At 70.5% G+C, this 57,220-nt stretch carries 47 protein-coding genes, 1 tRNA gene and 6 pseudogenes; 30 read left to right on the top strand and 24 right to left on the bottom strand.

Going from position 1 to position 57,220, the window contains the following annotated elements; translation table 11 throughout:
• Nucleotides 1–834: IS630 family transposase (locus tag ACZ4XX_RS32190; RefSeq protein WP_468511389.1), on the top strand; the 834-nt coding region annotated here is incomplete at its 5' end.
• A 69-nt stretch (nt 835–903) separates the two neighbouring features.
• Nucleotides 904–1,299, top strand: a complete 396-nt coding sequence (locus ACZ4XX_RS32185; protein WP_468511388.1) for a hypothetical protein — start codon at nt 904–906, stop codon at nt 1,297–1,299.
• Between the two features lie 10 nt (nt 1,300–1,309).
• Here the strand turns inward: ACZ4XX_RS32185 and ACZ4XX_RS32180 are convergent.
• From ACZ4XX_RS32180 to ACZ4XX_RS32165, 4 genes and pseudogenes are all read right to left on the bottom strand, one after another.
• A pseudogene (locus tag ACZ4XX_RS32180) lies at nt 1,310–2,038 on the bottom strand (IS5 family transposase).
• Between the two features lie 135 nt (nt 2,039–2,173).
• Nucleotides 2,174–2,725, bottom strand: a complete 552-nt coding sequence (locus ACZ4XX_RS32175) for a tellurite resistance TerB family protein (protein WP_468511395.1) — start codon at nt 2,723–2,725, stop codon at nt 2,174–2,176.
• 502 nt (nt 2,726–3,227) lie between these two features.
• Nucleotides 3,228–4,061 (bottom strand): MerR family transcriptional regulator, encoded by an 834-nt coding sequence (locus ACZ4XX_RS32170; RefSeq protein ID WP_468511387.1) that lies wholly within the window; start codon nt 4,059–4,061, stop codon nt 3,228–3,230.
• The gene (locus ACZ4XX_RS32165) at nt 4,048–4,620 is read right to left on the bottom strand and encodes a VOC family protein (RefSeq protein WP_468511386.1); all 573 of its coding nucleotides are present in this window, start codon (nt 4,618–4,620) and stop codon (nt 4,048–4,050) included. Before ACZ4XX_RS32165 ends, ACZ4XX_RS32170 begins: the two co-directional genes overlap by 14 nt.
• 86 nt (nt 4,621–4,706) lie before the next feature.
• Between ACZ4XX_RS32165 and ACZ4XX_RS32160 the strand changes: the two genes are divergently transcribed.
• The 6 genes from ACZ4XX_RS32160 to ACZ4XX_RS32135 all read left to right on the top strand — a co-directional run bounded on the left by ACZ4XX_RS32160 (nt 4,707) and on the right by ACZ4XX_RS32135 (nt 8,527).
• Complete coding sequence (locus ACZ4XX_RS32160) at nt 4,707–4,943, top strand: hypothetical protein (RefSeq protein WP_468511385.1); 237 nt, start codon at nt 4,707–4,709, stop codon at nt 4,941–4,943.
• 73 nt (nt 4,944–5,016) lie between these two features.
• Entirely contained in the window at nt 5,017–5,520 is a 504-nt protein-coding gene (locus ACZ4XX_RS32155; RefSeq protein ID WP_468511384.1) for a peptidylprolyl isomerase, read from the top strand.
• Nucleotides 5,521–5,932: 412 nt separating this feature from the next.
• Nucleotides 5,933–7,102, top strand: coding sequence for a hypothetical protein (locus ACZ4XX_RS32150; protein WP_468511383.1), 1,170 nt, complete (start codon nt 5,933–5,935; stop codon nt 7,100–7,102).
• Nucleotides 7,103–7,213: 111 nt separating this feature from the next.
• Nucleotides 7,214–7,624: a DUF5959 family protein gene (locus tag ACZ4XX_RS32145; RefSeq protein ID WP_468511382.1), complete on the top strand. Its 411-nt coding sequence runs from the start codon at nt 7,214–7,216 to the stop codon at nt 7,622–7,624.
• Between the two features lie 101 nt (nt 7,625–7,725).
• The gene (locus ACZ4XX_RS32140; RefSeq protein WP_468511381.1) at nt 7,726–8,262 is read left to right on the top strand and encodes a hypothetical protein; all 537 of its coding nucleotides are present in this window, start codon (nt 7,726–7,728) and stop codon (nt 8,260–8,262) included.
• A gap of 127 nt (nt 8,263–8,389) precedes the next feature.
• Nucleotides 8,390–8,527 (top strand): hypothetical protein, encoded by a 138-nt coding sequence (locus ACZ4XX_RS32135; protein WP_468511380.1) that lies wholly within the window; start codon nt 8,390–8,392, stop codon nt 8,525–8,527.
• A gap of 275 nt (nt 8,528–8,802) precedes the next feature.
• On the opposite strand, the gene ACZ4XX_RS32130 is transcribed toward ACZ4XX_RS32135, so the two are convergent.
• Nucleotides 8,803–9,222, bottom strand: a complete 420-nt coding sequence (locus ACZ4XX_RS32130) for a hypothetical protein (RefSeq protein WP_468511379.1) — start codon at nt 9,220–9,222, stop codon at nt 8,803–8,805.
• 436 nt (nt 9,223–9,658) lie between these two features.
• Between ACZ4XX_RS32130 and ACZ4XX_RS32125 the strand changes: the two genes are divergently transcribed.
• Nucleotides 9,659–9,847 carry a CbrC family protein gene (locus ACZ4XX_RS32125; protein ID WP_468511378.1) on the top strand — a complete coding sequence of 63 codons (189 nt, stop codon included), beginning with the start codon at nt 9,659–9,661 and terminating at the stop codon, nt 9,845–9,847.
• Entirely contained in the window at nt 9,786–10,190 is a 405-nt protein-coding gene (locus tag ACZ4XX_RS32120; protein WP_468511394.1) for a CbrC family protein, read from the top strand. Before ACZ4XX_RS32125 ends, ACZ4XX_RS32120 begins: the two co-directional genes overlap by 62 nt.
• Before the next feature lie 6 nt (nt 10,191–10,196).
• Here ACZ4XX_RS32120 and ACZ4XX_RS32115 read toward each other — a convergent pair.
• Together ACZ4XX_RS32115 and uvrA are read right to left on the bottom strand one after the other, a co-directional pair.
• Nucleotides 10,197–10,998: pseudogene (locus ACZ4XX_RS32115) on the bottom strand (IS5 family transposase).
• A 115-nt stretch (nt 10,999–11,113) separates the two neighbouring features.
• Nucleotides 11,114–13,582, bottom strand: coding sequence for an excinuclease ABC subunit UvrA (uvrA, locus tag ACZ4XX_RS32110; protein WP_468511377.1), 2,469 nt, complete (start codon nt 13,580–13,582; stop codon nt 11,114–11,116).
• A gap of 2,028 nt (nt 13,583–15,610) precedes the next feature.
• Here uvrA and ACZ4XX_RS32105 point away from each other — a divergent pair.
• Both ACZ4XX_RS32105 and ACZ4XX_RS32100 read left to right on the top strand, forming a co-directional pair.
• On the top strand, nt 15,611–16,873 hold the full coding sequence (locus ACZ4XX_RS32105) for a family 16 glycosylhydrolase (protein ID WP_468511376.1): 1,263 nt from the start codon (nt 15,611–15,613) through the stop codon (nt 16,871–16,873).
• A gap of 216 nt (nt 16,874–17,089) precedes the next feature.
• On the top strand, nt 17,090–18,754 hold the full coding sequence (locus tag ACZ4XX_RS32100; RefSeq protein WP_468511375.1) for a glycoside hydrolase family 64 protein: 1,665 nt from the start codon (nt 17,090–17,092) through the stop codon (nt 18,752–18,754).
• Between the two features lie 312 nt (nt 18,755–19,066).
• On the opposite strand, the gene ACZ4XX_RS32095 is transcribed toward ACZ4XX_RS32100, so the two are convergent.
• Nucleotides 19,067–19,375 carry a hypothetical protein gene (locus ACZ4XX_RS32095; RefSeq protein ID WP_468511374.1) on the bottom strand — a complete coding sequence of 103 codons (309 nt, stop codon included), beginning with the start codon at nt 19,373–19,375 and terminating at the stop codon, nt 19,067–19,069.
• Nucleotides 19,376–19,538: 163 nt separating this feature from the next.
• Nucleotides 19,539–19,859, bottom strand: a complete 321-nt coding sequence (locus ACZ4XX_RS32090; RefSeq protein ID WP_468511373.1) for a hypothetical protein — start codon at nt 19,857–19,859, stop codon at nt 19,539–19,541.
• 414 nt (nt 19,860–20,273) lie between these two features.
• On the opposite strand from ACZ4XX_RS32090, the gene ACZ4XX_RS32085 reads away from it, so the two are divergent.
• Nucleotides 20,274–21,071, top strand: a complete 798-nt coding sequence (locus ACZ4XX_RS32085) for an SGNH/GDSL hydrolase family protein (RefSeq protein WP_468511372.1) — start codon at nt 20,274–20,276, stop codon at nt 21,069–21,071.
• Nucleotides 21,072–21,176: 105 nt separating this feature from the next.
• Here ACZ4XX_RS32085 and ACZ4XX_RS32080 read toward each other — a convergent pair.
• The 3 genes from ACZ4XX_RS32080 to ACZ4XX_RS32070 form a co-directional block, all read right to left on the bottom strand.
• Nucleotides 21,177–21,295 (bottom strand) — tRNA-OTHER (locus ACZ4XX_RS32080).
• 599 nt (nt 21,296–21,894) lie between these two features.
• Nucleotides 21,895–23,757, bottom strand: a complete 1,863-nt coding sequence (locus ACZ4XX_RS32075) for a glycosyl hydrolase family 18 protein (protein WP_468511371.1) — start codon at nt 23,755–23,757, stop codon at nt 21,895–21,897.
• A gap of 995 nt (nt 23,758–24,752) precedes the next feature.
• Complete coding sequence (locus ACZ4XX_RS32070) at nt 24,753–26,222, bottom strand: MFS transporter (RefSeq protein ID WP_468511370.1); 1,470 nt, start codon at nt 26,220–26,222, stop codon at nt 24,753–24,755.
• Nucleotides 26,223–26,390: 168 nt separating this feature from the next.
• Between ACZ4XX_RS32070 and ACZ4XX_RS32065 the strand changes: the two genes are divergently transcribed.
• Nucleotides 26,391–27,038 (top strand): TetR/AcrR family transcriptional regulator, encoded by a 648-nt coding sequence (locus ACZ4XX_RS32065; RefSeq protein WP_468511393.1) that lies wholly within the window; start codon nt 26,391–26,393, stop codon nt 27,036–27,038.
• A 222-nt stretch (nt 27,039–27,260) separates the two neighbouring features.
• On the top strand, nt 27,261–27,866 hold the full coding sequence (locus ACZ4XX_RS32060; protein WP_468511369.1) for a dihydrofolate reductase family protein: 606 nt from the start codon (nt 27,261–27,263) through the stop codon (nt 27,864–27,866).
• Nucleotides 27,867–27,924: 58 nt separating this feature from the next.
• Here ACZ4XX_RS32060 and ACZ4XX_RS32055 read toward each other — a convergent pair whose 3' ends face one another.
• Complete coding sequence (locus ACZ4XX_RS32055; RefSeq protein ID WP_468511368.1) at nt 27,925–29,121, bottom strand: serine/threonine-protein kinase; 1,197 nt, start codon at nt 29,119–29,121, stop codon at nt 27,925–27,927.
• A 533-nt stretch (nt 29,122–29,654) separates the two neighbouring features.
• Between ACZ4XX_RS32055 and ACZ4XX_RS32050 the strand changes: the two genes are divergently transcribed.
• The 5 genes from ACZ4XX_RS32050 (at nt 29,655) to ACZ4XX_RS32030 (ending at nt 37,548) form a co-directional block, all read left to right on the top strand.
• The gene (locus tag ACZ4XX_RS32050; RefSeq protein ID WP_468511367.1) at nt 29,655–30,491 is read left to right on the top strand and encodes an SDR family oxidoreductase; all 837 of its coding nucleotides are present in this window, start codon (nt 29,655–29,657) and stop codon (nt 30,489–30,491) included.
• Between the two features lie 268 nt (nt 30,492–30,759).
• Nucleotides 30,760–33,468, top strand: coding sequence for a class III lanthionine synthetase LanKC (gene lanKC, locus ACZ4XX_RS32045; RefSeq protein ID WP_468511366.1), 2,709 nt, complete (start codon nt 30,760–30,762; stop codon nt 33,466–33,468).
• 43 nt (nt 33,469–33,511) lie between these two features.
• The gene (gene ramS / locus ACZ4XX_RS32040) at nt 33,512–33,640 is read left to right on the top strand and encodes a mycelium formation morphogenetic lantipeptide SapB (RefSeq protein WP_015037662.1); all 129 of its coding nucleotides are present in this window, start codon (nt 33,512–33,514) and stop codon (nt 33,638–33,640) included.
• A gap of 147 nt (nt 33,641–33,787) precedes the next feature.
• Complete coding sequence (locus ACZ4XX_RS32035) at nt 33,788–35,614, top strand: ABC transporter ATP-binding protein (RefSeq protein WP_468511365.1); 1,827 nt, start codon at nt 33,788–33,790, stop codon at nt 35,612–35,614.
• Nucleotides 35,615–35,853: 239 nt separating this feature from the next.
• Nucleotides 35,854–37,548, top strand: coding sequence for an ATP-binding cassette domain-containing protein (locus ACZ4XX_RS32030; RefSeq protein ID WP_468511364.1), 1,695 nt, complete (start codon nt 35,854–35,856; stop codon nt 37,546–37,548).
• Nucleotides 37,549–37,585: 37 nt separating this feature from the next.
• Here ACZ4XX_RS32030 and ACZ4XX_RS32025 read toward each other — a convergent pair whose 3' ends face one another.
• Nucleotides 37,586–38,200: a LuxR C-terminal-related transcriptional regulator gene (locus ACZ4XX_RS32025; protein WP_468511363.1), complete on the bottom strand. Its 615-nt coding sequence runs from the start codon at nt 38,198–38,200 to the stop codon at nt 37,586–37,588.
• Nucleotides 38,201–38,671: 471 nt separating this feature from the next.
• Here ACZ4XX_RS32025 and ACZ4XX_RS32020 point away from each other — a divergent pair, with 471 nt between their 5' ends.
• Complete coding sequence (locus ACZ4XX_RS32020) at nt 38,672–38,926, top strand: hypothetical protein (protein WP_468511362.1); 255 nt, start codon at nt 38,672–38,674, stop codon at nt 38,924–38,926.
• Nucleotides 38,927–39,410: 484 nt separating this feature from the next.
• Here the strand turns inward: ACZ4XX_RS32020 and ACZ4XX_RS32015 are convergent, their stop codons facing one another.
• From ACZ4XX_RS32015 to ACZ4XX_RS31990, 6 genes are all read right to left on the bottom strand, one after another.
• Nucleotides 39,411–39,548, bottom strand: a complete 138-nt coding sequence (locus tag ACZ4XX_RS32015) for a hypothetical protein (protein WP_468511361.1) — start codon at nt 39,546–39,548, stop codon at nt 39,411–39,413.
• A gap of 109 nt (nt 39,549–39,657) precedes the next feature.
• Nucleotides 39,658–40,659 carry a D-alanyl-D-alanine carboxypeptidase family protein gene (locus tag ACZ4XX_RS32010; RefSeq protein WP_468511360.1) on the bottom strand — a complete coding sequence of 334 codons (1,002 nt, stop codon included), beginning with the start codon at nt 40,657–40,659 and terminating at the stop codon, nt 39,658–39,660.
• A gap of 114 nt (nt 40,660–40,773) precedes the next feature.
• Nucleotides 40,774–42,030 carry a sensor histidine kinase gene (locus ACZ4XX_RS32005; protein WP_468511392.1) on the bottom strand — a complete coding sequence of 419 codons (1,257 nt, stop codon included), beginning with the start codon at nt 42,028–42,030 and terminating at the stop codon, nt 40,774–40,776.
• 16 nt (nt 42,031–42,046) lie between these two features.
• Nucleotides 42,047–42,853: a response regulator transcription factor gene (locus ACZ4XX_RS32000; RefSeq protein WP_468511391.1), complete on the bottom strand. Its 807-nt coding sequence runs from the start codon at nt 42,851–42,853 to the stop codon at nt 42,047–42,049.
• A 158-nt stretch (nt 42,854–43,011) separates the two neighbouring features.
• Complete coding sequence (locus ACZ4XX_RS31995) at nt 43,012–43,905, bottom strand: endonuclease/exonuclease/phosphatase family protein (RefSeq protein ID WP_468511359.1); 894 nt, start codon at nt 43,903–43,905, stop codon at nt 43,012–43,014.
• 449 nt (nt 43,906–44,354) lie between these two features.
• Nucleotides 44,355–44,744, bottom strand: coding sequence for a hypothetical protein (locus ACZ4XX_RS31990; RefSeq protein ID WP_468511358.1), 390 nt, complete (start codon nt 44,742–44,744; stop codon nt 44,355–44,357).
• 178 nt (nt 44,745–44,922) lie between these two features.
• Here ACZ4XX_RS31990 and ACZ4XX_RS31985 point away from each other — a divergent pair, with 178 nt between their 5' ends.
• Nucleotides 44,923–45,144, top strand: coding sequence for a hypothetical protein (locus tag ACZ4XX_RS31985; RefSeq protein ID WP_468511357.1), 222 nt, complete (start codon nt 44,923–44,925; stop codon nt 45,142–45,144).
• 297 nt (nt 45,145–45,441) lie between these two features.
• Nucleotides 45,442–45,615, top strand: coding sequence for a CsbD family protein (locus ACZ4XX_RS31980; protein ID WP_468511356.1), 174 nt, complete (start codon nt 45,442–45,444; stop codon nt 45,613–45,615).
• 212 nt (nt 45,616–45,827) lie between these two features.
• On the opposite strand, the gene htpG is transcribed toward ACZ4XX_RS31980, so the two are convergent.
• Both htpG and ACZ4XX_RS31970 read right to left on the bottom strand, forming a co-directional pair.
• Nucleotides 45,828–47,747, bottom strand: a complete 1,920-nt coding sequence (htpG, locus tag ACZ4XX_RS31975; protein WP_468511355.1) for a molecular chaperone HtpG — start codon at nt 47,745–47,747, stop codon at nt 45,828–45,830.
• Nucleotides 47,748–47,886: 139 nt separating this feature from the next.
• A complete protein-coding gene (locus tag ACZ4XX_RS31970) occupies nt 47,887–48,537 on the bottom strand; it encodes a type III effector protein (protein WP_468511354.1) in 651 nt (216 codons plus the stop codon).
• 127 nt (nt 48,538–48,664) lie between these two features.
• On the opposite strand from ACZ4XX_RS31970, the pseudogene ACZ4XX_RS31965 reads away from it, so the two are divergent.
• Nucleotides 48,665–49,009 (top strand): annotated as a pseudogene (locus ACZ4XX_RS31965) (Hsp20/alpha crystallin family protein); the annotation flags it as partial.
• A gap of 167 nt (nt 49,010–49,176) precedes the next feature.
• Here ACZ4XX_RS31965 and ACZ4XX_RS31960 read toward each other — a convergent pair.
• Nucleotides 49,177–49,368 (bottom strand): annotated as a pseudogene (locus ACZ4XX_RS31960) (DUF6296 family protein); the annotation flags it as partial.
• A 623-nt stretch (nt 49,369–49,991) separates the two neighbouring features.
• Here ACZ4XX_RS31960 and ACZ4XX_RS31955 point away from each other — a divergent pair.
• Nucleotides 49,992–50,288: a hypothetical protein gene (locus tag ACZ4XX_RS31955; protein WP_468511353.1), complete on the top strand. Its 297-nt coding sequence runs from the start codon at nt 49,992–49,994 to the stop codon at nt 50,286–50,288.
• Between the two features lie 662 nt (nt 50,289–50,950).
• Complete coding sequence (locus tag ACZ4XX_RS31950) at nt 50,951–51,229, top strand: GlsB/YeaQ/YmgE family stress response membrane protein (RefSeq protein ID WP_468511352.1); 279 nt, start codon at nt 50,951–50,953, stop codon at nt 51,227–51,229.
• A 504-nt stretch (nt 51,230–51,733) separates the two neighbouring features.
• On the opposite strand, the pseudogene ACZ4XX_RS31945 reads toward ACZ4XX_RS31950, so the two are convergent.
• Nucleotides 51,734–51,947: pseudogene (locus tag ACZ4XX_RS31945) on the bottom strand (GNAT family N-acetyltransferase); the annotation flags it as partial.
• A gap of 290 nt (nt 51,948–52,237) precedes the next feature.
• Between ACZ4XX_RS31945 and ACZ4XX_RS31940 the strand changes: the two are divergent.
• The 4 genes and pseudogenes from ACZ4XX_RS31940 to ACZ4XX_RS31925 form a co-directional block, all read left to right on the top strand.
• Nucleotides 52,238–54,121 (top strand): bifunctional phosphatase PAP2/diacylglycerol kinase family protein, encoded by a 1,884-nt coding sequence (locus ACZ4XX_RS31940; protein ID WP_468511351.1) that lies wholly within the window; start codon nt 52,238–52,240, stop codon nt 54,119–54,121.
• Nucleotides 54,121–55,074, top strand: a complete 954-nt coding sequence (locus ACZ4XX_RS31935; RefSeq protein WP_468511390.1) for a YihY/virulence factor BrkB family protein — start codon at nt 54,121–54,123, stop codon at nt 55,072–55,074. The genes ACZ4XX_RS31940 and ACZ4XX_RS31935 overlap by 1 nt, the downstream gene beginning before the upstream one ends.
• Nucleotides 55,075–55,136: 62 nt before the next feature.
• Nucleotides 55,137–55,994 carry a phosphatase PAP2 family protein gene (locus ACZ4XX_RS31930; RefSeq protein WP_468511350.1) on the top strand — a complete coding sequence of 286 codons (858 nt, stop codon included), beginning with the start codon at nt 55,137–55,139 and terminating at the stop codon, nt 55,992–55,994.
• 78 nt (nt 55,995–56,072) lie between these two features.
• Nucleotides 56,073–57,220: pseudogene (locus ACZ4XX_RS31925) on the top strand (hypothetical protein); the annotation flags it as partial.

Below are 57,220 nucleotides of genomic sequence, written 5' to 3'. Positions count from 1 at the left end.
GTCCCGCGGACCATCACCGACGCCCAGGTCGAAGACGTCGTGGTCCGCACCCTTGAAGAGACACCTCCCGCGGGCACGCACTGGTCGAAGCGGGAGCTGGCCAAGGTCGTGGGTATCTCGCCGGCCAGTGTGCTGCGGATCTGGCACGCCTTCGGCCTGCAGCCGTGGCGGACCGAGACGTTCAAGATCTCCCCGGACCCGTTCCTGATCGACAAGATCCGCGACGTGGTGGGGCTCTACCTCGCCCCGCCGGCGAACGCCGTCGTGTTCGCGGTCGACGAGAAACCGCAGATCCAGGCCCTTCAGCGGACCGCTCCGGTCCTGCCGATGATCCCGGGAGTGCCCGAGCGGCGGAGCTTCGACTACGTCCGCCACGGCACCGTCGACCTGTTCGCCGCCCTGAACACCGCGACCGGCAAGGTCATCAGCAAGCTGTCCGCGCGGCACCGGGCGGTGGACTTCCGTGACTTCCTCGACGAGATCGACCGCCAGACCGACAAGGGCCTGGCGGTCCACGTCATCTGCGACAACCTCTCCGCCCACAAGGCACCCGTGGTGCACACATGGCTGCTCGCGCACCCCCGTTTCCAGCTGCACTTCACCCCGACCTATTCGTCGTGGATCAATCAGGTCGAGCGGTGGTTCGCCGAGTTGGAACGCAGGTGCCTGGAACGGGGAGTGTTCTGCTCACTCGACGACCTCAAGACCGCGCTCGAAGAGTGGATCAAGGTCTGGAACGACAACGCCCGGCCCTTCAAATGGACCAAGACCGCCGACCAGATCCTCGACCGCATCTGCCGCTACTGCGACAGGATCTCCGAACCAGGTCACTAGGAGCTGTCCGATGGGTCGTGAGAGCCGATCAAGGCTGTGGCCTAGTCTTCGCTGAACGAAGGGGGTCGTATGTCGCGCTACACAGCCGAAGCAGAGGCGGGGATGAAGGGGATCACGTTTCCCGCCTGGCACGGAAAGCACTACGTGACCCTGGCCGAGCTGCTGGTTCGCCTCGGCAGCTTCGGCCTGGACCTGACCTGGCGCGTCGAACTCGACTGGATCGTCGATCCTCGCTGTGCCGAGATGGAGAGAAGGTCCGCCGATTCCGGCATGGACACGTTGACGCTGTTGTCGTTGACGACCCCCTTCCTCCAGTTGATCGACGCCGAAGCATGTGGGTTCGCCGGGGACGAGCTGGTGGTCGTCCTGACCGAACTCGACAGTTCCTTGTGGGACGTCAGGGCTGTCGACGAGCGCGTACTCAACGAACTTCGTCACCACTACCCGGGTGCCAAGGACCTCTGAAGGGGAAGCTTCACTCCGGGCGGAGCCGTAGGCGGATAGCGGCCACGGTGACCGTTCCGTGGAAGACCGTACGCGCGCTTGTCGAAGCGCGTGGCGACGGCCCGGAAGTTCTTGAGCCGGTTGACGGTCCGCTCGACTTCGTTGCGGCGGCCGTAGATCGCCTTGTCGAACCCCGTGGGCCGGCCGCCTTGGCTGCCGCGGCGCTGGCGGTTGGCCCTCTGGCCTCGCGGCTCGGGGATCGTGTGCTTGATCTGGCGCCTGCGCAGGTGACGCCGATTGCGGCGTGACGAGTACGCCTTATCGCCCCCAACATGGTCGGGCCGGGTGCGCGGTCGTCCACCAGCCTCGGAGCGGTGACGCGCCGGGCTCCTGCGCCGACCCGGGATCTTCGGGGCACGAGTGGAGGCGCCGGCCGCGTGCTGATGAGCGCGGCAGGTCGTGGAATCGACGCTGACCATGCTCCAGTCGACCGGCCCTCGGCATCGGCGTCGGCCTGGACGGCCCGCAGAATTCTCTCCCGCGTGCCGTCCGCCGACCACCTGCGATGACGATCGTGAACCGTCTTCCAACTACCGAAGCAGGAAGGCAGGTCCCGCCAGGGGAGGCCGGTCCGCTGCCGGAACAGAATCCCGTTGATCACACGACGGTGGCATTGCCGACGTCCTCCCCGCCCGCGATTCGCTGGCACGTGCGGCTCCAGACGAGCCCACTCTTCATCCGAATGATCTCCCCGCCCCATGCCCCACGGAACGAGTCCCCAGCAGGAGCGTCACACGACCCATCGGACACGACCTAGTCGACCGGGACAACCCGCAGGACCCGACGGGCCAGCGGAAGGTACACGGCCACGCGTCTCATCACCGAGGTAGGCGGGTCAGATGCCGAACTCCGCCGCCGACAGGCCAAGAGCAGCGCACGCCTCGCGGATGATCTGCTCCTCGGCAGGCTCGATGAATCCGTCCGCACCCGCGACCACGATGCCGGTCTGGATGACAGCCCGCGCCTCGGTGGGCTTCTTCGCCACCTTGACAACCTCCTGAAGCACCGCCGCCTTGCCCATGACGAAGCCGGCCGAAAGCTGATCGACATGCTTGTTGAAACGCTGGCGGAGCTGGTCGGCGGGGAAGTTCTGAAGGACGTCGTTGGTGAGGATGAGCGACTCGACGTGCTGACGCTCGGCCGGATCGACCCGTCCGTCAGCGGCGGCCACCAACGCGCACATGGCCATGCTGGCGTCCCGGAAAGCGCCGCTCTTCAGCTCCGTCTTCAACGACGTGAGCTGCGACTTCAGCGCGCTCACAAGCTCGGCCCTGGAACCCCCTGACCGTGCGCCGGACGGCCCATGGCCACCGGAACCGCCACGCACCCCTTGGGCCTGCTGCAGACCTCTGGTCGCCTGGTCCTTGATCCGATCCCACATCGCCACTCGTGCCACCCCAGTTTCTGCCACGTCGTCCCTCGTTGGACACACATCACCGTGCTAACGCCTTCCCCACACGGGGAAGTTCCACCACCACGACTGACACGACGCCCTCAGTACACATGCCACCCCGACGCAGGCGCAGGCCGGAACGGCGAGGACGACCGAGACGGGAGCCGGGCAGGACCGGCGCCCCGCCGAGGAGGCCGGGTACCGCCAGGGCAGGCCCGAGGACCATAACCACCACGGACCCGAAAAGCACGACCGGACGAGGACCAGACTGAGCCACACAGACGCCATCCGAACTACCCGCGAAACGACACCATCCTGCACCAGCCGAACGACACCTGCCGTGAGGAGCAGCCCAGCACAGACGGCACCTCACCGGTGAAAGCAGATGACGCCCAGCAAGGAAGAACCCACGACGTCCATCATTCGCTCGATCCCCGCACGCCCCCGGCACCGTGATCCACACCCCCGGCTTTCCCGGATCCCGGGGCCATGCCGCCTACCGCCAGGTGGCCGCGTCCGGGTCGATGCCGTGGGCGCGGGCGCTCGCGTCCACGACCGTACGGAACCACGCCGCGAGACCCGGGCGAACGCCGTCGTAGTGCGCGGCGAAGCCCGGATCCGACGCGTACATGCGGGCCAGGCAGACCTGCATCTCCCTCGTCAGGGGGAAGTACGCGGTGAAGAGGGCGCGGTGGCGGTCGACGAGGGCGTTCGCCTCCGGGCTGCCCGGTGCGACGCCCGCGTCCAGCGCGGACGCGAGCTCGCCGTCCAGGGCGGCTACCGCGTCGTGGACCGCCTGCCACTCCTCGGGCGTGCGGGCCGCCGAACGCTCGGCGTACTGGCGCCACTGCAGGGTGTCCCCGTACCGCTGCCGGGCCTTCACCGGCCCCTCCGGGTCCCAGTCCGGGCCGAAGATCGCGGCCTGCTGTTCGACGGTCAGCAGCAGACCGCGCTCGTGCGCCTCGATCATCCGGTCCAGGCCGGCGCCGAGCCGCTGGAGCCGCTCAACGCGTTCCGCGACCTGGGCGCGCTGGGTGCGCAGCGCGGCGGGGACATCGGTGCCGGCGTCGTCCAGGACGGCCTGGATCCGGTCCAGGCCGAGGCCGATCTCGCGGTAGACGACGACGCGGTGCAGGCGTTCGAGATCGGCGGCGGTGTAGAGCCGGTACCCGGCTCCCGTACGCAGCGAGGGCCGGGCCAGGCCGATCTCGTCCCAGTGGTGCAGCGCGCGGACGGTGACGCCGAGGCGTGCGGAGACCTGGCCGACGGTGAGGCCTTCCGTGTCCGTCTCTTCGGGGCCGGTGCCTGTGTCAGTGTCAGTGTCGGGCATGCTCCTCATTCTCGTCGGGGTGGGTGGTCGGGCCGGTGATGCCGATCTCGGCGAGGTTTCGCGCCTCCTGGCTCGCGGGGTCGTACGGCTTCGCCGCCGTGAGGACGACCCGGGCCATCTCCGGGGTGATCACCTCGACGTCGCGGGTGTTCCAGGGGGTGTCCCTGGGACTGTCGGCCGAGACGGAGTCGGGGCGGACCGCCCGGCAGGCGTCGACGATCCCGTCGATCTGGCCGAGCACGCACGCGAAACTGACGCCCATCGCCGGGGCCTCGGCGGGGGCCGAGTCCGCCGCGACGAGCAGGACGTCCTGGAATGCCCAGCGGCGCAGGTGCACCAGGGTACCGGGGACCGAGAACAGCTCGAAGAAGCCGAGGCCACGGGTCCAGAAGTCCAGGGAGGCGGCCAGGTCGGTGGTGGGGACGGTGACGAAGGCCGGCATGCCGTAGATGCCGCGGAAGGGCTCCGGCGGCACGGCGTCGGGGCCAGGGGCGGGTACGGGGCTGACCTCGAAGGCGTCGTAGTAGTTGCCGTTGGTGTTGGTGTTCTGGTCGGTCATGACCTTCACCTTTCAGCCTCACGTTGCGTGAGGGTCAAGTCCGGGATTGACCGGCCCCGTCCCCGTCGGTGCGGTTGGCTGCCTGGGTGACTCAGGAGCTGGAGACCAGGGCGTTCGATTCGGCCGAGGCGTTCGCGGCATGGCTCGCCGAGCACCACTCCCTCCGGCCCGGCACCTGGCTCAAGATCCGTGGCCTTGTTCACGAGTTGCGGCAGCGTTTGAGCACCACTTCGGAAGGCAGTGTTGCCGTTACGGAATCGAACGCTGGCACCTCCCCTCAGACCTCGGTCGCGGCGAGAGGCACGCCGCTGCGGCCGGATTGAGCACTCGGGTTACGTGAATGGCGCAGGCTGTTACCAAGCGTGATCGACACCCACCGGCGACAGGAGAGCAACCATGAGCGACACGACCCCCCATGTCCTGCTGACGACCAGCTTCGGGGACATCGAAATCGCCCTCAACCCTATGAAGGCGTCGGTCTCAGTGGAGAACTTCCTTGAGTACGTCGACAGCGGGTTCTACAGCAACACGGTCTTTCACCGCGTGATCCCTGGCTTCATGGTCCAGGGTGGCGGCTTCACCGAGCAGATGGTCCAGAAGGAGACCCACCCACCGATCCACAATGAGGCCGGCAACGGGCTGCTCAATGTCCGGGGAACGGCGGCCATGGCCCGCACCTCGAAGCCGGACTCGGCTACCTCGCAGTTCTTCTTCAATGTGGTCGACAATGCCTTCCTCGACCAAAGCCAGAGTGACGTCGGCTACGCCGTCTTCGGGACGGTCACCAAAGGCATGGAAGTGGTCGACCAGATCGTGAGCTCCCCCACGACGACCACCAAGGGCATGCAGGATGTTCCCGCCGATCCGATCTTCATCAAGTCCACCAAGCGCCTCGACTGAGGACCGCGCACGACTCGATGAGGGCGCCTTCGTCCACTGGCCCGAGGCGCCCTCATCTTCAACGCCCAGTCCAGGCCGACAGCATCAGCGGAATTCGAACGAGGCCTTTACGGCGCCTCCCGAAGCCGTGAACATCTGACTCCCGTTCTCGTGAACAAAGCCATTCGGCCCAGGAGGGTGTACGCCCAGCCTCCTGAATGGGAGGAGGGGGTGGCGTTCGAGCAGTTCCCCGCCCTGGAGATGCGCGAGAGGTGCGCGCCGTGGGGCAGTCTCGGCATCGAAAAGCCACCGGCACGGCCCGGCAGAGGGAGGGGGCTTAGTACTTGTCCGGCCGCCCTGGGCTGAGCCTGTGTTGATCGTTTCGTGACCGCACGGCGGGCAACCATCCGCCCCGCGCGCCGGTCATCTGAGCATGCCCACAAGAGTCGTCCGCTCCGCCGTCTTCCTCGCCGCCATCTCCCTGCCGTTGACCGCCTGCTCGGCCGGCGGACAGGACGCCGCCACGCCACCCCCGTCGGCGACCGCCACCCACCCTGTCTTCGGGCAGAAGACGGACCGGCAGGTCTTCCTCGCCGTCCGCGAGACGCAGAAAGCAGGGACGGCGCGCTTCACCCAGGAACTGACCTTCACAGGAAAAGAGGGCAGCATCGTCCGGACCATGACCGGCGGCCTGGACTTCGCCGGCGACCGCGGGCAAGCCGAGGTCTCCTGGACCCTCCCCGCGAAAACCCCGGGAAAGGTGCGCACCGCCGTCCTCGGATCCACCCCCGCGCTTGAGGACGGCGCAACCTCCGGCACCTACCTGGTCGACCGTCAGCGGATCCGCTACCGCGCGGCATCCTCCCCCTACTGGATCGACTACACCCCCGAAGACACCTCCAACGGCTCCCCCGCGCTCACCGACAACGATCCCCTGGGGTTCCTGCGCGGCAGCGAGTCCCCCGTCGGCGGCACCCTCCTGGAAGCACTGACCGCCGGAAGCGCGACCTCGTACCGGGAGACGCCGGCCGGCGGCCGCGCCTACCGGGCGGAACTGTCCGAGAGCGCGCTGCCGCTGCTCTTCCCGCCCGACCTGCACGACCACATCGTCCTGCCCGGCGCGAGCGCGACCCTGCGCCCGCCTGTCCCCCTCAGCGTCGAGGTAGACACCCAGGGACGACTCACCCGTGCCGCGATCACCGTGAAGAACGCCTTCCGCGAGGACGGCGACCTGACGGGCTTCACCACCCTCACCATGGACCTCTCCCTCAACGGATACGGATCCGGCGTGCCCTCCCCCGCCACCAGCGGCCGCGTGCTGAAGGCGGCAGACACCGTGCACGACATCGGCGAGGTCCACAAGGGCGGCTGCGTCGACTTCGCCACCGGACAGCGCAGCAGCCGCCAGGTGGTGACCGTCCCGTGCTCCAGCCCCCACGACGCCCGCATCCTCGGCCATCACCAGGTCACGCCCGGCGCGAACGAAGCCGCCACACAGGCCCGCAGCCAGGCGGCCTGCGGCCCCCGCGTGTGGGCATGGTGGGCACCACCGAAGCGGGGCACCGGCTCCGAGGGACGAACCACCTGCTACAAGGTCTCCTAAGGAACCGATCGGCCGACTATGCACGTCGCTAAGAACTCCTACCGAAATGGGGTGGCAGACGCCCTGCTGACAGGATGAGGATTGCCCGGTACTCGCCGATGAGGAGAAGCTATGGGCGACATCGCTCCGAGGGAGCTCATCTTTCTCGCTGATGACGAGGGGAACAGCGTCACCGTCAATGTGCTGGGGGCTGGGCTGGAGGCGGAGATCGTGGTCAGGACACCTTTCGTGTCCGGCCGTATCGACTTGGTCCTGTATGCCTCGAAGCTGGAGAGCTGGGCGGATGCGCTGAACGGGCTCGACGCCGGCGAGGACGTGGCCTGGATGGAGATGAGCAACGGTCCGTCCATCTTCATCCAACTTGCTGGCGAGCGCGACTGTCCCGAAGTGGTCGTGGAGGACGAGTCGGGGTCTATGGTCACCGTGCGGGTACCGATCGTTCCTCCGGACGACTGGATTGCTGACCATCGGGAGCGTCTGCAGCAGGTGATGGACTACTGGGTTCCGATGAAGTCAGCGTAGGGAGCAATGGGGAGTGTTTCCGCCTGCTCGTCAGTGAAGAGCACGGAGCAAGAGTTGAGACGGCTGCCGTCTTCGGATCTTCGGGGCACTACCATGCGGCGATGTCAGACTTCATAAAGCAACTCCCGGCCCTGCTTGGGGTGATGATCGGAGCCTTCGGCTCGTACGTGGTGGTCATGCGTGGCGATCGGGCGAGGTTCCGTCGGGAGCACGCAGCCCGACGGCAGGAGCAGCAGCTGGCCGCCTACACCGACTACGCGCTGACGCTGAAGAAGACCGTCACGCTCCATCGTCGCGTCGCAGCACATCTCGGCCACGACGGCTATCCACACCCCCTGCCGGCCGCAGAGGTAACTCCCCTGCTGGTCGACGCTGCAGACTCCCGGTCCGTAGCCGGAGAAGGGCTGCTGATGCTCGGCTCTCCGGACGTTGTAGAGGCTGCGCACGAGTGGGCGCTCACCGTAATGGAGGTTGCCGGCCTTCTGCGTGCTCCTGGCTGTACCGCTGACACGTGGTTGGCGCAGATCGAGAAGCAGCGAATGGCTCGGGAGAAGTACTACACGGCGATCCGGCGCGACATGGGACTGCCACCCGGTCACTCGGGCCGATGGCAGCTCTCGGCGCCTCAGCCCTCATGAGTCAAACCAGCATGATCTCGAACTGGGGCGTCGTGGTCGTCGGAGATCGAGTTCGACTCACGCTCTGCTCGAACCCTTCGGTGCGCCTGCCGCCTCCTGGAGTGGTGAACATCTGCTGTCCGTTCTCATGAACAAAGCCATCCTTCCAAGCCTTGAGTTCAGCGTGGCTGCGTTCGCGGCGGCGCTGCTGTGCATGGGCAATGATTCACCGACGCTGACCGTCACCCGCGTTGGCTACGTAGGTGAGAACGAAGAACGTACGTAGGCCGGTTTGGAGAACGTTCTGGCCTCGGGGGTGGGTGAGATGTTGGCGAGTTCCGGGAACGCCCTCCAGGCGGGCTCACGGTCGATGTGCTCCGTGAGGTGGAATGGGGGCGCTCGGCCTCGCTGGCGTCGATAGAACGGGGGGGTGTGGTGGGGACGATCCTCAAGGGCATGAACCGCGTTCGGTGGCACGAGCTGACGCACGCGTATGGATCAGCGGAAGAGGTCCCGGGTCGACTGTCACGGGTGGCGTGGGGCGATGCGCGAACCGGCGCTTCAGCGTTGAGTGATCTTGGGCTCTGGCTCGGTGAGCTGTCCGTCTTCGACGCGACTGCCGAGGCGGTTCCGTTCCTGTGGGATCTCGCGGTGACTGACTCCGTCGCCAGGCGCTCCGGTGTGATCCAGCTGCTCGTGACGATCCTCGAACAGGCCAATCCTCCGCGGCTCGACGTTCAGTTCGCGGCCCACCAGACCGTGCTCGATGGCCGAGGCCTGGCAGACAGGCTGGCCGGTGACGGAGATCCCGACGTACAGGCAGCGGCTCAGGATTTGCTGGCCGCGATCGACAACCACGTGTGTGAGGCCTGCCGCCCCGCCTGAGCACAGGCCTCCTATGCCGCCGTGATCTGTCTCGCCGACCACGTCGACCCGGTTCGCCTGCCGATGCATGACAGACGCGGCGAATTCGCTGGTCATGGCAGTGTTCGATCTGCAGATTCACCGTGCACCCTGACGACGCGATCGGCACAAAACGGCACCCGACATCATGCGATCGAACGGGTGCTGCGGGGCCCTTCTGGCACCGATGGTCTGAACCTCGTATGCGCGGGCTGTGCAGTCGAGGTCGGCACCCGGCAGGCAGATTGCTATACCGACAACCAGGTGGTCCTGGAGCCACGCGCAGTATGTCTCTCCTTTGCCGACGACTGATCGCCCGCCCCACCAAGGCTGAACCCGTCCCGTTTTGGCGCTGCCTGGCACAGGTTCGCCGAAGCATGTGCGCTTTAGAAGTCATCTCATTTGGTTGAGCTAGAGACGACGTCGGCCCTTGATCGCGGGCCGACCCCGCGGGGAGACTGTCTGCCATGGGATCAGTGGTTGTGGATATACGGGTGCAGATTGGCAGGCTGCGATGAGCGCCAGCCTGCCGTTCTTTCGCTACCACCCGAATCCCGTCGCAAGTGGGTCCATCCGCGAGGCCGCCGAGATATGCGCTTGCTGCCAGCGTGACAGGGGCTGGATCTACACGGCGAACTTCTATACGACCCGCGAGGTGGGCGGGCGTTTGTCCGTGGTGTACCGCGGACGGAAGCGCGGCTGAACGGTTCGCGGGCGAGTTCGCCGACTCCGTCGGGCTCGACGGTGTCAGCGAAGACGTCGTGCATGAGGTCACCCGCCGCACCCCTGGCTTCCGTGCCTGGCAGGATCCCCACTGGCTCGTCCACTGCCAGACCGCAGCCGCCTACGTAGGTGAAGTCGGATATGCCGAGCTGGCCGCGCGTCCTGACGCTCTCGCCCAGCTGCGGGCCGAGATGCGCCTCCACGGCTGGCGGGACGAGGCCGAGCTTGAGCAGTTTCTGGCCCACCTGGGTGAGTCTGCGACCGCCATGCTCTTCCGCTGCACGGTCTGCGGGATCCACCTCGCCTACGTCGACGCATCGTAGGAATGGCTACGTCGTCAGTCTGCGGTAGCAGATAAGTGTGCAGGCGAGGAAGGGGGCGGCTTTGCGTTCGTAGCGTCGGTCGAGGCGTCGGCAGCCGGCGAGCCAGGACATGGTGCGCTCGACGGTCCAGCGATGACGGCCCAGCCGCTGCGAGGACTCGACACCCTTGCGGGCGATGCGGTGGGTGGTACCGCGCTGGCGTAACCATCTCTGCAGGTGGGAGTAGTCGTAGCCCTTGCCGCCGTGGAGCTTGCCTGGCTTGCGCCGCCTGCGTCCGCGGTGGGAGCGGATCGGCGGTATGCCCTTCACCAGCGGAATCAGAGCCTGACTGTCGTGCAGGTTCGCCGCCGAGATCCCGACAGAGATGGGCAGACCGGTCCACTCAGTGATCAGATGGATCTTCGAGCCGTACTTGCCCCGGTCCACAGGATCGGCCCTGTCAGGTCCCCCTTTTCAAGGCCCGCATGTTCACCGAGTCGATCGCGCAGCGGGACCAGTCCAGCTCGCCTCGGGTCCCGAGTTGGTCGAGGACCAGGCGGTAGAGCTTGACCCACACCCTGGCCTTCGTCCACTCGGCGAAACGCCGGTGAGCCGTCGCGCCCGACGGCCCGAACGACGCGGACGGCAACTGCTGCCACATGCAGCCCGACGTCGCCACGAACACGATCGCGGCCAGCACTTCCCGGTCGCCATGCCGACGCCGGCCACCACCGTGAGGCCGCGAAGGAGCCTCCGGCACCACCCGCTGGAACAGCTCCCACAACTCGTCCGGCACCAGCCGCTCAACGATCCCCACCAAGGCCCGCAGCCTACCGACCGGCCGAATGAGATGACTTCTTACTCCTGTCCGCCGTGCGGTAGAGCGGTCGCACACCGGCGGGGGCCGCATGGAGCTGACCGGTGTTCAGTCGCTCGCGCTGTCGTCAGGAGCGCGCCAGTCGGGCCGCGAGATAGGGCGCAGTAGCGCTGCGCCGAGCCCTCGCCACCTTGGCCGGCGGGCCCGCCGCGACCACCCGCCCGCCCGCGTCGCCGCCTCCCGGGCCGAGGTCGATGACCCAGTCTGCGGTGACGATCGTGTCCAGGTCGTGTTCGACAACGACGACGGTGTTGCCGACGTCGACGAGGCGGTGCAGCTGCCGCAGCAGTAGCGCGATGTCCGAGGGGTGCAGACCCGCCGTCGGCTCGTCTAGCAGGTAGAGGGCGTGCCCGCGGCGGGCTCGTTGCAGTTCGGTGGCCAGTTTGATGCGTTGCGCCTCACCTCCGCTGAGTTCCGTCGCGGGCTGGCCCAGCCGCAGGTACCCCAGTCCCACCTCACGCAGCGTCTCCAGACTGCGGGAGGCGGCGGGGACGGTGGACAGGAACTCGGCGGCGGCGTCGACGGACAGCGCCAGTACTTCCGCGATGTTCTTGCCGCGGTGGGTGACTTCCAGTGTTTCGGCGTTGTACCGGGCGCCCTCGCAGGTCGGGCAGGGGGCGTATGTGCCGGGCAGGAACAGCAGTTCCACCGCGACGAATCCTTCGCCCTGGCAGGTTTCGCACCGCCCCTCGGGCGCGTTGAAGGAGAACCGCCCGGCCGAGTAGCCGCGTGCCCTGGCTTCGTCTGTCGCCGCGTACAGCTTGCGCACCGCGTCGAACATCCCGGTGTACGTGGCGAGGTTGGACCGGGGTGTTCGGCCGATGGGCCGTTGGTCGACGCGGACCAGCCGGTCGAACGACTCGACCCCCGACGCGTCCTGGACGTCGATTTCCAGCTGCGCCTCGGCGGGCTCCTCGGGTACGAGTCCGAGGTGGTCGCGGACGACCTCGGCGAGTACCTGCGTCACCAGCGTCGACTTCCCGGAACCGGACACGCCCGTCACCGCCGTCAGTACACAGAGCGGCACGTCGACGGACACGTCGTGCAGATTGTGCCGGGAGACGCCGCGCAGGTGGAGCCAGCCGTGCGGTGTGCGCGGCCGGCGATCGAGCGGCTGGACGCGCCCGAACAGGTACTGGCCCGTGGGCGACTCCTCGACCCGCTCCAGACCGGCGACCGGGCCGCTGTACAGCACGCGTCCGCCGCCCTCACCCGCGCCGGGACCGATGTCGACCACCCAGTCCGCCCGCCGTACCACGTCCATGTCGTGTTCCACGACGAACAGCGAGTTGCCCGCCGCCTTGAGGCGGTCCAGCACCTCCAGCAGAGGTTTCGCGTCAGCCGGGTGCAGCCCCGCGGAGGGTTCGTCGAGGATGTAGGCGACGCCGAACAGCCCCGAGCGCAGCTGGGTGGCGATCCTCAGGCGCTGCGCCTCGCCCGGCGACAGGGTCGTCGAGCGGCGCCCGAGACTGAGATATCCCAGGCCCAGGTCGAGCAGTACCTCGATTCGCGCGACGAGGTCGCCGCAGATCCGGACCGCGACCTCGGTCGTCTCCCCTGAGCGGGCGGTCGACGTGGTGGCGTCGGCCTCGGGCTGCCCCGCGACGGGTCGCAGCAGCGCCACGACCTCGGTGAGCGGCATCGCGTTGATTTCGCCGATGGAACGTCCGGCGAAGGTCACGGCGAGCGCCTCGGGCCGCAGTCCGCTGCCTTGACACGCGGGGCAGGGCACGCTGCTGACGAACCGCAGCGCCCGTTCGCGCGTCTTCTCGCTCTTGGAGTCGGCGAGGACGTGCATGACGTGCTTGCGGGCGCTCCAGAACTTCCCCTGGTAGCCGTAGTCGACGCGGCCCTCCTCCGGCTCGACGTATACGGAGGGCTGCTCGTCGGTGTACAGCAGCCAGTCCCGGTCCTTCTTCCTGAGCCTGCGCCACGGTCGGTCGATGTCGATTCCAAGGCCGCTCACGACACTGCGCAGGTTGGCGCCCTGCCAGGCCCCCGGCCAGGCGGCGATGGCCCCCTCGCGGATACTCAGTGAAGGATCCGGGACGAGCAGGTCTTCGGCGACGTCGTGCACGACGCCAAGCCCGTGGCACTCCGGGCAGGCTCCGGCCGCCGTGTTGGGAGAGAACGACTCTGCTTCCAGCCGGACGCCCCGGGGCGGATAGGTGCCGGCGCGGGAGTACAGCATGCGTAACAGATTCGACAGCGTGGTGAGGGTGCCGACCGTCGAGCGCGAGCTGGGTGACCCACGTCGCTGCTGCAGGACCACGGCCGGCGGCAGTCCGGTAATCTCCTGCACGTGCGGTGCGCCGACCTGCTGCAACAACCTTCGGGCGTACGGTGCCACAGACTCGAAGTAGCGCCGCTGGGCCTCCGCGTAGAGCGTGCCGAACGCGAGCGAGGACTTACCCGAACCAGAGACGCCGGTGAAGGCGACCAGCGCATTCCGCGGAACGTCGACATCGATGTTCCGCAGGTTGTTCTCGCCGGCGCCCCTGACATGGACGAAGGGGTCGGTCGCGTCCTCGTTCACCGTTCCTGATTACCTGATTGCACCGCGAACCGCGCGACAGGCGCCGTCACCGGGCCCGCCCTTGGGGGAACATTCGAGAGTGCTTGACCGTGGATGTGGCGGCCGAGGGCTCCGAGCTCCTGCTCGTGATGGCGCACGCAACCGCGTGGCCCAGTGGTGGGACAGGCTGCTGCACACGGAGATCCGGCCGGATCGCCTGGGCCTGCCCGCAGGAGCCAGCGTGTCACGCGGCGTCGGCGTTACCTCGGCGGGCATTCTGCGGCCACGTGCGATCATGAGGGTAACTGGCGGTAAGGAGTCATGCGGGTGTCGTCTCAGGACGTTATGGTCGTGACTCTTCTGGCTGATCCGGATGCGCCGACGGAGATCGCGCAGCGCATGGCCCGGCAGCTTACCGATCGACTCGCCGCCAGGTCTGGCCAGGGACGGCAGTTTGACCAAGCTGTGGATGGACCTGCCCGAGCACTTCGCCTGATGGCATGCGTCGGCCACGCCACCGCTGCGAGATCGGACAGCCGAGGATGCCTGGGACGAAGCCTTCACCGCTCCGCCTGCCCGGGCCGACGACAGAGGGAACCCAGCACCGGCCCCCGAGCGCTCGCCACGCAGAAGACGCCCGAGTCCACGTCGGAGTCGTACGGAATGACTCTTTGGGGTCGGTTCCTCGTCGTGGGGTGCTGTCGGGCAGCATGAGGCGATGGACTTCGAGCAACCGCTCCCTCGCGAGCTGAAAGCCGTTGATTCGGCTTCGCGGTTCAGGCTGGAGGAGCGGGCGTGTGGGCACTGAGCGTCACACCCTGACCGGCGGCTGCACGTCATGCCCGACCTCGCCACTGGCAGCCCCTGTCGAGCCCTCGCCTCGGACGACCGCCGAATCAGCGACTCAGGACACCAGACCCGCCCTGATCTGCACAGGATGCACCGGGGCTGCTCCGGCCGTCAGGTGAGCGGCTCAGGCGCGGGTACCGGACCGGGCAGTGGACCGGGATGGGGCCCCGGCTCCGGGCGGGGACCGCCCGGCTGGGGATCCGGCCCAGGCTGCGGCGGAGTCGGCGGCACGGGGTCAGGACCACCCGGCCCGGGCACCGGACCGGGTACGGGGCCCGGTTGCGGGCCGGGACCGGGCCCAGGTGTCGGGGTGGGGCTCGGCGGGACCGGATCATTGGGCGGCGTACCCATGGTCACCTCTTCGCGTCGGCGTTCGGGCCCGGGGTCGGCGGTGGTGCCGACCGGTCGGAAAGGGCGGGGCGTCTCAACGGGCGCCGGCTGCGGCTGCGACGGGCGCGGCCGAGTCCGTACGTCGCTTCCCATGATCACACCAGCTCCCTGTTTCGGAAGGAATGGAAGTCCCTCCTCGTTCGGGTGCCCGAGGAAGTCCGGCTCATGCCTTCGCCCCGCCTCCCGGCAGGCAAACACGCATGCGGTCGGGGGCAGACCGTGACCGTCACCCGCGGCGGTCGGCGCGGCGCTACGACCTGGACGGCCACCGCGAGCGCCATGCCGTCGAGTGCGGGATCAACCACCTCAAGAGGAACCGCGCTGCCGCCATGCGCTGCGACAAACCGACGGTTCATTTCGAAGCGGCCGTGCCGGTCGCAGCGATCGACGACAGGTTGTCTCCCCTGTCCCTGTCCCACGCGTCATCACGTACATGTTCCCGATGTCCGGATCGCCGTACAGGAAGAACAGCACCAGCCCGTCGAGCTGTCCGCGGTCCAGGGAGAAGTACCGCGCGTTCGGGCCGGGGCGCGTCCGTCGAGGTGGAAAGCGTGCAGATCCTGGCATGCCACCCTTCGGGCACTTCAAGCCAGCCTTAAGCGAACGTTAAGCCGCTGACGCCCAAGGAAAACCGCAGGTCAGGGGCTCGCAACAAATGCGGCCGGTGTTGCCATGGGCATTACATCTCCACGATACTCACTGACCCCGGGTGACACCGCGTCACCTGTGAGAGCGCTCTCACAGACAGACCGACGGCTGGTCCTGCCCGGACGCGTTCCCCTCCCCTCACTCGGAAAAGGATGACTGCCCATGACTGCTGCTCATCGAGCGAGACGTTGGTCCTTCGGCGGACTGGTGCTGGTCGTCACCGCCGGGCTGGTGGTGACGGTGTTCATGTCCTTCGTCGGCTCGGGCGCTTCACGGGCCGGTGCCGCCGCGGTTGCCGCGCAGACCTGGTCCGACGAGTTCGACGGACCGGCGGGCCGCGGGCCCGATTCCGCGAAGTGGACGCTGGAGACCGGTGGTTCGGGATTCGGGAACCACGAGTTGCAGTACTACACCACCAGCACGGCGAACGCAGCGCTCGACGGCCAGGGGCACCTGGTCCTCACGGCGCGGAAGAACACCGATGCCGGGCTGCGGTGCTGGTACGGGCAGTGCCAGTACACGTCGGCGCGGCTGAACACCGCCAAGACGTTCACTCAGACGTACGGCCGTTTCGAGGCGCGCATCAAGATCCCGCGGGGACAGGGGATCTGGCCCGCGTTCTGGATGCTGGGCAATGACCTCGGCACCGTGGGGTGGCCCAACAGCGGCGAGATCGACATCATGGAGAACATCGGACGCGAACCCCAAACGGTGCACGGCACGGTGCACGGGCCGGGGTACTCGGGAGCGGGCGGCCTGGGCGCGTCGTACAGCCTGCCCGGTGGACGGGCCTTCGCCGACGACTTCCATGTGTTCGCCGTGGACTGGAGCCCGAGCTCGATCGCATGGTCGGTCGACGGCACGACGTACAAGACGCTCACCCCGGCCGGCAGCAACGGCAACAAGTGGGTCTTCGACCACCCGTTCTTCCTCATCCTCAACGTGGCGGTCGGCGGCGACTGGCCCGGTAGCCCCGACGCCTCCTCGGCCTTCCCGCAGACGATGGTCGTCGACTACGTGCGCGCCTCCGGCAGCGCCACCACCACCGCACGCCCGATACGCGGCATCGGCGGCATGTGCGTCGACGTCGCGGGGGGCTCGAACGCCGACCGCACGCCGATCCAGCTGCACAACTGCACCGGGAACGCGGCCCAGCAGTGGACCTTCGGCGGCGACGGCACCGTTCGCGCCCTCGGCAAGTGCCTTGACGTGGCCGGTGGTTCCGCCGTGGACGGCGCCGTGGTCCAGCTCTACACCTGCAACGGCACCAACGCCCAGAGATGGACGTACACCGGCTCCCGCGACCTCACCAACATCGGCGCTGGCAAGTGCCTGGATGCCAAGGGCAATTCCTCGGCCGACGGTACCCGGCTGCAGACCTGGACATGCAACGGCGGCGCCAACCAGAAGTGGACGGTCGGCTGACCGAACCGCGGAGTCGGCAGGGGCCTGCCGGAGCTCCTCCCCCGGCTCCCGATCCGTCCCCGTTCCCGGCCCCTCCCCCGCGTTCCCGGCTCCTCCCCCGCGTTCGAGGCTCCTCCCCGGCCTCCCCGCCTCCCGTTCCGCACCTGTACCAGGCGCCTCCCTCACCCGACCTCCCACAGAACGGCCCCCACCATGACGGCTCGCCACCAGCGAACGATGTCCCGCAGGAAACTCCTCACCGCGACCGCGGGCCTTGCCCTGGCGGTGCCCGCCGTGGCGACCTGGCTCGAGGCCGACGCCGACGCTTCGACCACACCGACACTCCCGTTGGATCTGGTCAACACCACCGGCAACAACACGGTGTACGCCTACGTGCTCGGCCGCGACCCGGCGGCCGGCGGCAACTGGGCCTTCATCCAGGCGGACGGCTCCAGCCTCCACCACCCGCCGTCCCCGGCCAATGACCAGACACCGCTCGGCGTCGACTGCGCCCTTGCCCTCAACGCGTCCGGAGCCGGGGCGCGGAGGGTGACGCTGCCGCGGCTGTACAGCGGACGCATCTACTTCTCCGTCGGCGCGAAGCTCACCTTCCTCATGAACCGAGGCGGCGGCCTGGCCCTGCCGTCGGTGAGCAACCCGACCGACCCCAACGCGAACGTCCACCACGACTTCTGCGAATTCACTTTCAACGACGATCAGTTGTACGCCAACATCACGTTCGTCGACATGGTCTCGCTGCCGATCGCCTTCCGGCTGGAGACCGGACAGGGTCCCCAGACGGTGCGTGGACTGCCCGCCGACGGGCTGTCCCGGGTCGCCGCAGCACTACGGGACCAGTCCGCAGCCGACGGCAGCGACTGGAGCAAGCTGATCGTCACCAAGGGCGGTACCGACCTGCGCGTGGTCAGCCCCAATCTGGCCATCCGAGGCAACAACGCCCTGTTCCGCGGATACTTCGACAGCTACGTCGACGAGGTGTGGAACAAGTACCGCTCCACCGATCTGCGCATCGACACCCAGTTCACCTGGGGCACCGTGACCGGCCGGGTGAACGGCGACACGCTCGCCTTCCCGGGAGTGGGCACCTTCGCCAAGCCGTCCACCCTCTCCGTCTTCTCCTGCAGCGACGCCCCCTTCACCACGGGCAACGACCTGATGGGCAACCTCAGCGCACGGCTCGCCGCCGCCTTCAACCGCACCACCCTGCTGGACAACCCCCACCAGCCGACCGCCGAGAACCCGGCCTCGTTCTACACCCGGCCGCGGACCAACCACTACGCCCGCATCCTGCACGGCACCACTCCCGACCACCTCGGGTACGCCTTCCCCTACGACGACGTCCACCCGGCCGGGGTGGACTTCGAGGGCAAGGTCCAGTCCGGCAGCCCCGGGCGCTGGACCATCACCGTCGGCGGAACCGCCGACGGCGGAGGCGGTACGCCGACGCCGACCGCCACCGCCACAGGTGGCGGGATCAGCGCCTTCGCCACCATCCAGGCCGAAGCGTTCACGTCCCAGTCGGGAGCGCAGGTGGAGGCCTGCTCCGACAGCGGCGGCGGTTCCGACGTCGGATGGCTGTCCCACGGCGACTGGCTCAAGTACTCCTCTGTCGCCTTCGGCACCCGCGGCGCCACCCGCTTCACCGCCCGTGTCGCATCCGGCGCCACCGCGGGCATCAGCGGCCTGGTCCAGGTCCGCCTCGGCAGCCCTACCGCCGCTCCGATCGGCAGCTTCGCCGTCGCCGGCACCGGGGGCTGGCAGACCTGGCGTACGGTCCCCGCCGACATCAGCCACACCACAGGCACCCACGACGTCTATCTGACCTTCACCAGCGGTCAGCCCACCGACTTCGTCAACCTCAACTGGTTCAGCTTCGCCTAGGACTTGTCCGGCCGGTCGTCTGACCGATCCGTGCCCGAGCCGTTGCCGGAAGGCGTTCTACGGACGCCACCGGCGGCGGCGTCGGCCGACGTCACCTGGGAACGTCAGCAGGACGAGACACCATGGCAGAGTCTCTTGGCCCGGCTGGTCGAGGTCGTACGGAGGCGAGGACCTGGGACCTTCGGTCCGGGTGCTTATCGCGGAGGACCACCGTGTGCTCGCGGCTCCGCAAGCTGTGGGCGGCCGGACTCAGCGGCGGCCACGCATCAGCTGTGTCCGGCGTGTCAGCCGAGACGATCGACGACCGACACGTCAGAGATCACTGTCGATGCCGGTGACGACCGGCTGGGCGAGCGGGGCGTCGGCTTCCGCGATTCCCACCTCCCGCAGTGCGGCCGAGACGAGCCTCGTCGCGTCCAGTTTCGCCTCATAGCGGTCGGCGGCCTCGACCTCCAGCCGGATCGCGAACGTGCCGTCCTCGTTGAGCGTCAGCAGGTTCACGCCTTCGGTCTCGCTCACGTCTGTGTGCTGGGGGGCCAGCGTCCGCTCGATGGCGGCGCGCTCGGCGTCGGCGATGGCCGAGGTGAACGTACCGGGAACGGTGATGACGAAGGTGGTCATAGGGACTCCTCGGGTAGGACGGAGTGGGGCGTCGTTCTGCTTCCCTCATCCTCCGTGATGGCCTCACTCCGAAAGGTTTCTGACATGGCGTCGGGGCGCAGTGGAAAGTGGGTCCGTGGCGGCCCCGCTCTCGGACGCTGCTGCGGTGTGGAGCGGGGTCGCGTCACGAGGCGGCGTGATGCGTACGCGCGTGCCCCCAAGCCGTCGGACGGGTACGCGCGCGGCCACGGGCGGCGTGATGCACGGGCTTGCGGCCCGGGGCGGCCTGGAATCGCCGCAGCCAGACGGCGGCCGTGACGAGAAGACCGGCGAAGACCCCCAGGAGGAGAAGGGAGACCCACATCTGCCTACTTCCGGGATGGGTCCATCCGGTCCAGGCCGCGACCGCCGCCCACAGCAGGACGCCGGCCGAGTAGAAGTCGCGAACCCGGCGCAGCTGCCGTGCGGCTCGCAAGGACATGAGGCGTTCAGTCTTCGTCGACATGCCCGCCGTGTACCCCGATCCGCGCCGTCCATCAGCGGCGGCCGGAATCTGCCCGGCCGATAGGGTTCGGTGTTCCTGACGTCCGACGTCGCCCGTTCGGGAGCCCTGGTGCGCCGCCTGGACCTGACGACGGTGCAGTCGGTGTGGCGCGCCGCCGCGGACGTGGGACGCCCGGTGTTCCGACGCCGGAGCTTCGGTCGGGCGACCGGCGAGTCGGGGTCGGCGGCGCGCGGGCCCGCACCCCGTACGAGGTCAGGCACCTCACCCGCTGGGTGCCGCGGGAGGGTCCCCGGTGTTCGCCACGCACTTGTGTCCGCCACGTGCTCTATACCCACTGACACACTTACTCACTTTATTGAGTACGATGCGCTTCCGAGTGCGGCACGCTGTCGCCGCGGGAGAAACGGTAGGCGCATGAGCAACGGTCCTTACGTGCGATACGTCGCGCTGGGCGACAGCCAGACAGAGGGGGTCGGTGACGGCGACGACATCACCGGGCTGCGCGGCTTCGCGGACCGCCTCGCCGAAAGGATCGCGGCGGTGAGTCCGGGGGTCCAGTACGCCAACCTGGCCGTCCGGGGACGGCTCGCCGGACAGGTCCGCGCGGAGCAGCTCGGCCCCGCACTCGCCCTCCGCCCCGACGTAGCCACGGTGATCGCCGGGGTCAACGACCTGCTGCGACCCCGGTTCGACCCGGACGAGACCGCCGCCCACGTGGAGGCGATGTTCGCCGCGCTCACCAGCGCGGGCGCGCACGTCGCCACCGTCACGTTCCCCGACATCACCCGTGTCGCACCCATCGCCCGGCCCGTCGCCCCTCGGATCGCCGCCCTCAACGACCGCATCCGGCTCGCAGCGGCCCGGCACGGCGTCGCTCTCGCCGAGGCCTCTCCGCACGCCGCCGCCACCGATCCGCGCCTCTGGGCCGCGGACCGACTGCACGCGAGCCCGCTGGGACACGACCGGATCTCCGCCGCCCTGGCGCACGCACTCGGCCTGCCGGGCAGCGACGATTCGTGGACCAGGGAGCTGGCGCCCGACACGGCCGCGACCATCGGCGCGGTACGCACGGCAGCCGCCGAACTGCGCTGGGCCGCCGGATTCCTCGGCCCTTGGCTTCTCCGCCGCCTGCGTGGCCGCTCCTCCGGCGACGGCCGCGCCGCCCGACGCCCGGAGCTGCTGCCCGTGGAGATGCCGCCGGTCACCCCCTGAACGACAAGACCCGCCTGCGGCCGTACGGGACGATCACGGCCGAGTTGGGTGCGTGTTCCCTTCCGGCGGGGTGGCGCGTCGCCCTTTCCCGACCCGCCACGGTTGCGACGCCGACGGGATTCGAACCCGCGAGACAGACAGGGGCAGGGCCGCCCCGTCTCCGTCACTCGCCGCGGAGGGGCCCTCCACCACGGCGATCGCATTGGACCGCTCTGCCACGGCGCGCAACCTGCGGGACCACGCGCGGTCCCACTCCCACCCAGAGTAGAGACGTCGTTCGTCCCAGACGAGTCCATATCTGTGATCCGACCGACGTCCGACCGACGCCCCTTGCGACCCGGGATCGGCAACAGCGTCCCCGGACCTCGGGTGACCCCGTACAGAGCCTCCCGACCCGGTGCGGAATCCAACCCATGGAAACCTCACCCCCCACCAGCAGGGCACAGCCTTCCGTCCCGCCTCACGCCTCGTCGTCAGCGAAGGCAACGCCAACGGCAGGGAAGGGCGTGGGTCTGCATGCAGTGGTGGAGCCGGCGGGCATCCGGATGCACAGGTGCCGCAGAGCCTGCATGTGCCCGTACCCCTGCCCGGCGGCGTCGGTTGCGGACGTCCGCGCCGGCGGAACCGCTGATACTCGTGGGGATCCTCCGTCCGGGCACACTTGCGGTCCCCCGCCTCACGCAACCGTGCAGACGTCCGTGGACCCTCCCCCGCCTCTCCCCCGGTGTGGGACGTGGTGGCGACCCGGCAGCCGGGACGCGGCCTGCCCGCCCCTGGTCGGGGCGGGCAGGCTGTGCGGTCACCCCTGTGGTTCTACCCGCGGTTACTTCAGGCCGTTGCTGATCGCGTTCACGAGTTCGCCGTTGACGGTGTCGCCGTTGAACTCCCAGAAGAACGCGCCGCCCAGGCTCTGGCTCTTGGCCCACGCCATCTTGGTGCCGACGGTCGCGGGGGTGTCGTAGCTCCACCAGTCGGTGCCGCAGTGCGCGTATGCCGTGCCTGCGATCGTGCCGGTGGCCGGGCAGGTGGTCTTCAGGACCTTGTAGTACTGGTTGCCCGGCTCGACGCCGGCCGCCGGGCCGGTGGCGCTGCCGCCAGGGGCGGACTGGGTGACGCCGGTCCAGCCGCGGCCGTAGAAGCCGATGCCGAGCAGCAGCTTGGAGGCCGGGACGCCCTTGGCCTTCAGCTTGGCGATCGCGTCCGCCGAGTTGAAGCCCTGCGCGGGGATGCCGGGGTACGAGGTCAGCGGGGAGTGCGGGGCCGTCGGACCCTGCGCGGCCCATGTGCCGAAGTAGTCGTACGTCATCACGTCGTACCAGTTGATGTACTGCGCCGCGCCGCCGTAGTCGGCAGCGTCGAGCCGGCCGCCGTTGGAGCCGTCGGCGGTGATGGCCGCAGTGAGCAGGTTGTTCGGACCGAACTTGGCGCGCATGGCCTGCATCATGTTCTTGATCGAGGCCGGGCCGCTGGTGTCGCATGTCAGACCGCAGGAGTTGGGGTACTCCCAGTCCAGGTCGATGCCGTCGAAGACGTCGGCCCAGCGCGGGTCCTCGACCAGGTCGTAGCAGGACTGGGCGAAGGCGGCGGGGTTCTGCACGGCCTGGCCGAAGCCGCCGGACCAGGTCCAGCCGCCGAACGACCAGAGGACCTTGATGTGCGGGTACTGCGCCTTGAGCTTGCGCAGCTGGTTGAAGTGACCGCTCAGCGGCTGGTCCCAGGTGTCGGCGACACCGTCGACGGACTGGGCGGCGGTGTAGGACTTCTGGTAGTCCTCGTAGGGGTCGCCGATGGTGCACTTGCCGTTCTGCACGTTGCCGAAGGCGTAGTTGATGTGCGTGATCTTCGAGGCGGAGCCCGAGGTCACCAGGTTCTTCACCGTGTAGGAGCCCCAGTTGGTGAAGTAGCCCAGGTTGATCTTGCCGCTGCCGCCGGGGTTCTCGCCGCCACCGCCGCCGGTGGTGCGGACCGTCGTGGCGGCCGAGGCCGGGCCGGTCTGGTCGGCGGTGTCGCGGGCGACCACGGTGTAGCCGTAGTCGGTGCCGGCGGTCAGGCCGGTGTTGGTGTAGGTGGTGCCGGTGACGGTGGCGACGGTGACGCCGTCCCGCTTGACGTCGTAGTTCTTGACGCCCTTGTCGTCCGTGGCGGCCGTCCAGGACAGCTTCACCGAGGTGTCGGTGAGGTCGCTCGCCGCGGGGGCGCCCGGGGCGGAGGGGACGCTGTCACCAGGGGTGGTGCTGCCGTCGCAGGCGGCGCCGTTGAGCTTGCAGCCGGTGGGGGCTCCGGTGCCGCTGCCGTTGAAGCCGAAGGAGACGGATGCGCCGGGGGCGAGGGTGCCGTTCCAGCCGAGGTTCTTGGCGGTCCAGTGGTCCGCGGAGTTGGTGACGGTGGCGTCCCAGGCCGAGGTGACCTTGGTGCTCGCGGGGAAGTCCCACTCCACGGTCCAGGAGTTGAGCGTCGTGGTACCGGTGTTCTTCACCGTCCACTTGCCCTCGAAGCCCGATCCCCAGTCGGAGGCCTTGGTGTAGGTGGCGGTGGCCGAGGCGGCGGCTTCTGCGGGGGCGGCGAGGCCGACCATGGCGGCCAGCGGGAGGAGTAGCGCGGTGGCGCCCGCGAGGGCCTTGGACCGCCTGTTCGGGGTGATGCTCTGTGCCGATCTGGGGCGGCGCCGCCGCGTGGGGGTACTCAAGGAAACTCCTCGGGTGAGGTTCGGCGGGCAGGGGGGTCCCTGGCCTGTCAACCCTGCGTGTCCCTGAGTGCGTGGTGTCCCTCCTCGGCACCCACCGCAGTGTTCCCGCGACCCTAGGAAGGACTAGACCAATCGTCAAGAGGTCTGGACCAAAAGGCCGTTGACGACCACGTACCGCGATCGCCGCCCCGTCCCGCACCTGGCAGCCCTCAGCCCCTCATCTTCTCGTCGCACGTGAGGGATGAGCACCTCGCACAGAGGCCGCCGACGGCGACGCGTCTGCTCCCGCAGCAGTCGAAGCTCGCCAGTGGCGGTGACGGCGAGGGTGCGGGGACAGGCTCTCACCCGCCGTGATCTGGGGACCGCTTCACAAGGCCGGGCCCGCCCGTGCAGGTGGGGCCTGTGCGGGGCGGACCCGGGTGCGCGGCGGGCTCAGTGCGGGTGGCCCATGTCCAGGCGGTCGGCGCCCCAGGCCGTACTCAGCGCATCGACAGGCACCAGTTCGATGCGATCCCGCGCTTGCGCAGGCGGGTGATCGGCGGGGCCATGGAGGTGGCACTGGTCATGAACGGTTCCCCGGGGGCCGCGGGCCGGACAAGGACCGTCAGCCCACCGGGGCCCTCTCACCCGCGGTGGCGAATCCTGGGTGCGTCGCCCGAGGAAGCAGGCGAAGGTGCCCGGGAGCGCGGGTGCGCTCCCGGGCGGGGGGGGCGCCACCCGTGCGGCCTGCGGTGAGTGGCAGCTGGTCCCCGGGGAGTACGGGCCGCGCTCGGCTCGGGGTCGTGGCCGACCCCGAGCAGGGCGGCGCGGCGCAGTAGCCCTCGGAGAGGGACGAGTTCCGCGGACCAGAGACCCTGACCGTCGGTGAATGACCCTCGTAGCACCCTCGGCAGGGAACGGTTTCCGCGAGCCGGAGTTCCTGACCGCCGACGCACGGCCCTCGTCCGGGACACCGCGGTGTGCGCCCAGAGGTGGACGGGTGGCGGGCGGGGTTCTCAGGCGGTCTCCTCGATCGGGTGCTCCTCGACGGAGCGGGAGTCGGTGAGGCTCAGTGCGCCGCCGCCGGCGATCAGGCCGACGACGACGGCGAGGAGGGCGTAGGTGATGCGCTCGCCGTGGAAGAAGGACGCGATGAGGTCGCTGCTCCAGGTGCCGGCGGGGAGCTGGGTGGTGACCAGGACGGCGATGAGGGTGCCGACGACGGCCGTGCCGACGCTGGAGCCGACTTCCTGGGCGGTGTCGTTGAGCGCGGCGCCGATGGAGGTGCGGTTGGCCGGCATGGCATCGACGAGGGCGACCGCGCAGATCGTCATGACGGTGCGCAGGCCGATGGTCATGAGCACCATGCAGACCGCGATGACGGCGTAGCCGTGCTCGACGCCCCAGGCGAGCCCGGCAAGTGAGCCCGCGAGGAACCCTGCGCCCACCAGGCAGGCGACGCGATGCCCGAAGCGCCGGGCGAGCCACTCCGACAGCGGGGTGGCCAGGAGCATGGTCGCGATGATCGGCAGGTTGGCGAGGCCGGCCCGCACCGGGCTCCAGCCGTAGGCGTACTGGAAGTGCAGGATCAGGCCGAACATGACGCTGGCCATGGCGATGGACGTGCCGATCTGCGCGAGGGCGGCGCCCCGGACGGTGCCGCGGGAGAAGAGGCGCAGATCGAGCATGGGGGCGGCCGTGCGGCGCTCGTGCCGGACGAACCAGAGCGCCGCGGCGAGGGCACCGACGACGGACGCGAGGGTGATCGTGGAGAGCCAGCCGTGCTCGACGCCGCTGGTCAGGGAGTAGCAGGCGAGGCCGATGGCAGCGACGCTCAGGACGGCGCCGGGCACGTCGAGGGAGTCCTTGGTGAGGTCCTGCGGGCGGTCGGCCGGGACGCCGAGCCGGACACCGACACCGGCGATGACCGCGATGGGGGCGTTGACGAGGAGCAGCCACTCCCAGGACACATGCGCCAGCGCCGTCCCGCCGAGCAGCGGGCCGAGGACGAATCCGGACATGCCGACGACGATCATCACGGTCATGGCGCGCATGCGGAGCGCCTTGTCGTCGAAGAGCCGGAAGACGAGGGAGTTCGTGATCGGCGCCATCGCGGCAGCGGCTATGCCGAGTCCCGCGCGCAAGGCGATGAGGCCGCTCGCGGAATGGACGAGGAGCACGCCGAGGCTGAGAACGCCGAAGACCGCGAGCCCGATCAGGAGCACGCGGCGGCGCCCGAACCGGTCCGCGATGGATCCGGCGGTGAGCAGCAGCCCCCCGAAGGTGAGCGAGTAGGCGCCGGTCACCCACTGGAGGGCGGTCGTGCCCGCGCCCAGGTCGCGGCCGATGGTGGGCAGCGCGATCGACAACAGGGTGTTGTCGACCATCTCGACGAAGAAGGCCAGGCAGAGCGCGGCCAGCGGGATCCAGGCCGCGCGCAGCGACGGGTAGGTGCGGGGCAGGTGGGTGAGCGTGGCGGTGGTCATGGCGCACTCCTCTCGATCGAACGCGGTTCGAGTATCGAACGCTGTTCCATTGGGTACGATAGAACAGCGTTCGATCCGATGCAAAAGTCCGGTCCCGAGTGAGAGGTGCACGCCATGGCACGCCAGCAGTCCCGCCCGGGCAGGGAACGCCGACGCGCTTCGCACTCGATGGAGTCCGTCCTGGGAGAAGCGGTCGCCCTGCTCGACGAGGCAGGAGCTCCCGCCCTGACCTTCCGGGCCCTGGCCCAGCGCCTGGGAGGAGGCGTCGCCAGCATCTACTGGTACGTCGCCAACAAGGACGAGCTGCTGGACCTCGCCACGGACCACGTCATGGCCGACGTCCTCGCCGGTCTCGAGAAGCTCCCGCCCACCCAGGACGCGGTCGACGACCTGCGCGCGATGGCCGTCACCCTCTTCGACGCAGTCGTCCGCCGCCCGTGGCTCGGCGCGTACTTCATGCGCAACACCGACGTACAGAGCAACTCCCTGCGCATCTACGAGATGCTCGGCCGGCAGACCCTGCGCCTCGACCTCACCGCCCGCCAGCGCTTCCACGCCGTCTCAGCAGTCATCGGCGTCGTCGTCGGCTCCGCCGTCGACATGGGCCAGGAACCACCCCAGGAGATCCTCGACGGCGCGGTGAACCGGGACGAGTTCCTCGGCCGCTTCGCCGGGGCCTGGCGAGAACTCCCCCCGCAGGAGTTTCCCTTCGTCCACGAGATCGTCGACGAATTCGACGGCCACGACGACACCGACCAGTTCCGCTCCGCCCTGGACCTCACCCTGTCGGGCCTCCGCCTCCAGGCAGGCCTCTGACCGCCCCCGTACACGGCAACCACGACCACCCGCGGAGAAGCTCGGCCTGGGATCGGGAGCGACCACGGCCGCCCGAAGAACACGACACCCGAGTGGCCCTTGAACTGAACGGGGCTGGAGCGACAGCTCGCCCGGGTCGTTCTCACTGCCCCGCGGCGCGGCCGATGAGTCTGCCTCTCCCGGCCGGTCCACACTCGTGACAGCCCAGGAAAGGACACCGCCATGTCGGAGCTTCTCGTCGACTTCATCACGTCCCTCGACGGCTGCGCCTCAGGAGAGGGATGGCCCGGGTTCTGGGGCCTCGAAGGCCCGGAGTACCTCGCGTGGCTCGGCGAGCAGCCCGAGGTCACCTATCTGATGGGAGCGAACACCTACCGCCTGATGTCGGGCTTCGCCGCAGGTGAGGTCCCCACCGGCCAGGACGAGTTCAGGCCCGAAGAAGAGGCGTCCGTCGACGAGCTCACGCAAGCGTCCAAGGTGGTGTTCTCCTCCTCGCTCGAGGAGCCACTGACGTGGGCCAACTCCACGCTCGTCCGCAACGACGCCGTCGAGGCGGTCCGCGCCATGAAATCGAGCGGCGTCGGCCTCCTCAGCACGATCGGCAGCCTCAGCCTGTCCCGCTCCCTGCTACGAGCCGGACTCGTCGACCGCTTCCGCGTCGTGATGTTCCCGGTGATCACCGGGGCCACGGGCGAGGAACGCATCTACGACGGCTACCCGGACGTCGCGCTGGAGATGACCGAGCACCGCACCTTCGACGGCCGCATCCAGCTGGTCGAGTACACACCGCGCGTCCTCGACCACCCGCCGCTCATCGTCCCTGCGTGACGTCGCCCCGCCCACCGGCCGCTCCCACGCCGTAGCCGACTGGCGCTGACAGGGGTGGTCAGTCGACCGTCGTCGCCTTCGCCGCGTCCGGTATCTGTGGGGCGGTCACGCGGTGGGACAGCGGGTCCACGACACTACGGCTCCCGACGGGGACGGCGCCGACGGAGCCTGTCAGCGTGATGCCGAGGGCGGCCAGGGCAGCACTCTTGGCGAGGAGCAGTCGTCCCGGGCGGTGGGGCGACCTGGTCGTCGGCTCCGCCTTCGTGGGCGTGGTCCGGCCGCTCGGGAGCGTACCGGGCGAGCGGCGGACTCCGGAGGGGTGCCCGGGGTCCCCGGGCGGCGCCGCCGGCTCTGCGGCGTGCGGGGCGTCGCACGCGTCGGGGATCGGCAGCGCGGCCAAGGCCTTCTGGCAGGTGCGGGCGTCGGGACGGCTGGAGGCCTCGTGCGCCGTCATGGCCTTCAACAGCTCGCCGAGCCCTGGGGGGAGTCCGTCGGGCAGCTGCGGCGGGCGGTGCAGCCGTGCGAGTGCCGCCTCCAGGGGCCGGCCGTCGTACTCCCGTTCGCCCTTGAGGGCCTCCAGGAGCACGAGTCCGAGGCTGTAGACGTCGGCCTGGGGCCCCGTGGTCCGGCCGAGTGCCTGTTCCGGTGCCATGTAGCAAGCCGTTCCCATGAGGATGTCCTCGCCGTCGGTGGCCGGGGCGGCCACGCTGCTCACGGCGTCGTCGGGCGCGGCCGTGGGGTCGTCGGCGGCGGCGAAGCGGCGGGAGATCCCGAAGTCCGTCAGGCGCGGGGCGTCCGTCGGGTCCAGGAGGATGTTCGACGGCTTGACGTCACGGTGCACTATTCCTGTTCCGTGCACATGGGCGAGTGCGGAGGACAGTGCGACTCCCATGCGGCAGGTCTCGGCCGCCGAGAGCGCGGAGCGGGCGAGGCGCCGGCGCAGGGTCGTCCCTCTGACGAGCTCCATCACCAGGAAGGGACGGCCTTCGTCACGACCGGAGTCGAAGAGGGTCACCAGACCGGGGTGCTGCAGCTGGGCCAGCAGGCGTCCCTCGTGGTCGGAGTGCTCCTCCGTCCGGGTGTCCCCGCGGCGGAAGACCTTCACCGCGACGGGCCTGCGCAGCCGGAGGTCCACGGCTTCGTAGACGTCGGCTGCTCCCCCTCTCCCCAGCAGGGCGTCGAGCCGATACCGGCCGGCGACTGCGTGAGCCGTCAGCCGGGTGTCGGGTTGGACGCGCCACGGACGGACCTGCATCTCGGTTCTCCCTGTGTTCCGTTGTCGCCTTGTGCCGTCCGCCTTTTCGTCGACGAGCGGTGTGCCGCCCTTCGCCCCGCCCAGTGCGGACCCTCCGGCCTGGGGCGCTGGTCGCCACCGAACGTCGCGGCCGTGCGGCCGCCGCGTGGGGACCTCGGGGTACGGCTGCCCCGGATGTCCCGGGACATCCCTGTGACGTCCGCGCATTCGGCCGACGCGGGCGGCCGGTCGCTTTCGGGCGTCCGCGCGCGGGCGGTGGAGGACACCTTCCGGGTGCTCCCTGGGGAGGCGGCGTGAGCTCTCTGCCCGTCGCGGGTGGTTCGCAGTACCGGAGGGTTCGGGGGAACGGGCTCCACTGCGCCCGACCGTGCGCCCGCGCGCCCCTGCGTGAGGGATGGCCGTGGCCGGATCTCGCCGCCACGATGAAGCGCGTCCCGTCCCGCCCGCCGCGGACGGGAAGGTGCGTGTCCGGCGGCGCCAGAGGTCAGGACCGTTCGCGCGTCACCACTTCGGCGATCCATACGGGGGGATCCATGGGCAGGCGCTGGTTGATCACGGGGTGCTCTTCAGGCCTCGGAAGGGCATTGGCCGCCGCGGCGGCACGGGCGGGGCACGAACTCGTGGTCACCGCCCGCAAGACCGCGGACCTGGAGGACCTCACCGCCGCCTGGCCCGGACGGATCGTCCCGGTGCCGCTGGAGCTGCGGGACCCGGCCTCGTGCCAGGAGGCCGTCCGGACGGCCGTGGACCGCCTCGGAGGCATCGACGTCCTCGTCAACAACGCCGGCGTCGGTCTGTTCGGAGCGGTCGAGGAGGTCTCCGACGCCGAACTCCGGGAGCAGCTGGAGATCCTGGTCGTCGGGCCCTGGAGGCTCACGCGGCTCGCCCTGCCCCTGATGCGGGCCCAGGGGCACGGCCACATCCTCAACGTCTCCTCCGTCGTCGGCCGGATGGCCTTCCCGGGCCTCGGCGCCTACGTGGCCGCGAAGCACGCGCTGGAAGGCATGAGCGAGGCTCTCGCGGTGGAGGCGGCCCCGCACGGCATCCGTGTCACGGTCGTCGAACCCGGCATGTTCGCCACCCGCTACGGCACCGCCATGACGGAAGCCGCCCACCGGGTCCCCGCCTACGACGTGACCAACCGCGAGATGCTCGAAGGCGCGCGCGGACTCGCCGACAGCCCCGAGACCGGACGTCCCGACGACTACGCGGCACGGGTCCTGGCCATCGTCGACACTGAGGGCCCCACGCCCCTGCGCATCCCGGTCGGCGCCGACGCGTACGGCTATCTGGACGTCGCGGAACAGGCCGCCCGCGAGGAGTACGCCGCGGCGCGGGCTCTGGTCGACGGGCCACCGCCCGCCGTCTGACGGGCCGTCGCGCATCGCCCTGGGCCGCGAGGCCCCGGCAGTGGGGGGGCCTCTTCCGCGCGCCGCACCGTCTGCCTCGCCCGGAAGAGGCCCCCGCACCCGCGTCGGCCGTCGGGCCGCCGGGGGCGGTGCCGGTCGTGCGGACCGGAGGCGTGCGGGGCGGTTGTTACCCGTGCGTTCCGCATGGGTGGAAGGTGACAGCGGTGACTGTCGGGGCCCTCGGGGGACGTGACAGCGTCGTGTCCGTCACCGACCGAGGGAGTGCGCAGTGAACAAGGGGTACGCGGTGTTCTGCGACGCCGACCGTCACTTCTACGATGCGCCGCACCGCCTGGTCTTCGCCGAGGGAGCGGGTGGCTCCCTCTACGGGGCGGCCACCCTCCCCGTACCCGAGGGCTGGACGTCCCACCGTACGGGCGACTGGCTCGCCCTGCGCCCCCTGGACCACGCGCTCCCGTCGCAGGGCTGGAAGATCCACGTCTCTGCCTGTCTCGACAACGCGGAGGCGATCCTCGCCACGGTCCGCGCGTACTGTCTGGGACAGGGCGTGGCCTTCAAGTTCGTCCCCAGCCGCTACCTGCTGCACCAGCGCAACGCCAAGTACGCGGACCGTTCGGCGAGCGGCAAGTTCATCACCGTGTATCCGGCCGACGACGAGCAGTGCGAGCGCGTGGCCACCGATCTGGCGGGGCTACTGGAGGGCCGGCCGGGTCCGTACATCCTCAGCGATCTGCGCTGGGGCCGGGGCCCCGTGCACCTGCGGTACGGCAGCTTCACCCTCCGCCACTGCTACGACGAGCACGGGGAGCTGCGGCCGGCCGTCGAGGACGGGTCAGGCACGCTCGTACCCGACCGGCGCGATCCCGTCTTCCACGTGCCCGCCTGGGTGACTCCCCCCGCCTTCCTGCGTCCGCACCTTGAGGCCAGGGCCTCGGTGACCGTCCAGGACGTGCCGTACGACATCGAGAAGGCCCTGCACTTCTCCAACGGCGGTGGAGTGTACGAGGCCCGGGACCGGCGGACCGGGCGGCGGGTCGTCCTGAAGGAGGCGCGGCCGTACGCCGGTCTCGCCGCCGACGGCGCGGACGCCGTGACGCGGCTGCACCGCGAGCGCGAGGCGCTGGAGCGGCTCTCGGGGCTCGCCTGCACGCCGGAGGTCCTCGACAGCTTCACGGTGGGCGACCACCACTTCCTGGCGCTGGAGTTCGTGGAGGGCAAGCCGCTCAACACCTTCTTCGCACGGAGGCATCCGCTGATGGATGCCGATCCGCCGGCGGAGCGGCTCGCCGAGTACACGGAGTGGGCGCTGCGGATCCACGGGCTCGTCGAGCGGGCCGTGGCCGCGGTGCACGCACGCGGGATCGTCTTCAACGACCTGCATCTGTTCAACATCATGGTGTCGGAGGACGAGTCCTCGGTGGTGCTGCTGGACTTCGAGGCGGCCCAGCCCGCCTCGGAGGGCGGTCGCCAGACGGTCGCCAACCCGGCGTTCGTGGCGCCCGCCGACCGGCGGGGGTTCGATGTGGACCGGTACGCCCTCGCGTGCCTCCGGATCGCACTGTTCATCCCGCTCACGAGTCTGCTCGCGGTGGACCGGGGCAAGGCCGCGCACCTGGCGGAGACCGCCGCGGCGCGGTTCCCGCTGCCCCCCGGTTTCCTGGCCGAGGCCGTCCGGGAGATCACGCGCGACCCGGCCGGCGGCCGGTCCGGCGGGAACTCGCGGGCGCCCGGCGGGAGCTCGCGGGCGCCCGGCGGCCGGTCCGGCGGGAGCTCGCGGGCGCCCGACCGTCCGGCGGACCGCTCCCGGTTCCTGCCCACGGAGCCGGTCGACTGGCCGAACAGCCGTGACTCCATGGTGGGCGCGATCCTGGCGGCGGCGACACCCGAGAGGGAGGATCGTTTCTTCCCCGGGGACATCGCGCAGTTCGCCACCGTCGGCGGGGGCATGACCTTCGGACACGGCACCGCCGGAGTGCTCCACGCCCTGCACGAGAGCGGGGCACCCCGATGTCCGGAGGCCGAGGACAGGCTCCTGCGGCACGCCAAACAGCCCGACTCCGGCACACCGCTCGGCTTCTACGACGGGCTCGCCGGTGTCGCGTGGACCCTCGAACGGCTCGGGCACACGGCTGCCGCGCTCGAACTGGCCGCACTCGTCGTCGAACAGGACCACGAGGGCCTCGCCCCCGACCTGTACGGAGGGACGGCCGGAGTCGGCCTCGCCCTGGACGCCCTGGCCACCGCCACCGGTGAGAGAGACCTCCACGCGGCGGCCCTGCGCTGCGCCGAGCTGTCCGCCCGCCCGCTCCGGGCACCCGCCCGACCGGCGGGAGCGGCGGGAGCGGCGGGAGCGGCGGGAGCGGCGGGCAAGGTGCGCACGGGACTCCTGCACGGCTCCGCCGGACGGGCCCTGCTGTTCGTACGGCTCTTCGAGCGCACCCGGGACACCGCCCTCCTCGACCGCGCCGCCGAGGCGCTCCACGACGACCTGAGCCGCTGCGTCCGCGGTGCCTCCGGGACCCTGCAGGTCGACGAGGGCTGGCGCACGATGCCGTACCTCGGCGCCGGCAGCGTGGGCATCGGGATGGTGATCGACGACTACCTCCTCCACCGGCGCGACGACGCCCTGGACCGGGCGCGCCGCGAGATCGTGCGGGCGGCGCAGGCCACCTTCTACGCCCAGCCCGGTCTCTTCCGGGGCGTCGCCGGAATGGTGCTCCACCTCGCCCGTACGAACGTCGGCGGGCCCGGCACGACACCGGAGGACGTACGCCGCCAGGTCGGCTGCCTGAGCTGGCACGCCATGTCCTACCAGGGCCGACTCGCCTTCCCAGGCGAGCAGATGATGCGCCTCTCCATGGACCTCTCGACCGGTACGGCGGGCGTCCTGCTCGCCCTCTCCTCGGCCCTGGGCGACCGCCCGGCCCACCTGCCGTTCCTTCCGCCGCTCCCGCGGCCCCACGAACCGGCCCCGTGAGGGGTCGCCCCGCACCACCCGTCCCCTACGAAAGGAAACGATCATGAACCTCTTCGACCTTCAGTCGCTGGAGACCCCCAAGGACGAGGCCATCGGCGATGTCGAGACCGGCAGCCGCGCGAGCCTCCTCCTCTGCGGTGACAGCAGCCTCAGCGTCACGACCTGTAACTGACCCGATCCGGCTTCCCGCACGGCGTCCCGAGCGCCGGCGAGGAGTCACGGGGCCCCGGGAGCGCTGCTCCCGGGGCTCCGGCCGTCGGGGCCGGACACCGGCGGCCCGACGGGGACGTCGCTCCCGGAGAGGAAGAGAGGAGGTCCGATGGCCTCGCCGACCGGTTCCGACCGGCTGCTCCGCGGCTCCGTACGGCACACCGCGGGCACCACAGCGGCGCTGCTGCTCTGCTCGGTCGCCGGCGCGGCCTGCTCGCTCGCCGTACCCGCGCTCGCCGGCCGCACCCTGGACCTGCTGCTGCGTCACCAGCCCGAGGCGGGGACGTGGCTGCTGTGGACCGCCGTACTGCTCGCGGCCGAAGTCCTCCTGGAGACCGGCTCGGTGCTCCTGACGCAGCTCACCAACGCCCGCGCCACCGCCTGGATCCGACTGCGCGCCCTGGGCGGGCTCCTCGGCACCGCGCCCCACCGGGCAGCACCCCACTCGGGCGGCGACGTCGCCGCCCGGCTGTGCGTCAACGCCACCGACGGCGGCACCGCCCCCGCGGCCCTCGCGACCTCGGTGTCGTCCGTGCTCGTACCGATCGGCGCACTCGTGGCCCTGGCGCTCATCCACCCCTGGACCGCCGCCGTCTTCGTGGCCGGTCTGCCCCTGATCCTGCTGCTGCTCCGCGCGTTCGCCACGCAGTCCTCCGACTCGGTCGGCCACTACCAGCAGGCGCAGGGCGCCGTCGCCGCCCGACTGGCCGAAGCACTCGGCGGCGCCCGAACCATCGCCGCCGCCGACACGGCACAGCACGAGGAGGAGCGCATCCTCGCACCGCTGCCGGACATGACACGGCACGGTACCCGCATGTGGCTCGTCCACGGCCGCGCCGTGGCCCGCAGCGGCGTCCTCCTGCCCCTGCTCACCACGGCCGTGGTCGCGGTCGCGGGATTCGCTCTCGCCGCCGACGAGGTCAGCGTGGGCGGGCTGCTCGCCGCCTCGCGGTACGCGGCGCTCGCCGCCGGGATCGGAGGCATCGCGGCACCACTCGGCACCCTGGTCCGAGCCCGCAGCGCGGCAGGCCGCACCGCCGAACTCGCCGATCTGGCGCCGATGTCGCACGGCTCCGCGGTCCTGCCATCCGACGCGCCCGGGGACCTGGAACTGCGGGGAGTGCGGGTGACGCGCGGCGGCGTCCCCCTGATCGCGGACGTGACGCTCACGATCGACGGCGGGTCGACGGTCGCCGTCGTGGGCCGCTCCGGAGCGGGCAAGTCGACTCTGGCCGCCGTCGCGGGCCGACTGACCGACCCCGACGCCGGAAGCGTCCTCCTGGACGGAGTCCACCTGGCGGAACTGTCCCGCTCGGAGCTGCGCGCGGCGACCGCGTACGCCTTCGCTCGTCCCGTCTTCGACGGCGGGGCCACCCCCACCATCGGCGCTGCGCTGGCCGTCGGGACCGGGCCCGCCCGGAGCCCGACCACGCCGACGAGCGTCCGGGACGCCGCGACGGCCGCCTGTGCCGACACCTTCGTCCGACTTCTGCCGCTGGGCTACGAGACCCCGGTGGACGACGCCCCGCTCTCCGGCGGCGAGGCCCAACGCCTGGGTCTGGCACGGGCGTTCATCGGCCGGGGCCGTCTCATGATCCTCGACGACGCGACGTCGAGCCTCGACACGGCCACCGAACGTCAGGTGGAGACCTCCCTCGCCACGCCGTCACGGGCGTGCACCAGGCTGATCGTGGCCCACCGGGTGTCCACGGCCGCCCGGGCGGACCTGGTCGTCTGGATGGAGGCCGGCCGCGTGCGGAGGTCCGGACCGCACGTCCTGCTCTGGGAGGAACCGGAGTACCGCGCGGTGTTCACCGCGGAGGCCCGGCCTGCGGACGCCCCGCGCTGGTCCACCGGGCCGGAGGCTTCACGGGAGACCGCCGGCTCCGGCGCTCTGCCGTCGTCGGTCGTCCCGGGGAAGGGAGCGGGCGAGTGACGCCCGATCCGGGCCCAGGGCGGGCGAAGGAACCGACCACGCCGAAGGCGACGGACCGTCCGGCACCGGCGACCGCCTCCGACGAAACGGGCTCGGCGCAGCGCGTCACCAGTCCGGCACCGGCTGCCGCCCGCGGCGAAACGGACGCGACCGGGAGCGTCACCTGTCCTGCACCGGCCGCCACCTCCGGCGAAACGGACTCGACCCGGCGCGTCACGGCCTCGCTCCGATCCCTCCTCATGCGCCGCAAGGCAGTCCTGGCGAAGCTGGCGGCCTGGTCGGTCGCCGAATCCGCGCAGACGTTCCTCGGCGGCTACTGCGTGGCCCGCTCCCTCGACGACGGATTCCTGAGGGCCGCACCCTCGACCGGGCTCCTCTGGCTGGCGGGGGCCGCCGTGGCCATCCTGCTCGGCGCTCCCGTCGTCCGGGGCGTCTTCGCCCAGCTCCCCCACCTCACGGAACCACTGCGCGACCAGCTCGTACGGGGGTCGGTGGTACGCGCCCTGCGCACCGCCACGACCACGGGCGGGGGCATGGACGCCACAGCGGTGTCCCGGCTGACGAGTCAGACCGAGATCGCCCGGGACAGCTTCGCCGGACTGGTGCTCGCCACCCGCTCCTTCGTCTTCGTCGCCGTGGGGGCCCTCGTCGGCCTGCTGTCGCTCGCGCCGCAGTTCCTCCTCGTCGTCCTTCCGCCCCTGGTCCTGGGCCTCGTTCTGTTCACGGCCTCCCTGCGGCCCATGGCGCGGGCCCAGCACCGGTACCTCGACGCGGATGAGGCCGTCGGCCGGCGCGCCGAGATCACCCGCACCGCACTGCGGGACATCGTGGCCTGCGGGGCCCAGGAGACGACCGCCGCGCAGAACCGCCGTGCCGTCGACGAGGCGGCCGCCGCCCAGCGAGCCCTGGCCCGCTGGGCGTCCGTCCGCACGTTCTCGGTGGCGGCGGCCGGACAGCTGCCGGTTCTCCTGCTGCTCGTCACGACGCCGTGGCTTCTCCGCCAGGGCGTCACGGCCGGGTCCGTGGTGGGTGCGCTCACCTACGTCCTCCAGTCGCTGCTCCCCGCGCTGCACACACTGATGACCGTCCTGGGCGCGGCGGGCGCGCGGCTTTTCGTCGTCCTCGACCGGCTCACCCGGCCGATGCCCCCGACCCCGACGCCTCCCCCAGCCCCCGCCGCTGCCCCGCCCGGCCCGCGCCGTAAGGGCCGGGCGGCCACGGCGCTGGAGCTGCGCCGCGTTCGCGCCGCGTACGGCCCCGGGGCACGCCCCGTACTGGACGCGCTGGAACTGACCGTCGAGCAGGGGGAGCACATCGCCGTGGTCGGCCCGAGCGGCATCGGCAAGTCGACCCTGCTGCACGTCGCGGCGGGCATGCTCACCCCCGATCGGGGCGACGTACGGCTCTTCGGCCATGCCGTCGCGGCCTGCCCGCCTTCGGAGCTCACTGCACTGCGCGTGCTGGCCCCCCAGGAGGCGTACGTCTTCACGGGCACCCTGCGGGACAACCTGCGGTACCTGCGGCCCGACGCCGATCGGTCCGCCGTCGACCGGGCCGTGGACGCGCTCGCCCTGGAACCGCTCGTCGACCGGGTGGGCGGGCTCGACCGTACGCTGACGCCCGACGCCCTGTCCCTCGGCGAACGCCAGCTGATCGCGCTGGGGCGCGCCCATCTGGCCCCCGCCCCGCTGCTCCTGCTCGACGAGGCGACCTGCCACCTTGACCCCGTCGCGGAGGCCACGGCCGAGCGGGCTCTCAGCGCCCGGCCGGGAACCCTGGTCGTGGTCGCCCACCGGTTGTCGTCGGCACTCCGAGCCGACAGGATCCTCGTCCTCGACGGCACCCGGGCCCGGTACGGAACGCACGACGAGCTGCTCGCGCGTTCCGCTCTCTACCGCGATCTGGTGGGGCACTGGAACCAGGTCCGGGAGTGAGCGGTCCGCGCCCGCGCTGCGGACGCCGCGGCAGTACTCAGGTCCACCCGGCGCCCTGGGCGATCCGGATGGCATCCACGCGGTTCCGTGCGCCGACCTTGCGGATGACGCTCGCCATGTAGTTGCGGACCGTGCCCTTGGTCAGGAACAACGTCGCGGCGATCTCAGCGACCGGCGCTCCGTCGGCGGCCAGCGAGAGGACGCTCAGCTCACGCCGGGTCAGGGGCATCTCCGCGGCCTGGAGGAACCCGAGCGCGAGCGTGTCGTCGATGTAGCGCTCCCCCTTGGCCAGACGGTGCACGGCCTCCAGTAATCGATACTTCGGGGCGTTCTGGTCGACGAAGCCGCTCGCTCCCGCGGCATGGGCCCGCCGCAGGACCCCCGGCCGCTGCCCGGCGACGAGGGCCAGCAGAGCCGGACGGACACCCGAGCCCTCCCCCGAAGGCGGTGCGGCGGCGTCCACGGGCCGCACCGCCGAGGGCGGCAGACACGCGGCGTCCGCCACGTACACGTCCGGTTCGGACTTCCCCGTCGCCGGGCCGTGCGGCCATCGGGGCAGCGAGGAGACCACCATGACCCCGCCCGACCTCAGCAGTTCGACCAGCGCGGTCCTCAGAAGCTGCGCCTCGTAGACCACCGTCACTCGTATCATTCCCGCCCCTTCGATCCTCCGTCGTGCCAGGGGTGCACGACGCGAGCAGCCACCCCACCCCTCTGCCCTTGCCGCACCGGGCGGAACACCGCACCGGGTGCACAGGGGGCGCACTCCGGAGCTCCTCGGCCGGATCCGGTTCGTCGCTCCGATGGCGAAGCAGGCCGACGGCGTGTGGTGCCGGCCGCGCCGAACCAGGAATGTCCGGATCGAACCCGTACGGCGCGCGGGGACGGGAGTGCCTCCCCCGGGGGGCTGGCGAGTCGCCACGGACTCGCTCGGGCCGATGCCCCGCATCTGCCGCATGTGAGGGCACCTTGAGACACGAAGGCGAGGTCCCACCCACACCCGGGTGGGACCTTGCCGGTGTCCATCTTCGATCAACGGCCCGCCCGTGACGGGACCTTCACCACCTGACTGTCGGTTCGGGTTGCTCGTCGGTCCGTTCGTGGCGATGGGCAGCTCTCGGCCGTGGATCGTGTCGGCGGCACCTGGAACGTCATCGCGTACCTGACGGACCAGCCGTGCTGGACGGCGCCGACCCGGGAGACGACGGGCGTCGTCGTGCCGCCGTTCATCGCCGAGCTGCCCGGCGGCGGCTCGAATCCCCGCCCCGCCTCGGAGCCTCTCGCCACGGTGTGCGCATCGGGAACCATCACGGCCCGGTCCTCCCGCACCACCGGGCCCTGGGCGCGAAGCCGGCCTCGGATCCGCTGCCGACGGTGACGACGGTCGACGGGCTGCCCTCGTCGAGTCCGGGGCGCTGTCGGTCGAGGACTGCGGATTCCGGATGCCGGCCGAGGAGTACGCCGTAGCGATGGCGTTCCCCGGCTCGTACCGGTGTCGAGGCTCGAAGCGGGACCGGGTTTGCATGGCGGGCAACGCGGAGCCCCGCCACATGGCGCTCGACCTCGTCGCCTGCGGAGTCCAGTCCATCTCTTAGCAGGACTGGCATGGGCAAGAAGCCCCGCCTCGCGGGCATCGACTTCGACGGCCGGTGCCGGTACATCCCCACCGGCCCCTGCGGCTGGCACTACGGGCCCTCCGACCAACGTTGGGACTTCGTCGTCACCATCGCCACCGCCCATACCTGTCCGGTCAATCTGCCGCCGTCCAAACCCTTACCGGCCCGGGGGGGACGGCAGGTGCCCAAGCGGGTGGCGCCCGCTCCACGGGGCTGCGGCCGCGCGTCACTCCACCCCCTTCTGCCTCAGCACACGCTGAGGTCACCCGCCGGCAGGCCCCAGGCGCGGATGGCCGCGGTCTTCGGGCCGGCACCGTCCTGCCCGCCGCCTGGCCTGAGGCCGCCGACGCGGTGCTCGACGTCACCGGCGGAGACGTGAACCACGAGCTGTTGATGGTGCGCGACACGGTTCCTCAGGTCATCGGAACGCCGGCCCGCTCCAACGGCGAGCCCCGGAGAGCGCCGACGCCTTGCGCCCGGTCGTGAAGGCCCTCTACTGCCCCGCGAAGGTCTGCGGGAGGGCATCGCGGATGGCGGTGATGAGGGTCCGGCTGGTGCTGAAGGCGGCGGCCATGGCCTGGGCGGGGTGGGTACCGGCCTGCTGGTGGAGGACGACGCCGAGGATGAGACGGGGGGTTCCCTCGATGTTCTTGGTGGCGGCCCACATGAGGTTGCCGCCGGCCGGGGTCGAGGAACCGGTCTTCAGACCGATCACCCCTTCCTGGCCAAGGAGCTTGTTGCTGTTGCGTATCCGCACACCGGTACCGGGAGCCGTGACCGCGGGCGTGGCGACGATCCTGCGGAAGGCTTCGTTCTTCATGACGGCGCGGGCGAGTTTCAGCTGGTCCCCCGCAGTGCTCTTCGTACTGGACTCAATGCCGGAAGCTCCGGTGTAGACGGTGTGGTCCATGCCGAGTTTCGAGGCAGCCTCGTTCATCTTCTTGGTGAACTCCTCCTGGCTGCCCGCGTCCCAGCGGGCCAGAAGCCTGGCCACGTTGTTACCGGAGGGCAGCATCATGAGCTCCAGAAGCTGACGCTGCGTGTAGTCCCGGCCGGCCACGAGCGGTGCCGTCGACTCCGTTGCGGAGTACGACTCGTCGGCGGCCTGCTGGTCGGCGGTCACCTTGGTGCCCTGCTCGTCCGCGGACATCGGGTGATCGGTGAGGATCACGTGGGCAGTCATGACCTTGGTGATGCTGGCGATCGGCACCGGCGTCTGCTCGCCCCTGGTCCCCAGGCTGCCGAGGCCGTCGACTTCCGCGCTCGACTGCCCTTCCGCCGGCCACGGAAGGTCCGCCGCCCAGCTCTGGACGGGGCCTGACGCGGTGCCCGCGGCGCCGGGGCCGGGAATCCCTGAGCCGGAGAGTTCATTCCCGACGAACGTGTACCAGCCGGCCGCGCTGCCCAGGAGCAGGGCGGCGGACAGGTACGCGGCGGCAGGCATGCGCAGAAGGGCGCGGCAGTGGCGGGGGCCGGCGGAGACGGGAGCGGGCATGGGAGACCTCCAAGGCGGGACGGGTGCCCGATCGGGCACCTGAATTCACCTTCGAGGGCTCGCACTTCCGCAGGAGCGCGCCCCCGTTTCCGTCGCCAGGGGGTCTTGTTGCGGTTACGTTTCAGACGAGGAGGGAGGCAGGTCGAGGGTGGCGGTCGCACCTGCGTCGGGGTCGTTGGCGAAGGTCAGCCGGGCTGCGAGGACACCGGCCTGCCCCAGCGCGATGGTGAGTCCCAGGCCGTGACCGCGTCCCCGGGCAGAAGTCCCCGTACGGAAACGCTGCGGCCCTTCCTCGAGAAGCGCCGTAGGCATACCGGGCCCGTGGTCCCGCACCACGATCCGCCGGCCCGTGACGGTGACCTCCACGGGGACCGCTCCGTGACGGTGAGCGTTGGTCACCAGGTTGACCACGATCCGTTCCACCCTCCGCGGGTCGGTCTCCACCTCAGCGGCGTCTCCGAGGGTGACGAGGGTCTGCGTCCCGGTCCGGCGTACGACGTCGGCCACCAGCTCCCCCAACGGCACCACATCGGTCCGCGCCCGTTCAGCCCCCGCGTCGAGCCGGGAGATCTCCAGGAGGTCCTCGACCAGAGCGTTCAGTGCCAGGGCCCGGTCGCGTACGAGTTCAGCCGCTTCGTCGTCCCGCGGGAGCAGTTCGGCGGCGGTGGACAGGCCCATCAGCGGGGTGCGCAGTTCATGGGCGACGTCCGCGGTGAAACGCCTCTCGTTCTCCAGCTTGCGCTGCAGGGTCTCGGCCATCACGTCCATGGCGGCCGACATCTCGGTGATCTCGTCACGGGCCCGGCCACGGCGGCCGATCCGGGCGTCGAGGTCGCCGTCGGCGATGGCGCGGGCGGTACGGGAACCGTGACGCAGCCGACGGTTGATCGGCTCGGTGGCCAGGGCGGCGAGCGGCACGATGACCGCGAGGGCGGCCAGCACGGCTTTGATGATGCTGCGGTCCAGGAGCTGGAGGCTGCGTACCTCGGCACTCATGTCCGTCCGGGCGACCAGGACGCGGTCGCCCTCGACGGGCATGACCGCCCACAGCCAGTACCAGTTGGGGGGCTTCCTGTCGTACCAGGTCGCGTACAGACCCTTCGGGTCCTTGGCAGCCAGCGCGCGTGCGAGGGGCGCGTCCAGTTGTCGGGGCGTAAGGATCTCGACGTCGAGGGGCGCGGTGCCGGTACGGGTGTACTCGCGCTCCGCCGCGGCCAGGCGGGCGCCGACGCGTTGTTCGCCGGTACGGTCGCCACGCTCGGACATCTCCTGGTGGACGAGCACGCCGATCACCGCGCCCACCGCGCAGCAGGCGGACGCGGTCAGGGCCGCGATCTTCCAGCGCAGGGCGCGTGGGTTGAAGAGTGCCATGGGCCGCGGCAGCCTCTCAGTCACGGACGAGTTTGTAGCCGAACCCGCGGACCGTTTCGATCCGGCCGGTTCCGATCTTCTTGCGGAGGCGCAGGACGCACAGGTCCACGACCCGGGTGTCGCCTTCCCACCCGTAGTCCCAGACCTCACGGAGCAGCCGCCGGCGATCCAACACGATGCCGGGTGCTGCGGCGAACTGGAGGAGGAGGCGTAGTTCGGTGGGGGTCAGCGGGACAGGACGGCCGTCGCGGTGCACTTCCAGACCGATGGTGTTCACGGTCACGTCGCCGAAGACCAGCAGCTTGGGGGGCGCTGCCCCGGCCTGGCCCAGGGCCACTGCACCAGCTTGGTTCGAGGTCGCCGCACCGGCTTGGTCGGCGCCTGCACCGCTGTCCGATGGGCGGATGGCAGGCTTCCGCACTTGTTCAGGTCGCTGGAAGCTCGCACGGCGCAGCAGCATACGGATACGGGCGACGAGGACAGCCGTGTCGACGGGTTTGACGACGTAGTCGTCGGCACCTGCCTCCAGGCCCGCGACGACATCGAGGGAATCACCACGAGCGGACATCATCAGGATCGGAACCAGGCTCTCCTCCCGGATCCGCTGACACAGCCCGATCCCGTCGAGCTCGGGCAGCATGACGTCCAGAATCAGCAGGTCATGGGCGCCGGCCCGGAACGCCTCCAGGCCGGCCAGTCCGTCCTCCGCGACCGCGACCACGTAGCCGTAACGCTCCAGGAAAAGCTGGACGGAGCGGCGGATGGCGGCATCGTCCTCGACGACGAGAACACTGACAGGGCCGGGTACACGGTTGACCGACATGTCACCTATCTGCTCATGGGCGGGCAAATGTTGAGCTGTCATGGTAAACAGCCGGCCCGGCGATGCAGCCGGCCGGGGCGGCGGGCAGGCAGTCAGCCGGGCGGCAGGCAGTGCAGTCAGCCGGCCCGGACGGTGCAGTCGGCGGCCGGGCCGACTGGTCACAGCCGTAGCGAGGCCGCGACGGGGAGGTGGTCACTGCCCGTGGCCGGCAGCGACCAGGAAGAGACGGGACTCACTCCCCTGACGAAGATCTGATCGATGCGGACCAGCGGGAACGACGCCGGCCAGGTGAATCCGAAACCGGCGCCCGCCTCCCCCTGCGCGGAGCGCAACTGCGAGGTCAGCGGCCTCAGCGCAGTGTCCTCGCCCGTACCGTTGAAGTCACCCAACACCACGACCCGGGGCAGCCGCTCCGCCCGCACGACCTCGGCGAGGTTCCTGCCCGCCTCATTGCGCCGGGCAGTGGCGAACCCGGCGGCCGGGGATACCCGTACCGACGCGAGATGAGCGGCGAACACAGCGACGGGCCCTTTCGGAGTGTGAACCGTGGCCCGCACCGCACGCGTCCACGGCATGATCGGCACCGGTTCCGCTTCGCGCAGCGGATACGTACTCCACAGCCCGACACCCTGGTGCACCGAGTGATACGGGAAGTTCGCGGCCAGCTCACGCTCGTACACAGGTGTCGTCTTCGACGACAGCTCTTCCAGAGCAAGCACGTGCGCCCCGGACCTGGCCAGCGCACGCGCAGTCTGCCCAGGCTCACGGTTCGCCTCGCCCACGTTGTGAGTGACCACGACCAGGTCTCCGCCGGCGGCGGTCTTGTCGACGACCACACCGCCGAAGAGAGACACCCACATGACCGCGGGCGCGACCACGGCAACCGCCGCGAACCGGGAACGCCGTACCACCGCCCACGCGAGCAGCACGGGGACACACAAGCCGGCCCACGGCAGAAACGTCTCAAACAAACTGCCCATGCCGAACCCGTTCGGGACCTGAGCGTGCAGCAGCATCAGCAACGCACCGCACAACGCCGACACGGCGATCAACCGGTCGCTACGACCTGCGGGGATCCAGCCTGCACGACGCGACCGTGCACCGCCCCCAGGCGGGTCTGCCGGGTCGGACGGCCCCGCCTTCGGGTCGACAGGGCCCGCCAGGACGGCGGATCCCGTCCGGGCAGCGGGTCCGGCGTGCCCGGTAGGTCCGGTGTGGACGGCCGACCCCGCCTGAGCGGCAGGCGCCGACTGGACGGCGGCATCGGGGCGGTGGGGAGTACTCGGCATGGCAACAACCTCCGGCATGGCGTACACCGGACATCGGGTACGGACACACGATCACGCGGCCACGCTTCCGGCCGACCCAGGCACCGCTTCCAGCGCCCCACAACCATGTTTCAAACGCGTATCGGCCCCAGCCCGCCCAACGAGGTCGGACCAGCCTCCGGCCCCGCACCGCCGGGCGGCGGCAACCGCGCCAGTCGGGCGGCACGCCTGCCTCATTGCAAAGCCCGGAGCAACGTGGCGAGCGCCGCTGCGATCTCCACTGGATCCGGGGGCAGGGTGATCACTGCGTCGGCATGGCTCCAGTCGGCCAGCCATGCGTCCTGTGGTCGTCCGATCAGAAGCAGGACCGGTGGGCACTGGAAGATCTCGTTCTTGATCTGTCGGCACACGCCCGTCCCACCGGCGGGAACCGCCTCACCATCCAGTACGCAGGCGTCGATGCGAACCGTTTCCAGCGTCAGCAGGACCGCGGAATGAGTCGCGCACTCGACGAACCTGACCGGCGGCACGTCGGGCGCGGGCCTGCGGCCGACAGCCACGCGAGCATGCGCCCGCACGCCGGCGTCACTGCTGTACAGAAGGACTGAGACGGTCGAAGACATGATTTCTCCGGCTGCGCGACCAACGAAGGCGGACCGGATCCATGGCCGCCCGCCGGCCGCCGGAAGTCTGGATGTTCATATCTGCGCATACAGGGTATTCCCAAATGTTCGGGACTAACCGGACGTCCGCCCTGTCCGTACGGGGCGGACACGCGATGTCACACGGCGGTGATCACCGATGACTCAATGCAAGATCCCCGACTACCGCACCGGCCATCGCGGTCGACACTGGACACATGCCCTGCGCTGCGCGCAGAGGAACGGAGCGGTCATCGTCACCGACGAGACCGGGGAGCCCGTGTGCTACGCCCACGAGGCGTCCGGGCCCGGTCGCTTCAGGCCCTGGACCACCGAGGCAGGATCCCGCTACGACAGCCACGACGTCCACCCCGAGTGGTGACGGGCGGGCATGCACGGGCACGGCCGTGAGCCCACCTTTCGGCAGGGAGTGGGCCCACGGCCGTGCGGAACGGGGACGAGTGGCGTGTTACGCCGCTCGCCCCACCTTTCTTCGGTCATGCATGCGGAATTCGCGGGGTTCCGTGGGTGGCTCATCGTCGGACCGGTCTGCACCGGCGTGGAAGGCGCGAAACCCGCGCGCCGCTCGACTGCCGGCGATAAGCCCGGGGTTTGAGTGCGGTGATCGGGAGCAGGCGTCGTTCAAGACCAATCCGGTTCCATACAGGAGGAGGTCCCGATGTCGGGCACGGAGAAGAGCAAGGCACACGTCGAGCAGGCCAAGGGCAAGGCCAAGGAAGCCGTGGGCCGCACGGTCGGCAACGAGCGGCTGACTGCCGAAGGTGTCACGGACCAGGCCAAGGGCAAGGCACGTGAGGCCAAGGAAGACGTCAAGGACGAGTTTCGGCGCTGACAGCCCGCCATCACGCCCGCTGGGCCCCGACCTGAGGGACAGGTCGGGGCCCAGCGGGCGTGATGGCGGGCGCACCGCCTGCGTTCGACGGCAGGCGCTTCCACGGCAGGCCGTCCGGCGCCCCGTTGTACGGGTCGCCGGAACAGACCTGCTCATGGGGTGGGTGAGGGTGTGCGGCCCGGCGCTTCGGCTGCGCCGGGCCGCACCCGGGGTTACAGGGCTCGGGTCAGGCGCTCGGTGAGGAGCCGGGTGAAGCGGGCCGGGTCGGGCAGGTCGCCTCCTTCGGCGAGCAGTGCGCCGCCGTAGACCAGTTCGGCGATCTCCGCGAGTGCCGGATCATCGGCGTCGGCGTCGTGCGCCGTGCGCAGGGCGGTGATCAGCGGGTGCGTCGGGTTGAGTTCCAGGATCCGCTTGACGGTGGGCATGTGCTGGCCCATCGCCCGGTACATCTTCTCCAGGGTCGGTGTCACGTCGTGGGCGTCGCCGACGATGCATGCCGCCGAGGTGGTGAGGCGGGACGACAGGCGGACCTGCTTGACCTGCTCCGACAGGGTGGTGGTCAGCCACGGCAGCAGGGCGGCGAAGTCCTGCTCGCGCTGCGCCTTCTCGGCGTCGGCCTCCTGGTCGCCGTCGGCGGAGGCGTCGAGGTCGACCTGACCCTTGGCGATGGACTGCAGGCGGTGGCCGTCGAATCCCGGCACCCGGTCCACCCACACCTCGTCGACGGGGTCGGTGAGGATCAGGACCTCGTACCCCTTGGCCGCGAAGGCCTCCATGTGCGGGGAGTTCTCCACCATCGCGCGGCTCTCGCCCGTCAGGTAGTAGACGGCCTCCTGCCCGTCCTTCATGCGCCCGACGTACTCGCGCAGGGTGGTGGTGCGCTCCGGGTCGTGCGTGGAGGCGGCCGACACCAGCTCGAGCAGGGCCTCGGTGCTGTCGGTGTCCTCGACCAGGCCCTCCTTCAACGCGCGGCCGAACTGCGCCCACACGTTCGCGTAGCGTTCGGCGTCCTTGGACTGCATGTTCTTGAGGGCGCCGAGAACCTTCTTGACGAGGCGCCGGCGTACGCCTCGGATCTGGCGGTCGTGCTGGAGGATCTCGCGGGAGACGTTCAACGACAGGTCATGGGCGTCCACGACTCCCTTGACGAAGCGCAGGTAGTCGGGCATGAGCGCTTCGCAGTCGTCCATGATGAACACCCGCTTGACGTACAGCTGTACGCCGCGCCTCGTCTCACGCGAGAACAGGTCGAAGGGTGCCTGCGAGGGGATGAACAGCAGCGCCTCGTACTCGAAGGTGCCTTCGGCGCGCATGTGGATGGTCTCGGCCGGGGCCAGCCAGTCATGGCTGATCTGCTGGTAGAACTCGTTGTACTCGTCCTCGGTCACTTCCGTGCGCGGCCGGGCCCACAGCGCCTTCATCGAGTTGAGCGTGTCGACATCGCGGGTTGGCTCGCCCTCGGCATCGGTGCGCTCGGTGGCCATCCGGATGGGCCAGCGGATGAAGTCCGAGTACTGCTTGACGATCTGACGGATCTTCGACTCGGACAGGTAGTCGGCGAGCCCGTCCTCACTGTCGGCGGGCTTGAGGTGCAGGGTGACCGAGGTGCCCACCGGCAGGCCCTCGACGGCTTGGATGGTGTAGGCGCCCTCACCGTCGGACTCCCACTCGGTACCGAAGTCGGTGCCGGCCCGCCGGGTGCGCAGGGTGACCTTGTCGGCGACCATGAACGCGGAGTAGAAGCCGACGCCGAACTGCCCGATCAGGTTCTCGGCGGTGGCGGCGTCCTTGGATTCCTTGATCTTCTCCAACAGGCTCGCGGTGCCGGACTTGGCGATCGTGCCGATCAGGTCCACGAGATCGTCCCGGCTCATGCCGATTCCGTTGTCACGGACGGTCAAGGTACGGGCGTCCTGATCGACCTCCAACGAGATGTGCAGGTCGGCGGTGTCGATCTCGGCGATGCCCGAGTCGGTCAGCGATTCCAGCCGCAGCTTGTCCAGTGCGTCGGAGGCGTTCGAGATCAGCTCGCGCAGGAAGATGTCCTTGTTCGAGTAGATCGAGTGAATGACCAGCCGAAGCAACTGGCGCGTCTCTGCCTGGAATTCCAGCGTCTCGACACTGCTAGCCATGGGGTCTCTTTCTGTGGAAGGTGATGAACGGAGAGGTCCTCAACGGACAGGTCTCGGGCGAGTGCGCATCGTTGCCCGCCGAAGGCGTGGTTCGGTCGGGCCGGCCGCCTCGACATTCTGTGACTCTCCGAGGAGGGAGTCATTCATCGTCGGTCGCCGGCGTCATGAGCTGGCCGTCGAGGGCGTCCAGGTAGGCGACGAGGTCGGTGTGGCGGGAATCGAGGTAGCGGCGCATGTCGGCCAGGGGGGTGAGGAGCTCGGCGGCGTCGGCAGCACCGAGGGCGGCGTGCAGGGCGGCCTGAGCCGAGCCCGCTTCGGGCCCGAGGTTGTCGAGCGCGGTGATCCGCCCGGCGAGGCGGCGCAGATCGGCGGCGTTGGCGCGGGCCCAGGTGACTGCGGCGCGTTCGGCGGCCCTGGCCCGGCGGGTGGCCGTCACACGCTGCTCACCGGTGGCGCCGACCGCTCCGGGGCGGCCTCGCAGGTAGCGGCGTTCGGCGGCCTGGCGACTGGCGACGCCGAGGGGACGGGCGAGATCGGCCCAGCTGGCGCCCGCCTCGCGCGCGGTCTCGATCAGGCCGGTCTCCCAGCCGGCGAGCTGTTCGCGTACCAGCCGCAGCAGCACCAGGCAAGCCAGCGCCTGGTCCGGGCCGGGCCCGGCGGCGTCGGGAGCCTCCTGCTGGGCATCGCGCATGGCGTCCTCGATGGCGGCCAGTGCCGCCACCGCGGCAAGGAAGGACGCCGGACTGTGGGCATCGGCGCGGGTCGTGAACGGCTGATCAGCTGCGGTCACGGGCACCCCCCTCGGCCAGTCATCACATCGACGACACCATGCCTGTCATCCATTGGATGACATGTTACAACGGTTTCGGTGAAGCGCATTGGCAGCAACTGCCCAACCTGCTGGAGGTGTTCTCACGATGTTGATGCGCACCGACCCCTTCCGTGAGCTGGACCGTCTGGCGCTGGACCGTCTGGCGCCGCGGCCTATGGGACCGGCCACCTCGAAGCCGTTTATGGGACCGGCCACCTCGAAGCCGTCGGCGATGCCGTTGGACGCCTACCGCGAGGGCGACGGATCTGTGGTCGCCTTCGACATCCCCGGCGTCACCGCAGACGCGATCGACATCGGCGTCGAGCGGACCATGCTCACCGTCAGGGCCGAGCGACGGCCGGTGGCGAGAGCCGACGACGTACAGACGGACGGAAGGTCCGAACGGCCGCCGGGCGCCTTCTCCCGCCCGACCGTGCTCGCCGACGCCCTCGGCTGACTCCTCTTTCCCCGGCCCGCGCTCCTACGCAAGCAAAGGCTGGGGGGGGAGGGACGCCGCGCTCCGGCAAGGCGCGCTGCCAGGACAGCGGGCGTGCCATGAGGCCACGGGCCGTGTCCTGGCCACGGACCGTGTCCTGGCCACCGAGCGGTGGCCGGCATGCGGACTTCTGCGTGGACACTGATCTCGGCCCGGACCATGCCTGTCGCGTCCTTGCAGACGGGGTGGCCTCCCGGTCCAGTACGGCTGGTGGAGGTCACCTCCACGAGGTCGTGGCCCCCGCCGGGTACGCCGGGGAACGCCGGTTCATGGCTCTTCGGGGGCCGCGTGGGCTCGACCGGGCGCGTCGGCATCCGTGCCGGCGGGCTGGACCGGGTTGGCCGTGCGACGTTCTCCCGGTGCGTCGGCCTCCGGGGCCGCGTCGCCATCGCTCAGTGGCGCCTCCGGCATCGCATCGCCATCGACCAGTGGCGCCTTCGACCCCGTACCGTCCCGAGCGTGGCCTGCGGGAGGGTGGCCGTGGTGGTCGGCGGTGCCCCCTTGGGGCTGCCGCAGTGGAGGAGCCGCCGCTGGCGGTCGGAGGGGGCTGCCGCGAACACGGCGCGGGCATGCCCGGCCTGCCTGTCGCCGACTCCGCGGCAGTGCGCGCCGCTGGAGCCGCCCCCGATCCACCGGGGCGATCCGGGCCCTGCTCCGTACCTCGGCGTCGGCAACGACGAAATCCGCTGCGGCAGCGGCAGCGGCTGAAGCAGATCAGCCGGCACAGGGGGTCGGCCTCGGAAGGCCTGTACGGCCCTCAACGTCAGGGAGCACCCGGGGGTGCCCGGCGCGGGCGAAGCCGTGCGCCCGGTTCCGCTCCTCGGGTGCTCCCACGCCATACCCTCCGCGTCGGGTCGCGTGGCGCCGTCGTTCTGCCAAGCTGGGGCACGTGACGGCTGACGCGCGGCAACCCGAGAGGACCGCTGACGGACGGTACGTGATCGTCAACGGCAGACGCTGGCGGGCCACGGATCCCGAGGTGCCGGAGGACGTCGCCGCACGCCTGCGCTCTCACCTCATGGCAGCCCGCCGGGCGGTGGCAACCGCCCGGCGCGCCGAAGACGCGGAAGCCGAACACGCCGCTCGGGCCCGGGTGCACACCGCGAAGGTCGCCCTCGGTGAGCGCGGCACACCATGGTGGGATCAGCCTCAGCCGGAACGCCGCACCCGCTGGAACGAGGGGCTGTCGGCTCTCGACCGAACCGACAGCCAGGAAAGCAACGAAGAAGGATGAGCCGACGCGTTCGGGGCCTTGACGACTCCGGCCCCCATGCCCCGTCGCGTCCCCTTCCGTGCTGTCGTCGGCGGCCTCGCACCCGTACGCCATCGGCGACGGGCCGCTCGTCCGGGAACGGCGGACGGACGACGTTGCCGACCGAACCACGGAGCTCATCGCACAGAGCACGCGACGGCAGGGGCCCTGCCTGCCGTGACGCCGTCCCGCCTCGTCCTGGGCGGACCATCACGGCCGCCATGCCCGCGACCGGTGCACGCGACGATCGGTGATCCTCGGCGCATCACCGTACCGAGGTTGGCCGTGAGCTCGCCCTCGACGTCGGCAAGGAGGTCAGCGCCCACGGCGCACAGGTACTTCTCCCAGGGATGACAGGACATGCCGTGCGCAGATCGCGCTCGCGCGTCGGGGGCGGGGCCGGCCAGGGCGTCGCGTTCCTCGCACGCCGCAACGCGTTCCCGGACAGCGGCGGCCGGATCCGCGTGGAGCTCCGCGCCCCGGGGCCGGAGTCCTGTGATCAGGGCCCGCACGGCCCCTGCGGCCGGGCCTGCCCATGGACACGGCAGCCGTCGCCGGCATCGGCCGACTCAGATGTTTGGAACCCCCGGCACGGTGAAGACGAATGCTGACACCGGTTTTGTCCATCGAGATAGGAGAAGCGCATGGGCATCATTGCCTGGATCCTGATCGGACTGCTCGCGGGCTTCATCGCCAAGGCCCTGATGCCGGGCAAGGACCCCGGCGGAATCATCATCACGATGCTCATCGGCATCGCGGGCGGACTGCTCGGCGGATGGCTCGGCAAGGTCATCTTCGGCGTCGACTCCATAGACGGCTTCTTCGACCTCTCCACCTGGATCGCCGCCATCGTCGGCTCCGTCATCCTCCTGGCCGTCTACCGACTGGTCACCGGCAACAAGCACCGTCACCGCCACGCCTGACCGGCCCCACCCACCCATAGGCCAACGGCTCCCCCCTCCCGAGGGCGGAGCCGTTCCGCTGCCGTCGACGACGCCGCCTTCGAGCGCGGCAGGCCAGTCGGAAGACAGTCGTCGAGGACAACCCTGTGCTCCTCGCGCGGATGCGCCGGGACCGTGGCGCCCTGGCACCACCGCCTCAGATCGCTTCCAGTCATCGACCGGGGCGGCCGGGACCACGCACGGCCGCGGCCGTGCGCTTCGCACGCGATCCGGCAGGTCTCACCGAGGTCACCGGTGAGGAACGGGAGAGCTCGCTGTCCTCGTCGTCACCAGGTCTGATCCCGAACGGCCGCCCGGCCTGCCTCACGGCGGGCGGTTCGCGCCGGTAGTCAGCCGCCAGCACGGACCCTGCCGCCCCTGACGTCCGGGCCGGGACCAGCCGCACCGTCCGACTCGGCACCGGCACCGGCACCGGCACCGGCAGACGTGCGCCCCGGACCGCCGCCTCACCGAGAAGCCCCTGCGTCAGGCCGTCCGGATCCGGTCCCGTACTTCCGGCCGCACCTCGAACCCGGCCGCCTTGTACGTGGCGACGCCGCCGACGTGGGAACTCGGCGTGCCCACACGCACGCTCGACGAGCCCATCTCCCGCAGCGCGGCCGTGCCGGCCACGGTGATCGCCCGGCCAATAGCCGCGACCACGGTGGTCCTCGTGGACGCCCATCGGCTCGACCAGCCCATCGTCCTGCAGAGGCCGGCGCCGGGCAGGCTCGTCCCCCTGTTGTTCGGCCGCCACGGTCCTGCTCGTGCTGACCGCGTACGCCGCGTCCCGCGCCCGCCGCGGGGCCCCGAGGTACCCGTCTACGGATGGTGAACCGCATCGGCCCGGTGGACTGACGGGGCAACCTCCATGGCCGGAAGCGGATCCCCCTGCCACACCCGTGGAGGAACGGCTCGGCGCGGCACGCTGGAGGGGCGTCGCTCGCAGGCCGCGGCATCATCCGGCCGCGACGGGCAAGGCGGTCTGGCATGACGACTCAGACGGACGCGGCCACGAGGCCCTCCCGGCTTCTGGTGTTGGTGCCCGCACAGGTGAGCCTCATGGTGGGGCTGGGGCTACTGTTGACCCGGGGCTCCGTGGCCGGCCTACTCGCCCCCGTGGAGGACCGGGTCACCCATGCGTTCGCCGCCGGCCGGACAACCGTGGCCGACACTCTCACGGGCGGGCTGTCGATGGTGGCCGGGACCGAGGCGATCATCGCGGTGGCGCTGCTCTGCGTCGCCGCGCTGCTCCTGCTGCCGTCGTCGCCCCGTTGGGCGGAGGCGGTGTTCCTCGGCGCCTCGGTCGCCGTGCAGTCGGCGATCTTCCTGGTCGTGACCGTCTGCGTGCAGCGGGCCCGCCCCGCCGTGCCCCACCTCGACGCGGCTCCGCCGACGTCGAGCTTCCCGTCCGGTCATGTCGGGGCCTCGGTCGCCCTGTTCGGAGGGCTGGCCGTGCTGGCACTGAGGCGTCTGCGGGGCCCGTGGCGGTACGTCGCCGTGACAGCGCTGCTGCTCGTACCACCGCTGGTGGGCCTGTCGCGGCTGTACCGGGGCATGCACCATCCCACCGACGTCGTGGGCGGCCTGGTCAACGGCACGCTGGCTCTTCTCGTGGTCGGGTCGGTGTTCCTCGCCGGACGCGAACCGCACACCGCCGGCGACGGCCGCCACCGTCGGCCCTTCCCCGCCGCGGCCCCGTCAGGGACCTCGGGCGGACTCCCGGCAGGCCGAGTGGTCGTCGTCCGACATCCGCACGCCTGCGACGACCCGCTCGCCGACCGTGTACGAACCGTCCTGGAGGCCCGCGGCTACCGGCATCAGCAGTGGACGAGGACCACGGCTCAGCGGCCGAGCGGCGACCTCGACGCGATCTGTGCCGCCCCGGCGCCGGACGGGACCGCGCGGACCCGCGTCGACCTGGTCGTCGCCTGCGGAGGGGACGGCACCGTCCGGGCCTGCGCCGACGTGGTGACCGGCACCGGGATCGCACTCGCCGTCGTGCCCTGCGGCACCGGCAACCTGCTCGCCCGCAACCTGGGGCTCCCCCTGGACCCGGCGACGGCCCTGGACGAGGCACTGGGCGGGGACTGCTTCGGCATCGACGTGGGGCGCGTGCGGGGCGACCGCCTCGCGCCCGCCCGGTTCACCGTCATGGCGGGGGCGGGATTCGACGCCGCCATGGTCCGCGACGCGTCGCCTCGGCTCAAGGCACGGCTGGGCTGGGCCGCCTACCTCCTGGCAGCGGCCCGGCACCTCCGGGATCCCCGCAGCCAGGTGTCGATCCGGGTGGACGGCGGACCACGCCGCCGCCACCGGGCCCTCATGGTCGTCGTCGGCAACGTCGGCACGCTGCAGGGCGGAATCGAACTCCTGCCGGGGGCCCGCGCCGACAGCGGACAGTTGGACGTCGTGCTGTTCGACCCGGAGGGCGCGGCCGGGTGGCTCACCGCGACCGGGCACCTCGTGTCACGCGCCCTGCGCCCACGCTCCCCCGAGTCGCGGCAGAAGACAGGAACGCCGCGAACAGGGAGCGACCCCGCCTCATCCGGCCGACGGTCCGTCGCCGGTGGCGCCCTGACGTACTACAGCGGCCGACGCATCGACATCCGGTTCGCCGGGACGCAGCCCCGCGAGATCGACGGGGACACCGTCGCCGACGGACGCCGACTGGTCGTGGAGACGGAACCGGGCGCGCTGCGTGTACGGCTGCCGCGCGCTGCGGGGTCCACCGTGCTGCGCCCCGAAGCCTCCGCCCCGCGCCGTAACCGCGGCAGCGGCGCCGTACCCCGGGCCGCCGGGACCCCGGACCGTCCCCTCCCAGCCGACGTCCTCGCGCCGCTCGCGCCGAGGCGCACACAGTCAGGATCATGATGGGCACCGCCACACGTGTACCGCAGAGACGCGACGTCCGGGGCGAGGAACTGTCCGGCGACGAGGCGTGGGCCGCGCTGCGCCGCTACGGGGGCTGGCGACTGGCCCGGGACTCCTTCGTACGGTTCCGCTACGCCGACGGCTTCAGTCACTCCCGCGCCCTGGCCCTGCAGACCGTGCTGTCCATCGTGCCGCTGGCCATCGCCGCCATCGGCCTGTCGAGCGTGCTGCACACCGAGGACATCGGCCGTGTCGCGGAACTGACGATACGCCGGATCACCAGCGGGCCGAGCCAGCAGTTGGTCGACGAGGCACTGCGCGAGAGCCGGCGGCACGCCGACGACGGCGGCCAGGCGGCCCTCTGGCTGGGTCTGCTGTTCTCCCTGGTGAACGTGACGACCAGTCTGTGCCAGGTGGAGCGCGGTGCCAATCGCATCTACGGGAACGAGCGCGACCGGCCGTTCCTCCACAAGTACGTCCGGGGGTTGGTGATGGCCGCGCTCGCCGGGCTCCCTCTGGGCCTCAGCTTCGTCGTCACGGTCCTCGGCAGCGATCTCACGCACTCGTTCGCAGAGGTCTACCGACTCGGATCCGGCACCGTGCGGGCCTGGGAGGTTTTGCGCTGGCCGATCGGGGTCCTCTTGGCCGTCCTGGCGACCAGCGCCATCTTCCGCCTCTCACCGCGCCGCGCCCAACCGGGCTACACCTGGCTCGCCTTCGGCGCCGTCGTCTATCTGCTCCTGTGGATCACGGCGACCTGGGCCCTGAGCCTGTACGTCGGTGCAAGCGGCTCGTTCACCACCGTCTACGGACCCCTGAGCGCGATCGTCTCCCTGCTCCTGTGGTCCTACCTGACCTCGCTGGCCCTCTTCCTCGGCCTCGCGTTCGCCGCACAGCTGGAGGCCGCGCGCGCGGGCGTGAAGGAGCCGGTGGGCCAGGACCCCGGAGTCTGACCGCATCCCACACGAGCCGGATCCGGCTCATCCACGCGACACGTAAGGAAGTCTGCTTCACCATGGCACAGCGCACCACGCGAGCCCCGAGGCCCGGCGTCCGGGCCTTGAACCCCCGTCACCGCAGTGCCGACGCGACCTTCGGGACGCGGCTCGTCCTGGCGGCGATCGCCACCGCCGTGGTGGCCGTCCCCTTCGCGCTCGCCCTGGTGCTGGTCGAGTCCCAGTGGCCGCCGCTGCACCGGCTCGACCGGACTACGGCCGACCGACTGCACCAGACCGCCCTCGAGCACCCGAGCTGGGTGAGCGTCCTGGAGTTCCTCACCAGCTATGTGTGGGATCCGGTCACGATGCGCCTTCTGGTCGCCGTGGTGGTGGTGTGGCTGCTGACGCGCCGCGCGTGGCGCCTGGCCGCGTGGGCCTCCGTCACGACGGTGGCCGGCGGCCTGATCGGCCTGCTGACGAAGCACATGGTCGAACGCGCCCGCCCTCACCTGCCGGATCCGGTGTCCCATGCTCCCGGCTTCTCCTTCCCCTCCGGGCACGCGATGACCGCGACCACCTCCTGTGCGGTGCTCCTGCTGGTCCTGATGCCCCTGGTGCCGCGCGCCTGGCGCCCGCTGCCCTGGCTTCTGGCCGTCACCGCGGCCCTGGGGGTGGGGTACACCAGGGTCGCACTCGGAGTGCACTGGGTGAGCGACGTCGTCGGCGGGTGGTTGCTCGGCGTCACCGTCGTCACGGCGACGACCCTGGTCTTCGAAGCCTGGCGGCTCGACACCGGGCGTCGACGCACGACGCCCGCACAGGGCCTGGAACCGGAGCTCGCGTCAGCCGCACCGGAACCGCCCCTGGACCTGCGCCACGCACCGGCCCCGTCGGACGAGCCTCACGACCCGTCCCGTACACATCGCTCCGGATGACGGGCGGGGCCGCCTGCTGCAGGAGCTCGGGGTGGGTGAGGTCGTCCGGTGCGTCTGTCACGACGGTGGGGCTACGCCGTGCTCACCAGGAAGGACCTCCTCCTCTTCCGGAACCTCCTGGCGCCGAAGGCGACCCGCGTGCCGGGGCCGCCGGTGATCCTGCGGGGCTCGTACGGCATGCTCGACTCCGCGGACGTCCTGGTGAACGGGAAACCACACAAGCTGCACGGCTCGAAGCCCGACCCGAAGGGCGAGCTCCTCGAAGCGGCAGGAAAGCTCCTGCCGCCGGATTCGCCCCTGCGACCCGGCGGCGGGAAGCGGACGTCCACGTGGATACGGCGGCACCCGGTGTCGGTGGCCGTCGGGGTCGCTGCGGTGCTGGTCGCGGGGCTGAGCGGGCCCGGGCAGCCGGATGCCGTGGCGCAGGGCGGTTCGGAACACGCGCGGACCGTACCCGACTTCCGCGGTGCCGCCCTAGCCTCGGCCGCTGCGACGGCACGCCGCGGGTCGTGGTGGGTGACGGCTGCCGACGCCTCGTCCGCGTACCGGCCGGTGGCCGCCTCACGGGCCGACTGGCGCGTCTGCTTCCAGAGGCCCTCCCCCGGTGAGCCGATCCGCCCGAGCATCAGGACGCTGGCGTTGTACGCGTTTCCGGAGGCGGAGCCGTGCCCTTCGGAACTGGACGGGGCCCGGCGCGTCGTGATGCCGGACCTCGTCGGCGCGCGGTTCGACGCCGCGTCGCGGGTGCTCGCGGCGCTCGACCTCGACCGTGTGACGCGCTTCCACGCGTACACCGGTCAGCGACTGGACGGCCGGCGCCGGAACCTGGCGGACTGGCAGGTGTGCCGGCAGCAGCCGGAGGCGGACATCGAGGTGCCCGTGACAACGCAGGTCGACGTGTGGCTCCTTGGTACGGGAGTCTCCTGCACCGCGCCGAGCCCGACCCCCAAGCCGAAGCCCGAGCCGATACCCGATTCCTCGTCGGGGGCGCGGGCAATGCGACTCCCCCACCTCGTGCACAGCCGACTCGCGACTCCGGCTCCCACGGTGGTACGTCGGCAGGCAGCGGTGACGGGACACAGGGCGGCGCATCTTCCGGGGTCTCCGGTTCCTCCGGTTCCTCCGGTTCCTCTAGGTGTATTGATCACGAGCGTTGTTAACGCCGGCCAGGTCTTGATCATGGCGAAGACCTCCGGTGTGGTGGAGGTGTCTAGGACTACACCGCA

The sequence above is a fragment of the Streptomyces sp. NPDC029956 genome, from assembly GCF_055574655.1.
Note: the sequence above shows the minus strand (reverse complement) of the source record. Positions and strands in the feature narration are given on the sequence as shown.

Coding starts and splice junctions, on each gene's coding strand:
- ACZ4XX_RS32185 (WP_468511388.1), top strand. CDS start 904: ATGTCGCGCTACACAGCCGAAGCAGAGGCGGGGATGAAGGGGATCACG.
- ACZ4XX_RS32170 (WP_468511387.1), bottom strand. CDS start 4,061: ATGCCCGACACTGACACTGACACAGGCACCGGCCCCGAAGAGACGGAC.
- ACZ4XX_RS32165 (WP_468511386.1), bottom strand. CDS start 4,620: ATGACCGACCAGAACACCAACACCAACGGCAACTACTACGACGCCTTC.
- ACZ4XX_RS32155 (WP_468511384.1), top strand. CDS start 5,017: ATGAGCGACACGACCCCCCATGTCCTGCTGACGACCAGCTTCGGGGAC.
- ACZ4XX_RS32150 (WP_468511383.1), top strand. CDS start 5,933: ATGCCCACAAGAGTCGTCCGCTCCGCCGTCTTCCTCGCCGCCATCTCC.
- ACZ4XX_RS32145 (WP_468511382.1), top strand. CDS start 7,214: ATGGGCGACATCGCTCCGAGGGAGCTCATCTTTCTCGCTGATGACGAG.
- ACZ4XX_RS32140 (WP_468511381.1), top strand. CDS start 7,726: ATGTCAGACTTCATAAAGCAACTCCCGGCCCTGCTTGGGGTGATGATC.
- ACZ4XX_RS32135 (WP_468511380.1), top strand. CDS start 8,390: ATGAACAAAGCCATCCTTCCAAGCCTTGAGTTCAGCGTGGCTGCGTTC.
- ACZ4XX_RS32130 (WP_468511379.1), bottom strand. CDS start 9,222: ATGACCAGCGAATTCGCCGCGTCTGTCATGCATCGGCAGGCGAACCGG.
- ACZ4XX_RS32125 (WP_468511378.1), top strand. CDS start 9,659: ATGAGCGCCAGCCTGCCGTTCTTTCGCTACCACCCGAATCCCGTCGCA.
- ACZ4XX_RS32105 (WP_468511376.1), top strand. CDS start 15,611: ATGACTGCTGCTCATCGAGCGAGACGTTGGTCCTTCGGCGGACTGGTG.
- ACZ4XX_RS32100 (WP_468511375.1), top strand. CDS start 17,090: ATGTCCCGCAGGAAACTCCTCACCGCGACCGCGGGCCTTGCCCTGGCG.
- ACZ4XX_RS32095 (WP_468511374.1), bottom strand. CDS start 19,375: ATGACCACCTTCGTCATCACCGTTCCCGGTACGTTCACCTCGGCCATC.
- ACZ4XX_RS32090 (WP_468511373.1), bottom strand. CDS start 19,859: ATGTCGACGAAGACTGAACGCCTCATGTCCTTGCGAGCCGCACGGCAG.
- ACZ4XX_RS32085 (WP_468511372.1), top strand. CDS start 20,274: ATGAGCAACGGTCCTTACGTGCGATACGTCGCGCTGGGCGACAGCCAG.
- ACZ4XX_RS32070 (WP_468511370.1), bottom strand. CDS start 26,222: ATGACCACCGCCACGCTCACCCACCTGCCCCGCACCTACCCGTCGCTG.
- ACZ4XX_RS32065 (WP_468511393.1), top strand. CDS start 26,391: ATGGAGTCCGTCCTGGGAGAAGCGGTCGCCCTGCTCGACGAGGCAGGA.
- ACZ4XX_RS32060 (WP_468511369.1), top strand. CDS start 27,261: ATGTCGGAGCTTCTCGTCGACTTCATCACGTCCCTCGACGGCTGCGCC.
- ACZ4XX_RS32055 (WP_468511368.1), bottom strand. CDS start 29,121: ATGCAGGTCCGTCCGTGGCGCGTCCAACCCGACACCCGGCTGACGGCT.
- ACZ4XX_RS32050 (WP_468511367.1), top strand. CDS start 29,655: ATGGGCAGGCGCTGGTTGATCACGGGGTGCTCTTCAGGCCTCGGAAGG.
- ramS (WP_015037662.1), top strand. CDS start 33,512: ATGAACCTCTTCGACCTTCAGTCGCTGGAGACCCCCAAGGACGAGGCC.
- ACZ4XX_RS32035 (WP_468511365.1), top strand. CDS start 33,788: ATGGCCTCGCCGACCGGTTCCGACCGGCTGCTCCGCGGCTCCGTACGG.
- ACZ4XX_RS32030 (WP_468511364.1), top strand. CDS start 35,854: ATGCGCCGCAAGGCAGTCCTGGCGAAGCTGGCGGCCTGGTCGGTCGCC.
- ACZ4XX_RS32025 (WP_468511363.1), bottom strand. CDS start 38,200: ATGATACGAGTGACGGTGGTCTACGAGGCGCAGCTTCTGAGGACCGCG.
- ACZ4XX_RS32010 (WP_468511360.1), bottom strand. CDS start 40,659: ATGCCCGCTCCCGTCTCCGCCGGCCCCCGCCACTGCCGCGCCCTTCTG.
- ACZ4XX_RS32005 (WP_468511392.1), bottom strand. CDS start 42,030: ATGGCACTCTTCAACCCACGCGCCCTGCGCTGGAAGATCGCGGCCCTG.
- ACZ4XX_RS32000 (WP_468511391.1), bottom strand. CDS start 42,853: ATGTCGGTCAACCGTGTACCCGGCCCTGTCAGTGTTCTCGTCGTCGAG.
- ACZ4XX_RS31990 (WP_468511358.1), bottom strand. CDS start 44,744: ATGTCTTCGACCGTCTCAGTCCTTCTGTACAGCAGTGACGCCGGCGTG.
- ACZ4XX_RS31985 (WP_468511357.1), top strand. CDS start 44,923: ATGACTCAATGCAAGATCCCCGACTACCGCACCGGCCATCGCGGTCGA.
- ACZ4XX_RS31980 (WP_468511356.1), top strand. CDS start 45,442: ATGTCGGGCACGGAGAAGAGCAAGGCACACGTCGAGCAGGCCAAGGGC.
- htpG (WP_468511355.1), bottom strand. CDS start 47,747: ATGGCTAGCAGTGTCGAGACGCTGGAATTCCAGGCAGAGACGCGCCAG.
- ACZ4XX_RS31950 (WP_468511352.1), top strand. CDS start 50,951: ATGGGCATCATTGCCTGGATCCTGATCGGACTGCTCGCGGGCTTCATC.
- ACZ4XX_RS31940 (WP_468511351.1), top strand. CDS start 52,238: ATGACGACTCAGACGGACGCGGCCACGAGGCCCTCCCGGCTTCTGGTG.
- ACZ4XX_RS31935 (WP_468511390.1), top strand. CDS start 54,121: ATGGGCACCGCCACACGTGTACCGCAGAGACGCGACGTCCGGGGCGAG.
- ACZ4XX_RS31930 (WP_468511350.1), top strand. CDS start 55,137: ATGGCACAGCGCACCACGCGAGCCCCGAGGCCCGGCGTCCGGGCCTTG.